Annotated in this window: 57 protein-coding genes (2 of these 57 running past the window's edge); 19 read left to right on the top strand and 38 right to left on the bottom strand. The window is 56.2% G+C overall.

Features of this window, described 5'->3' with window-relative positions; all coding sequences use genetic code 11:
* Positions 1–617 carry the 5' portion of a bifunctional diaminohydroxyphosphoribosylaminopyrimidine deaminase/5-amino-6-(5-phosphoribosylamino)uracil reductase RibD gene (ribD, locus tag PGR29_RS21590; protein ID WP_087860404.1) on the bottom strand. Its footprint begins 487 nt before the window's first position, so the window shows 617 of its 1,104 coding nt (coding positions 1–617); it begins with the start codon at positions 615–617; the stop codon falls past the left edge of the window.
* Positions 618–620: 3 nt separating this feature from the next.
* A complete protein-coding gene (nrdR, locus tag PGR29_RS21585) occupies positions 621–1,070 on the bottom strand; it encodes a transcriptional regulator NrdR (RefSeq protein ID WP_002890417.1) in 450 nt (149 codons plus the stop codon).
* A gap of 147 nt (positions 1,071–1,217) precedes the next feature.
* On the opposite strand from nrdR, the gene PGR29_RS21580 reads away from it, so the two are divergent.
* Both PGR29_RS21580 and PGR29_RS21575 read left to right on the top strand, forming a co-directional pair.
* Entirely contained in the window at positions 1,218–1,757 is a 540-nt protein-coding gene (locus PGR29_RS21580; RefSeq protein ID WP_316425285.1) for a DUF3251 domain-containing protein, read from the top strand.
* 301 nt (positions 1,758–2,058) lie between these two features.
* Complete coding sequence (locus PGR29_RS21575) at positions 2,059–2,943, top strand: nucleoside-specific channel-forming protein Tsx (protein ID WP_015367996.1); 885 nt, start codon at positions 2,059–2,061, stop codon at positions 2,941–2,943.
* A gap of 56 nt (positions 2,944–2,999) precedes the next feature.
* Here the strand turns inward: PGR29_RS21575 and PGR29_RS21570 are convergent, their stop codons facing one another.
* From PGR29_RS21570 to queA, 7 genes are all read right to left on the bottom strand, one after another.
* A complete protein-coding gene (locus PGR29_RS21570; RefSeq protein WP_316425284.1) occupies positions 3,000–3,689 on the bottom strand; it encodes a helix-turn-helix transcriptional regulator in 690 nt (229 codons plus the stop codon).
* A gap of 24 nt (positions 3,690–3,713) precedes the next feature.
* Positions 3,714–4,079: a VOC family protein gene (locus PGR29_RS21565; protein ID WP_213794266.1), complete on the bottom strand. Its 366-nt coding sequence runs from the start codon at positions 4,077–4,079 to the stop codon at positions 3,714–3,716.
* Positions 4,080–4,651: 572 nt separating this feature from the next.
* On the bottom strand, positions 4,652–5,623 hold the full coding sequence (secF, locus tag PGR29_RS21560) for a protein translocase subunit SecF (RefSeq protein ID WP_015367999.1): 972 nt from the start codon (positions 5,621–5,623) through the stop codon (positions 4,652–4,654).
* A 10-nt stretch (positions 5,624–5,633) separates the two neighbouring features.
* Complete coding sequence (secD, locus tag PGR29_RS21555; protein WP_015704558.1) at positions 5,634–7,481, bottom strand: protein translocase subunit SecD; 1,848 nt, start codon at positions 7,479–7,481, stop codon at positions 5,634–5,636.
* A 26-nt stretch (positions 7,482–7,507) separates the two neighbouring features.
* Complete coding sequence (yajC, locus tag PGR29_RS21550; RefSeq protein ID WP_087860408.1) at positions 7,508–7,840, bottom strand: preprotein translocase subunit YajC; 333 nt, start codon at positions 7,838–7,840, stop codon at positions 7,508–7,510.
* Positions 7,841–7,862: 22 nt separating this feature from the next.
* The gene (gene tgt / locus PGR29_RS21545; protein WP_015368001.1) at positions 7,863–8,990 is read right to left on the bottom strand and encodes a tRNA guanosine(34) transglycosylase Tgt; all 1,128 of its coding nucleotides are present in this window, start codon (positions 8,988–8,990) and stop codon (positions 7,863–7,865) included.
* 108 nt (positions 8,991–9,098) lie between these two features.
* Positions 9,099–10,163 carry a tRNA preQ1(34) S-adenosylmethionine ribosyltransferase-isomerase QueA gene (gene queA, locus PGR29_RS21540; RefSeq protein WP_015368002.1) on the bottom strand — a complete coding sequence of 355 codons (1,065 nt, stop codon included), beginning with the start codon at positions 10,161–10,163 and terminating at the stop codon, positions 9,099–9,101.
* A gap of 150 nt (positions 10,164–10,313) precedes the next feature.
* Between queA and acpH the strand changes: the two genes are divergently transcribed.
* Together acpH and PGR29_RS21530 are read left to right on the top strand one after the other, a co-directional pair.
* A complete protein-coding gene (acpH, locus tag PGR29_RS21535) occupies positions 10,314–10,895 on the top strand; it encodes an ACP phosphodiesterase (RefSeq protein ID WP_213317092.1) in 582 nt (193 codons plus the stop codon).
* Positions 10,896–11,064: 169 nt separating this feature from the next.
* Entirely contained in the window at positions 11,065–11,667 is a 603-nt protein-coding gene (locus PGR29_RS21530; RefSeq protein WP_015368004.1) for a peroxiredoxin, read from the top strand.
* 102 nt (positions 11,668–11,769) lie between these two features.
* Here PGR29_RS21530 and PGR29_RS21525 read toward each other — a convergent pair whose 3' ends face one another.
* The 3 genes from PGR29_RS21525 to PGR29_RS21515 all read right to left on the bottom strand — a co-directional run bounded on the left by PGR29_RS21525 (position 11,770) and on the right by PGR29_RS21515 (position 15,035).
* Positions 11,770–13,638 carry an amidohydrolase gene (locus PGR29_RS21525; RefSeq protein WP_047063942.1) on the bottom strand — a complete coding sequence of 623 codons (1,869 nt, stop codon included), beginning with the start codon at positions 13,636–13,638 and terminating at the stop codon, positions 11,770–11,772.
* Between the two features lie 25 nt (positions 13,639–13,663).
* Complete coding sequence (locus PGR29_RS21520) at positions 13,664–14,209, bottom strand: antibiotic biosynthesis monooxygenase (protein WP_087860410.1); 546 nt, start codon at positions 14,207–14,209, stop codon at positions 13,664–13,666.
* Positions 14,210–14,393: 184 nt separating this feature from the next.
* Complete coding sequence (locus tag PGR29_RS21515; protein ID WP_020079504.1) at positions 14,394–15,035, bottom strand: hydrolase; 642 nt, start codon at positions 15,033–15,035, stop codon at positions 14,394–14,396.
* Between the two features lie 263 nt (positions 15,036–15,298).
* Between PGR29_RS21515 and PGR29_RS21510 the strand changes: the two genes are divergently transcribed.
* Entirely contained in the window at positions 15,299–16,201 is a 903-nt protein-coding gene (locus tag PGR29_RS21510; protein ID WP_316425283.1) for a LysR family transcriptional regulator, read from the top strand.
* On the opposite strand, the gene malZ is transcribed toward PGR29_RS21510, so the two are convergent.
* The 5 genes from malZ to phoB all read right to left on the bottom strand — a co-directional run bounded on the left by malZ (position 16,198) and on the right by phoB (position 23,399).
* Positions 16,198–18,015 carry a maltodextrin glucosidase gene (malZ, locus tag PGR29_RS21505; protein ID WP_316425281.1) on the bottom strand — a complete coding sequence of 606 codons (1,818 nt, stop codon included), beginning with the start codon at positions 18,013–18,015 and terminating at the stop codon, positions 16,198–16,200. The two genes, PGR29_RS21510 and malZ, sit on opposite strands and share 4 nt — an antisense overlap.
* Before the next feature lie 147 nt (positions 18,016–18,162).
* Positions 18,163–19,536, bottom strand: a complete 1,374-nt coding sequence (gene proY, locus PGR29_RS21500) for a proline-specific permease ProY (RefSeq protein ID WP_047044535.1) — start codon at positions 19,534–19,536, stop codon at positions 18,163–18,165.
* A 123-nt stretch (positions 19,537–19,659) separates the two neighbouring features.
* A complete protein-coding gene (gene brnQ / locus PGR29_RS21495) occupies positions 19,660–20,979 on the bottom strand; it encodes a branched-chain amino acid transporter carrier protein BrnQ (RefSeq protein ID WP_316425280.1) in 1,320 nt (439 codons plus the stop codon).
* A 413-nt stretch (positions 20,980–21,392) separates the two neighbouring features.
* Entirely contained in the window at positions 21,393–22,688 is a 1,296-nt protein-coding gene (phoR, locus tag PGR29_RS21490) for a phosphate regulon sensor histidine kinase PhoR (protein ID WP_047076830.1), read from the bottom strand.
* 21 nt (positions 22,689–22,709) lie between these two features.
* Entirely contained in the window at positions 22,710–23,399 is a 690-nt protein-coding gene (phoB, locus tag PGR29_RS21485; RefSeq protein WP_004099401.1) for a phosphate response regulator transcription factor PhoB, read from the bottom strand.
* Between the two features lie 219 nt (positions 23,400–23,618).
* Here phoB and sbcD point away from each other — a divergent pair, with 219 nt between their 5' ends.
* On the top strand, positions 23,619–24,821 hold the full coding sequence (gene sbcD / locus PGR29_RS21480; protein ID WP_316425278.1) for an exonuclease subunit SbcD: 1,203 nt from the start codon (positions 23,619–23,621) through the stop codon (positions 24,819–24,821).
* On the top strand, positions 24,818–27,952 hold the full coding sequence (gene sbcC, locus PGR29_RS21475; RefSeq protein ID WP_316425277.1) for an exonuclease subunit SbcC: 3,135 nt from the start codon (positions 24,818–24,820) through the stop codon (positions 27,950–27,952). Before sbcD ends, sbcC begins: the two co-directional genes overlap by 4 nt.
* 36 nt (positions 27,953–27,988) lie before the next feature.
* Here the strand turns inward: sbcC and mak are convergent, their stop codons facing one another.
* Positions 27,989–28,894, bottom strand: coding sequence for a fructokinase (gene mak / locus PGR29_RS21470; protein ID WP_087860416.1), 906 nt, complete (start codon positions 28,892–28,894; stop codon positions 27,989–27,991).
* Positions 28,895–28,985: 91 nt separating this feature from the next.
* Between mak and rdgC the strand changes: the two genes are divergently transcribed.
* Complete coding sequence (rdgC, locus tag PGR29_RS21465) at positions 28,986–29,897, top strand: recombination-associated protein RdgC (RefSeq protein ID WP_316425276.1); 912 nt, start codon at positions 28,986–28,988, stop codon at positions 29,895–29,897.
* Positions 29,898–29,951: 54 nt separating this feature from the next.
* On the opposite strand, the gene ppnP is transcribed toward rdgC, so the two are convergent.
* The 4 genes from ppnP to aroL all read right to left on the bottom strand — a co-directional run bounded on the left by ppnP (position 29,952) and on the right by aroL (position 32,040).
* Positions 29,952–30,236: a pyrimidine/purine nucleoside phosphorylase gene (gene ppnP, locus PGR29_RS21460; RefSeq protein ID WP_047044546.1), complete on the bottom strand. Its 285-nt coding sequence runs from the start codon at positions 30,234–30,236 to the stop codon at positions 29,952–29,954.
* Between the two features lie 87 nt (positions 30,237–30,323).
* Positions 30,324–31,001, bottom strand: coding sequence for an AroM family protein (locus PGR29_RS21455; RefSeq protein ID WP_015704547.1), 678 nt, complete (start codon positions 30,999–31,001; stop codon positions 30,324–30,326).
* Positions 31,002–31,252: 251 nt separating this feature from the next.
* Entirely contained in the window at positions 31,253–31,444 is a 192-nt protein-coding gene (locus tag PGR29_RS21450) for a YaiA family protein (RefSeq protein ID WP_015368019.1), read from the bottom strand.
* A 71-nt stretch (positions 31,445–31,515) separates the two neighbouring features.
* A complete protein-coding gene (gene aroL / locus PGR29_RS21445) occupies positions 31,516–32,040 on the bottom strand; it encodes a shikimate kinase AroL (protein ID WP_316425275.1) in 525 nt (174 codons plus the stop codon).
* 334 nt (positions 32,041–32,374) lie between these two features.
* Here aroL and PGR29_RS21440 point away from each other — a divergent pair, with 334 nt between their 5' ends.
* Positions 32,375–33,082: a DUF2076 domain-containing protein gene (locus PGR29_RS21440; protein WP_047078667.1), complete on the top strand. Its 708-nt coding sequence runs from the start codon at positions 32,375–32,377 to the stop codon at positions 33,080–33,082.
* Here the strand turns inward: PGR29_RS21440 and PGR29_RS21435 are convergent.
* On the bottom strand, positions 33,079–33,537 hold the full coding sequence (locus tag PGR29_RS21435) for a YaiI/YqxD family protein (RefSeq protein WP_015368022.1): 459 nt from the start codon (positions 33,535–33,537) through the stop codon (positions 33,079–33,081). The genes PGR29_RS21440 and PGR29_RS21435 overlap by 4 nt on opposite strands.
* Positions 33,538–33,652: 115 nt before the next feature.
* On the opposite strand from PGR29_RS21435, the gene proC reads away from it, so the two are divergent.
* Positions 33,653–34,462: a pyrroline-5-carboxylate reductase gene (gene proC / locus PGR29_RS21430; protein ID WP_015368023.1), complete on the top strand. Its 810-nt coding sequence runs from the start codon at positions 33,653–33,655 to the stop codon at positions 34,460–34,462.
* Positions 34,463–34,508: 46 nt separating this feature from the next.
* Here the strand turns inward: proC and PGR29_RS21425 are convergent, their stop codons facing one another.
* The 4 genes from PGR29_RS21425 to PGR29_RS21410 all read right to left on the bottom strand — a co-directional run bounded on the left by PGR29_RS21425 (position 34,509) and on the right by PGR29_RS21410 (position 38,198).
* A complete protein-coding gene (locus PGR29_RS21425) occupies positions 34,509–34,820 on the bottom strand; it encodes a PsiF family protein (protein WP_047078668.1) in 312 nt (103 codons plus the stop codon).
* 91 nt (positions 34,821–34,911) lie between these two features.
* Positions 34,912–36,327 (bottom strand): alkaline phosphatase, encoded by a 1,416-nt coding sequence (phoA, locus tag PGR29_RS21420; RefSeq protein WP_213794274.1) that lies wholly within the window; start codon positions 36,325–36,327, stop codon positions 34,912–34,914.
* Between the two features lie 100 nt (positions 36,328–36,427).
* Positions 36,428–36,688 (bottom strand): anti-adapter protein IraP, encoded by a 261-nt coding sequence (iraP, locus tag PGR29_RS21415; protein ID WP_015368026.1) that lies wholly within the window; start codon positions 36,686–36,688, stop codon positions 36,428–36,430.
* Between the two features lie 310 nt (positions 36,689–36,998).
* Positions 36,999–38,198, bottom strand: a complete 1,200-nt coding sequence (locus PGR29_RS21410; protein ID WP_087860419.1) for a multidrug efflux MFS transporter — start codon at positions 38,196–38,198, stop codon at positions 36,999–37,001.
* Between the two features lie 302 nt (positions 38,199–38,500).
* Here PGR29_RS21410 and ddlA point away from each other — a divergent pair, with 302 nt between their 5' ends.
* Positions 38,501–39,598: a D-alanine--D-alanine ligase gene (gene ddlA / locus PGR29_RS21405; protein ID WP_308958594.1), complete on the top strand. Its 1,098-nt coding sequence runs from the start codon at positions 38,501–38,503 to the stop codon at positions 39,596–39,598.
* A gap of 52 nt (positions 39,599–39,650) precedes the next feature.
* Here ddlA and PGR29_RS21400 read toward each other — a convergent pair whose 3' ends face one another.
* Positions 39,651–39,854, bottom strand: a complete 204-nt coding sequence (locus PGR29_RS21400; RefSeq protein WP_015368030.1) for a DUF2754 family protein — start codon at positions 39,852–39,854, stop codon at positions 39,651–39,653.
* A gap of 244 nt (positions 39,855–40,098) precedes the next feature.
* On the opposite strand from PGR29_RS21400, the gene PGR29_RS21395 reads away from it, so the two are divergent.
* The gene (locus PGR29_RS21395) at positions 40,099–40,404 is read left to right on the top strand and encodes a DUF2755 family protein (RefSeq protein WP_015704540.1); all 306 of its coding nucleotides are present in this window, start codon (positions 40,099–40,101) and stop codon (positions 40,402–40,404) included.
* Here the strand turns inward: PGR29_RS21395 and PGR29_RS21390 are convergent.
* From PGR29_RS21390 to PGR29_RS21380, 3 genes are all read right to left on the bottom strand, one after another.
* A complete protein-coding gene (locus PGR29_RS21390; protein ID WP_308958593.1) occupies positions 40,401–41,504 on the bottom strand; it encodes a DUF1615 domain-containing protein in 1,104 nt (367 codons plus the stop codon). The two genes, PGR29_RS21395 and PGR29_RS21390, sit on opposite strands and share 4 nt — an antisense overlap.
* An 18-nt stretch (positions 41,505–41,522) precedes the next feature.
* The gene (gene sbmA / locus PGR29_RS21385) at positions 41,523–42,743 is read right to left on the bottom strand and encodes a peptide antibiotic transporter SbmA (protein ID WP_046884025.1); all 1,221 of its coding nucleotides are present in this window, start codon (positions 42,741–42,743) and stop codon (positions 41,523–41,525) included.
* Positions 42,744–42,859: 116 nt separating this feature from the next.
* Positions 42,860–43,372 (bottom strand): isochorismatase family protein, encoded by a 513-nt coding sequence (locus tag PGR29_RS21380; protein ID WP_183269041.1) that lies wholly within the window; start codon positions 43,370–43,372, stop codon positions 42,860–42,862.
* A gap of 221 nt (positions 43,373–43,593) precedes the next feature.
* On the opposite strand from PGR29_RS21380, the gene ampH reads away from it, so the two are divergent.
* From ampH to PGR29_RS21360, 4 genes are all read left to right on the top strand, one after another.
* Entirely contained in the window at positions 43,594–44,754 is a 1,161-nt protein-coding gene (ampH, locus tag PGR29_RS21375; RefSeq protein ID WP_316425274.1) for a D-alanyl-D-alanine-carboxypeptidase/endopeptidase AmpH, read from the top strand.
* A 107-nt stretch (positions 44,755–44,861) separates the two neighbouring features.
* Complete coding sequence (hemB, locus tag PGR29_RS21370; protein ID WP_015704537.1) at positions 44,862–45,836, top strand: porphobilinogen synthase; 975 nt, start codon at positions 44,862–44,864, stop codon at positions 45,834–45,836.
* A 290-nt stretch (positions 45,837–46,126) separates the two neighbouring features.
* Positions 46,127–46,618 (top strand): REP-associated tyrosine transposase, encoded by a 492-nt coding sequence (locus PGR29_RS21365; RefSeq protein WP_316425273.1) that lies wholly within the window; start codon positions 46,127–46,129, stop codon positions 46,616–46,618.
* A 162-nt stretch (positions 46,619–46,780) separates the two neighbouring features.
* Complete coding sequence (locus PGR29_RS21360) at positions 46,781–48,481, top strand: lysophospholipid acyltransferase family protein (protein ID WP_316425272.1); 1,701 nt, start codon at positions 46,781–46,783, stop codon at positions 48,479–48,481.
* Positions 48,482–48,485: 4 nt separating this feature from the next.
* Here the strand turns inward: PGR29_RS21360 and tauD are convergent, their stop codons facing one another.
* The 7 genes from tauD to PGR29_RS21325 form a co-directional block, all read right to left on the bottom strand.
* The gene (gene tauD / locus PGR29_RS21355; protein ID WP_015368108.1) at positions 48,486–49,337 is read right to left on the bottom strand and encodes a taurine dioxygenase; all 852 of its coding nucleotides are present in this window, start codon (positions 49,335–49,337) and stop codon (positions 48,486–48,488) included.
* Positions 49,334–50,161, bottom strand: a complete 828-nt coding sequence (gene tauC, locus PGR29_RS21350) for a taurine ABC transporter permease TauC (RefSeq protein WP_020079520.1) — start codon at positions 50,159–50,161, stop codon at positions 49,334–49,336. Before tauC ends, tauD begins: the two co-directional genes overlap by 4 nt.
* Entirely contained in the window at positions 50,158–50,925 is a 768-nt protein-coding gene (tauB, locus tag PGR29_RS21345) for a taurine ABC transporter ATP-binding subunit (RefSeq protein WP_045380937.1), read from the bottom strand. The genes tauC and tauB overlap by 4 nt, the downstream gene beginning before the upstream one ends.
* A 12-nt stretch (positions 50,926–50,937) precedes the next feature.
* Entirely contained in the window at positions 50,938–51,900 is a 963-nt protein-coding gene (gene tauA / locus PGR29_RS21340) for a taurine ABC transporter substrate-binding protein (RefSeq protein ID WP_047042419.1), read from the bottom strand.
* A gap of 221 nt (positions 51,901–52,121) precedes the next feature.
* Entirely contained in the window at positions 52,122–53,054 is a 933-nt protein-coding gene (gene mmuM / locus PGR29_RS21335; RefSeq protein ID WP_087859200.1) for a homocysteine S-methyltransferase, read from the bottom strand.
* Positions 53,041–54,450 carry an S-methylmethionine permease gene (gene mmuP / locus PGR29_RS21330; RefSeq protein WP_113373717.1) on the bottom strand — a complete coding sequence of 470 codons (1,410 nt, stop codon included), beginning with the start codon at positions 54,448–54,450 and terminating at the stop codon, positions 53,041–53,043. The genes mmuM and mmuP overlap by 14 nt, the downstream gene beginning before the upstream one ends.
* Before the next feature lie 229 nt (positions 54,451–54,679).
* Positions 54,680–54,856, bottom strand: coding sequence for a hypothetical protein (locus tag PGR29_RS21325; protein WP_015368101.1), 177 nt, complete (start codon positions 54,854–54,856; stop codon positions 54,680–54,682).
* A 280-nt stretch (positions 54,857–55,136) separates the two neighbouring features.
* Here PGR29_RS21325 and PGR29_RS21320 point away from each other — a divergent pair, with 280 nt between their 5' ends.
* The 3 genes in view from PGR29_RS21320 to PGR29_RS21310 are tightly spaced (at most 5 nt apart) and all read left to right on the top strand, a layout consistent with a single transcriptional unit that may run on beyond the window.
* On the top strand, positions 55,137–55,946 hold the full coding sequence (locus tag PGR29_RS21320) for an ABC transporter substrate-binding protein (RefSeq protein WP_410477041.1): 810 nt from the start codon (positions 55,137–55,139) through the stop codon (positions 55,944–55,946).
* Between the two features lie 5 nt (positions 55,947–55,951).
* Positions 55,952–56,770, top strand: coding sequence for an amino acid ABC transporter ATP-binding protein (locus tag PGR29_RS21315; protein WP_015368099.1), 819 nt, complete (start codon positions 55,952–55,954; stop codon positions 56,768–56,770).
* Positions 56,767–56,896: the 5' portion of an amino acid ABC transporter permease gene (locus tag PGR29_RS21310; protein WP_316425269.1), read on the top strand. The gene runs 623 nt beyond the window's last position; only the first 130 of its 753 coding nucleotides appear in the window; it begins with the start codon at positions 56,767–56,769; its stop codon lies beyond the right edge, outside the window. Before PGR29_RS21315 ends, PGR29_RS21310 begins: the two co-directional genes overlap by 4 nt.

Below are 56,896 nucleotides of genomic sequence, written 5' to 3'. Positions count from 1 at the left end.
ACGGTCAACGCCGGATCGTCCGCCAGCACGGTCGCGCTGCTGGTCAGAATAGCGTGGCTCTGCGCGCGCAGGCGCTGCACGTCGCGTCGCGCCTGTGGCGAGGTGATCCACTGGCTTTCGCCGCTGGCCATCGCCGTACGGCCATCAAGCGAAGCGCCCATCTTCAGTTGGATCCACGGAAAACCGGTGCGCATCCGCTTCAGAAAACCTTTATTCAGCGCTTCCGCTTCATTCATCATCAGCCCATGGCTGACGTCAATACCTGCCTGCTGCAGGCGATACAGGCCGCGACCGGCCACCTGCGGATTCGGGTCCTGCATTGCCGCTACCACGCGAGCAACGCCCGCGGCGATCAGCGCATCGCAGCACGGCGGCGTGCGGCCATGGTGGCTGCAGGGCTCGAGGGTGACGTAGGCGGTCGCGCCTTTGGCTTTCTCGCCGGCCATACGCAGCGCGTGCACTTCGGCGTGCGGCTCGCCGGCCCGATAGTGGAAGCCCTCGCCGACGATCTCGCCGTCTTTTACAATCACGCAGCCGACGTTGGGATTAGGATGGGTAGTAAAGCGTCCGCGCGCGGCAAGCTTCAGCGCTCGCGCCATGTACATTTCGTCCTGCATGGCTTAGTCCTGTAAACGGGCGATTTCTTCGCCGAACTCTTTAATATCTTCGAAACTGCGATAGACGGAAGCGAAGCGAATATAGGCGACCTTGTCGAGCTTCTTCAGCTGTTCCATCACCAGATTACCGATCATTTTACTCGCGACTTCACGTTCACCGGTGCCGCGCAGATGGGTTTTGATGTGATTTACCGCCATTTCGACGTCATCGGCGCTGACCGGCCGCTTTTCCAGCGCTTTCAACATCCCGCTACGCAGCTTGTCTTCGTTGAAAGGTTCACGCACGTCGTTGCTTTTTACCACCCGCGGCATTACCAGTTCCGCCACTTCAAAAGTGGTAAAGCGTTCATTGCAGACCAGACACTGCCGACGACGACGCACGGAGGAGCCTTCGCCGACCAGGCGAGAATCGATGACTTTGGTATCCACGGCGAAACAGAAAGGGCAATGCATGGCGCGTCCTGACAGGTAGTTAATCTGAAGGGTAGTTTACCCTGAAGTCAGCGGACTACAAAGAAAGAGCTTTTGAGACAAAGGATCTATGGTAGGCCAATTCAGTTTAGCTACCATTAATCATCCTCTGTAAACGGAATCCTGACCATGACAAGACGTTACCTACAACTGGCTATCATCGGCAGCCTGTTCACCCTTACCGCCTGCGCCCAGCAAAGCGAAGTTCGTCAGATGAACGAGAGCGTCAGTACGCTGAGCAAAGAGATGACCCAGCTGAATCAGCAAACGATAAAAATCACTCAGCAAAACGCACTGAATGCTAAATCCACCAGCGGCGTCTACCTGCTACCGGATGCTAAAACGCCGGCGCGACTGGAGAGCCAGATCGGCACCCTGCGCATGTCAGTGGGCAGTATTACGGCCGATGGCGACGGTTCGCGCCTGACCTTACGTATCCAGGGCGAGTCTAACGATCCGCTCCCGGCCTTCACCGCGACCGTCGCTTCCGGGCAGATCACCGGTACCACCCACAGCTATCAGGAAGTCAACGTCCAGGATCAGCTGATTAGCGCCCCGGCCAGCATCCTGGCGCCCAGCGATGTCGATATCCCGCTGCGCCTGAATGTGACGCCTGATAAAGTCGGCTTTATTCGTATCCACGATATCCAACCTGTCAGCGCGCAGTAAGCGCTCACGCCGGGCAAAACGGCCCGGCGCCCCAGTTTTCATCTATCGAAGTTATCCATTTACAACTTTTCATAAGAGTTCATTAGAAATCGCTCCTGAAGGCGATTTTCAGTAGCATTTTGTCAAGAAATGCATAGAATCGTGAACGCAATCGATTACGCATGTTCTGGTTATGTGAAACAACACGTATTTTTGTGAGCAATGATTTCTATAATAGACCCCCACAGAAAGACGAAATATTTAGCAACGCTTCGGCAATTTTCTTAACGCCTTTTGGCTTAATTTAAACAGTGGCATCAACATGAAAAAAACATTACTGGCAGCGAGCGCTGTTGTGGCGCTTTCCGCTTCTTTCACCGCTGGCGCGGCAGAAACTGAAAAACCGCAGTACCTGTCTGATTGGTGGCACCAGAGTGTGAACGTGGTCGGTAGCTACCACACTCGTTTTGGACCGCAGATCCGTAACGATACCTATCTGGAATACGAAGCGTTTGCTAAAAAAGATTGGTTTGATTTCTACGGCTATATCGATGCGCCGGTCTTCTTCGGCGGCAACAGCACGGCGAAAGGTATCTGGAACAAAGGCTCCCCGCTGTTTATGGAGATCGAGCCGCGTTTCTCTATCGACAAGCTGACCAACACCGATCTGAGCTTCGGGCCGTTCAAAGAGTGGTACTTCGCAAACAACTATATCTACGATATGGGCCGCAACGACTCTCAGGAGCAAAGCACCTGGTATATGGGTCTGGGTACCGACATCGATACCGGTCTGCCGATGAGCCTGTCGCTGAATATCTATGCTAAATACCAGTGGCAGAACTACGGCGCCTCCAACGAAAACGAGTGGGACGGCTACCGCTTCAAGGTGAAATACTTCGTTCCGCTGACCGACCTGTGGGGCGGTTCGCTGAGCTATATCGGCTTCACCAACTTCGACTGGGGTTCTGACCTTGGCGACGACAACTTCTACGATATGAACGGTAAGCACGCGCGTACCAGCAACTCTATCGCGTCCAGCCACATCCTGGCGCTGAACTATGCGCACTGGCACTACTCTATCGTCGCGCGTTACTTCCATAACGGCGGCCAGTGGGCTGATGATGCTAAGCTGAACTTCGGCGACGGCGACTTCAGCGTTCGCTCTACCGGCTGGGGTGGCTACTTCGTTGTCGGTTACAACTTCTAATTGCTGATACAGCAAGACAGCGCCCGGGACGCGTTTTACGCTTACCGGGCGTTTTTTTATCGCTCCTCACATCTCACCTTACGTAAGAAATCGCTCAGCGAACGGTCGGCGCACTCGCTGAAACGACGTTCGATCACCTTCACCTCCAGACAACGATCGAGACGAAAGTTACGATAATCACTGCGCAGTTCGCACCAGGCCACCAGCAGCCAACGCTCCCCCCAGAAAAATAGCCCCAGCGGCAGCACTTCACGCCGCGTTACCTGACCGGATTCATCCTGATAGTGAAGCTGCAACACCTGCTGATTGGATACGGCCTGATGGATAACGTCAAAATGGGTTTTAGCATAACGTTGCGCGCCAAGGTCGGGGGCAAACAGCCGGGTCTGCTCCGCTTTGCGCCGCCTCTCTTCCGGCAAAATCGCCAGCATTTTTTCCTGGGCTGACTCCAGCGACTGCGAAAGCGCATCGCCGCCCCAGGTTTTTAACAGTCGAATCGCCGCAATGAGCGCTTCGGATTCTTTGCTGGTCAACATGAGTGGCGGCAGGTCGTAACCCGCCAGCAGACGATAACCGCTCCCGGCCTCGCCCTCAACCGGGACGCCTGAGAGCGAGAGGTCGCGGATATCGCGATAGACGGTACGCTCCGACACGCCCAACCGTTCCGCCAGCAGCGCGGCGGTAGTTAGCCGCCTGCCGCGCAGGATCTGCACTATCTGAAATAAACGGTCGGCGCGTCGGGTCATTTCTCGTTTCGCTAAATAGTCAGGTTAAGCTGGTTGATGCAAACCTACACGGTTGCCTTCGCTGTCGGTAAACAGGGCGATGGTGCCAATATCATTCGGCAGCGCCAGCGGGCCAAATACGCACGCTCCTCCCGCCGAGGCGATACGATCCAGCGTCGCGGCAAGGTTGTCGGTATGCAGATAAATAATAGCGCCCTGCGGCGATGGCGCGATACCGTCAAATTTAGCCAACGCGCCGCCGGGGGCCGGGTCCTGATGTGGGAAGACGGCCAGGTCCGCGCAATCCATGGTTTCACGACGTAACGTCACCTGCATTACCGACTCATAAAACGCGACGGCGCGATCCATATCTGCGACCGGAATTTCAAACCAGTTAATCACGTTGTTCATACTTCCTCCTGCTCGTTAGTGAGTTCACAAGCAGTGTACGAGAGGGCTCCTGACAGCATACTGTCAGCAGTGTGCTAAACGGTTTTCAGAATTTGGCATATCAGGTTGTGGGTATACTCAACCTGCGCAGATATCCCTGTTTGAAGGGTTATTGCAAGCGCAGCGCCGCCGGGCAATATCCGCGGATAAGGAGCCGCTTTTGCGCCGGATGGCGGCTGCGCCTTATCCGGCCTACGGTCCGTGCGGCCTGCCGTTAATTTACTCACCATGCTGGCTGAAACTGCCGGTGTTGGTGGCCTCAAAATCGCTGAGACGTTCCCGGAAGGTCGGAGCAGCCCGCATAGATGCGGGCTGAGGGCCGTGATTTGCAGGGATAAATGTTGCAGGTAGCGAGCTGCCTGGCGAAGGTTTACTAAGTTTGTTTTATGCTGAAGATGAAGGTAGAAGCGAGGTTTTCTGGAGAAATCAGGGCTAAAGAGGCGATTTTTCCGCACTTGTAGCCGAGGCCGGATAATTTTGGCAAAAAAAATCCCGGCCACAAGGCCGGGATTGCTTTATCTCAACTGAACCGATTACGGCAGAATAGACGGCTGATCCGCCCCTTCTTTTTCGACCTTCTGCTGGATCAGATGCTCGCGCTTCATGCCCAGTTTCAACGCCAGCGCGGACGCGACGTAGATAGAAGAAGCCGTACCGATGGATACACCGATCAGCATGGTCAGCGAGAAGCCTTCCAGAATCGGGCCGCCGAAGAGGAACAGCATCAGGATCACCATCAGGGTGGTACCGGAGGTGATCAAGGTACGGTGCAGCGTCTGGGTCAACGACACGTTAAAGATTTCGTACGGCGTACCGCGACGGATCTTACGGAAGTTTTCACGGATACGGTCCGATACCACGATACTATCGTTCAACGAGTAACCGATGACCGACATCAGTGATGCGACGATGGTCAGGTCAATCTCGATGTGGAACAACGACAGTACGCCCATGGTAATCACCACGTCGTGCGCCAGTGCAATAACGACCCCTGCCGCCAGTCGCCATTCAAAGCGGAAGCCGACATAGATAAGGATACACACCAGCGCCGCAATCAGCGCCAGAGCGCCGGTTTGCGCAAGGTCCGCGCCCACGCTCGGGCCAACGAACTCAATACGTTTCACCGTCGCGCTTTGGCTGGTCGATTCGTTAATCACGTTAACGACTTTGCTGCCCAGCTCCTGGCTGCCGTTGGCATCGTGTACCGGCGGCATACGCACCATGATGTCGCGGCTGCTGCCGAAGTTCTGCAGCTGCGGCTCCTCAAAGCCCGCTTTCTGCAGCGAATCGCGCAGCTGGTCCATATCAACCGGTTTTTCGAGGGTAATTTCAATCACCGTACCGCCGGTGAAATCGAGACCCCAGTTAAACCCGCGGACGCCGATGATGGCGATCGACACAATCAGCAGAAAACCTGAAATGCCGAAGGCCCAGTAGTCCCAGCGCATAAAGTCCCAGACTTTACGGCCGTGGTTCAATTGTTCAACAGTATATTCCTGTGCCACAACGCACTCCTCAGATAGACAGCTTTTTCACGCGCTTGCCGCCGTACAGCAGGTTCACGATGGCACGGGTGCCGACGATAGCGGTAAACATTGAGGTCGCGATACCGATACCGGTAGTAATCGCAAACCCTTTAATGGCACCGGTACCGACCGCGTACAGGATGATAACCTTAATTAGCGTCGTCACGTTGGCGTCGAAGATAGAGCTAAATGCGCCCTTATAACCTTCGTCAATCGCCTGCTGAACGGTACGTCCGTTGCTCAGCTCTTCTTTGATACGCTCGTTAATCAGTACGTTAGCATCGACCGCCACCGCAAGGGTTAAGACGATACCCGCGATCCCCGGCATGGTCAGCGTTGCCCCAGGAATCAGGGACATAATGCCGACAATCAGCACCAGGTTAGCAATCAGCGCAGAGGTCGCAATCAGGCCGAACTTCTTATAGAAGAAGATCATAAACAGGATAGAGACCACCAGACCGGCCAGACACGCTTCCAGGCCCTGCTTGATGTTCTGCATACCCAGAGTCGGGCCGATAGTACGCTCTTCAACAATCTGAATCGGCGCAATCAGGGCGCCCGCACGCAGCAGCAGAGAAAGCTGACGCGCTTCGGTCGGGTTGCTGATACCGGTGATACGGAAGCTATTGCCAAGGCGAGACTGGATATTGGCGATGTTAATCACCTCTTCCTCTTTCGCAAGGATAGCGCGACCGTTGGCATCTTTCTTACCGCTGTCTTTGTACTCCACGAACAGGGTCGCCATCGGTTTACCGATATTGTCCTTGGTGAAGTTAGACATGATGTTGCCACCTGCGCTATCGAGCGAGATGTTAACCTGCGGCTGGTTGTACTCGTCCATGCTGGAAGTGGAGTCGGTGATATGGTCGCCGGTCAGGATCACGCGCTTATACAGCACCACCGGACGGCCTTCACGGGTGTCTTTCACTTCCGAATCGCCCGGTACGCGGCCAGAAGCGGCTGCGGACTGATCGACGTTGGTGTTCACCAGACGGAATTCCAGCGTCGCGGTCGCGCCAAGGATTTCCTTCGCACGCGCGGTATCCTGGATACCCGGCAGTTCAACCACGATACGGTCGGAACCCTGACGCTGAACCAGCGGTTCGGCCACGCCGAGCTGGTTTACACGGTTACGCAGAATGTTGATGTTCTGCTGAACGGCGTATTCACGGGCTTCTTTCAGACGTTCGTCGGTCATCACCGCTTTCAGCGCATTGTTACCCTGGCTTGAAATAACCAGATCGCGATGGCGCGGGCTGAGATAAGAGATAGCCTGGTCGCGCGCCGCGCTGTCGCGGAAGACGATGCTCAGACCGTAGTTGTCTTCCTTACGCACGGTGGAGTATGGAATGCCTTTGTCACGCAGCTCGCTGCGCAGGCTATCGATGTTTTGTTCCTGCAGTTTGCCTAATGCGGTGTCCATGTCCACTTCCATCAGGAAGTGCACGCCGCCGCGCAGGTCAAGACCCAGCTTCATCGGCTCGGCATACATCGCCGCCAGCCAGCGCGGGGTAGCAGGAGCAAGGTTTAGCGCCACGACGTATTTGTCACCCAGCAGGTTAACCAGCGCTTCGCGCGCTCGCAGCTGAGTGTCGGTGGTGTCGAAGCGCGCAAGAATTGCGCCCTCTTCCAGTGCCACAGACTTCGCGGTGATTTTTTCTTCTTGTAAAGTTTTCTGGACCTGGATCAGCGTTTGCTCACTGGCGGCGACGCCGCGCGCGCCAGTGATTTGAACAGCCGGATCCTCACCATACAGGTTGGGAAGCGCGTAAATCAGGCCGACGATAATCACGACGACCAGCATAACGTACTTCCACAAAGGATAACGGTTTAACACGGCAGTTCCCTTAGGGAAAATGGTAATTACAGCGCCTTCATGGTGCCTTTCGGCAGAACGGCAGCTACGAAGTCACGTTTGATAACCACTTCGGTGGTATCGTTCAGCGCGATAGCGATGTAGCCGTTTTCCGCGACTTTAGTCACGCGACCAACCAGACCGCCGTTTGTCAGGACTTCATCACCTTTGGCGATAGAGCTCATCAGATTCTTGTGCTCTTTAGTACGTTTCTGCTGTGGGCGCAGGATCATGAAGTAAAAAATCAGACCGAACACCACCAGCATCAGAATCAGAGACATTGGGCTGCCCTGCGCCGGCGCGCCGGTTGCTGCTACCGCATCAGAAATAAAAAAGCTCATTGAAATTCCCTCATTATTAAAATTAATCAACGTTCAAAGGAGGAACGGAACGCCCCTGACGTTGGTAAAAATCGGTCACGAAGCTCTCTAATTTACCCTCTTCGATAGCCTTGCGTAAACCAGCCATTAAACGCTGATAGTAGCGCAGGTTATGAATGGTATTGAGGCGCGCGCCCAATATTTCGTTGCAACGATCAAGATGATGCAAGTAAGCACGTGAATAATTGCGACACGTATAGCAATCGCACTCGGCATCCAGCGGCGATGTATCGCTTTTATGCTTCGCGTTGCGGATTTTCACTACGCCATCGGTCACGAAGAGATGGCCGTTACGCGCGTTGCGCGTCGGCATAACGCAGTCAAACATATCGATGCCGCGACGTACCCCTTCCACCAGGTCTTCCGGTTTCCCGACGCCCATCAGGTATCGCGGTTTATCTGCCGGGATCTGCGGGCAAACGTGCTCCAGGATACGGTGCATGTCTTCCTTCGGCTCGCCGACAGCCAAACCGCCGACAGCGTAGCCATCAAAGCCAATCTCTACCAGACCTTTCACCGAGATATCTCGTAAATCTTCGTAAACGCTGCCCTGAATGATGCCAAAGAGCGCGTTTTTGTTGCCGAGGCCATCGAAACGGTCACGGCTGCGCTTGGCCCAGCGCAGAGACATTTCCATCGAACGCTTAGCGTAATCCCAGTCTGCCGGGTACGGCGTACATTCGTCGAAGATCATTACGATATCGGAACCGAGATCGTACTGAATCTCCATCGATTTTTCCGGATCGAGGAAAATCGGATCGCCGTTGATCGGATTGCGGAAGTGCACGCCCTGCTCGGTGATCTTACGGATATCGCCAAGACTGAAGACCTGGAAACCGCCGGAATCGGTGAGGATCGGCCCTTTCCACTGCATGAAATCATGCAGATCGCCGTGCAGCTTCATGATTTCCTGGCCCGGGCGCAGCCACAGGTGGAAGGTGTTGCCGAGGATGATTTGCGCGCCGGTGGCTTCAACTTCTTCCGGCGTCATCCCTTTGACGGTGCCGTAGGTACCCACGGGCATAAAGGCTGGCGTTTCAACTACGCCGCGATCAAACACCAAACGGCCGCGACGCGCGCGGCCATCGGTGGTATCAAGTTCAAATTTCATTATTGCTCCTGCGTCAGAAAAACAGTCCGACGTTTAAATACTCGCCACGGAATGATTCCGTGGCTAAAAAATGCGTCAAGGCGTCAGAAAGCCGGCGTGCCGGGCTTTTTAGGGACGCTCAGAAATAGCCTGCGGATTGTACGTGATAAACATCGCGTCCCCGTAGCTAAAAAAGCGATATTTTTGTTCTACCGCAGCCTTATAGGCGTTCATGGTGTGCTGATAGCCAGCGAAAGCGGAGACCAACATAATCAGTGTGGATTCAGGGAGATGGAAGTTAGTCACCAGCGCATCGATGACTTTGTACTGATATCCCGGATAGATAAAGATCTGCGTATCGGCAAAGAACGGCTCAATCAGGCCATTTTTAGCCGCCTGCGCCGCGCTTTCCAGCGAACGCACGGAAGTGGTGCCGACGGCGATGACGCGGTTACCGCGCGCTTTCGCCGCCAGAACCGCATCGACCACATCCTGCGGCACTTCCGCATATTCAGAGTGCATGATGTGCTCTTCGATGCTGTCAACGCGCACCGGCTGGAAGGTTCCTGCGCCAACGTGCAGCGTCACAAACGCCATCTCAATGCCTTTCGCGCGCAGCTTTTCCAGCAGCGGATCGTCAAAATGCAGGCCGGCGGTCGGCGCGGCGACCGCGCCCGGCTTGGTGCCGTAAACCGTCTGGTACAGCTCGCGATCCGCGTCTTCGTCCGGGCGGTCGATATACGGCGGCAGCGGCATATGACCGATGCTGTTCAGGATATCGAGCACCGGGCGCTCATCGTTGAATTCAACTTCAAACAGCGCGCCGTGGCGCGCCAGCATCGTGGCGTTAATGCTTTCGTCATCGCCTAACAGCAGCTCCGCCCCCGGCTTCGGCGCTTTAGAGGCGCGAATATGTGCCAGAATACGTTTATCATCCAGCATGCGCTCGACCAGCACTTCAATCTTGCCGCCGCTGGCTTTACGCCCAAACAGACGCGCCGGGATCACCCGGGTGTTGTTAAAGACCAGCAGATCGCCAGGGTTGAGCTTATCGAGCAGATCGGTGAAAGTACCGTGCGTCAGCGCGCCCGTCGGCCCGTCCAGCGACAGCAAGCGGCAGCTACTGCGCTCCGGCTGCGGATAGTGAGCAATCAGGGATTCAGGTAATTCAAAGGAAAAATCGGTAACGCGCATGACGATGACTCAGACTAAATAAAGAGGCGGGTAGTCTAGTGCCGGGCGGGTCTTCCTGCAACCGTTACCCTATTCAACGCTGGATATAATAGCGGAATACCATGATTAACCAGCAAGAACGGCATGACCGTGTGAAGGATTGAAGTCAATATGAATTTTCTCGCGCATTTACATCTCGCCCATCTTGCGGATAGCTCGCTGCCGGGCAACCTGCTGGCCGATTTTGTCCGCGGTAACCCGCAGGGCGAGTATCCTGCGGATGTGGTTGACGGCATTTATATGCATCGGCGTATAGATGTAATGACCGACAATCTGGCGGAAGTCAAAACGGCGCGCGAATGGTTTCGCCCCGAGACCCGCCGCGTCGCGCCAATTTCCCTCGACGTGATGTGGGACCATTTCCTGTCGCATCACTGGGCGCAGCTGTCGCCGGATCTGCCGCTAAACGAGTTCGTCCGCTACGCCCACGCGCAGGTGGCGCAAATTCTGCCGGATTCGCCGCCGCGCTTTGTTAATCTCAACGAATATATGTGGTCCGAACGCTGGCTGGAACGTTATCAGGATATGGAATTCATTCAGCGCGTCCTGAACGGTATGGCCAGCCGCCGCCCGCGCCTCGATGCGCTGCGTGATTCATGGTACGACCTTGATAACCACTATGGACAACTGGAACAGCAATTCTGGCGTTTTTATCCGCGAATGATGGACCAGGCGAAAAAGAGAACGCTGTAAAACCTTGCGCTTTCTCACAAAACGATTATTCTGAAAGCACTATTGAATAATTATCAATAGGCAAAACCTATCTCATCGATTGTCAGCGCCGCATTGAGTTCCTGCCCGCCTCTGCCTATACTGGCCCGCGTTGCGTTCCAATTAACCTTAGTAATAACAGGAGAATCATATGGTTCTGGTTACTCGTCAGGCTCCGGACTTTACCGCTGCAGCAGTATTAGGTAACGGCGAAATCGTTGAAAAATTCAACTTCAAACAGCACACCAACGGTAAAGCTACCGTCCTGTTCTTCTGGCCAATGGACTTCACTTTCGTTTGCCCGTCTGAACTGATCGCTTTCGACAAGCGCTACGAAGAATTCCAGAAACGCGGCGTAGAAGTGGTTGGCGTTTCCTTTGACTCCGAGTTCGTTCACAACGCATGGCGTAACACCCCGGTAGACCAGGGCGGTATTGGCCCGGTTAAATACGCGATGGTTGCCGACATCAAACGTGAAATTCAGAAAGCTTACGGCATCGAGCATCCGGACGAAGGCGTTGCGCTGCGCGGTTCCTTCCTGATCGACGCTAACGGCATCGTTCGCCACCAGGTTGTTAACGACCTGCCGCTGGGCCGTAACATCGACGAAATGCTGCGTATGGTTGACGCGCTGCAGTTCCACGAAGAGCACGGTGAAGTTTGCCCGGCTCAGTGGGAAAAAGGAAAAGAAGGTATGGCCGCATCTCCGGAAGGCGTAGCTAAATACCTGACCGAAAACGTATCCAGCCTGTAATCAGCTAGACGTTTCCATAAAAAGGCTCGCCAATGCGAGCCTTTTTTGTACCTGTTATATTCGCTGTGAGCCCGGTAAGCGCGGCGCCACCGGGCAAAAGTATCAGAACGCGAAGCAAGAACAGCCTAATACGCCCCAGAAAGCCTGCTCATCCGCCACCGGAATCGACGACTTGCGCGCAATATCATGCTGATGTCCGTGCACGCCGCAGCTGCCGCAGCACTGGTGCATCTGCACCACCGCGCCAATCTTCGCGGCCGCAGGCGGCGCCGAGCGATAATGCCCTGGCACTTTTACCACCGGCGACCACTCCGGCAATACCGGAATTGGCGGCGGCGCCAGCGGCGAGAAATGGCCGGCCGCGTACACCACCTTGCCATCAACGATGGTCAATACCGACTCAATACCTTTAATTTCCTCTTCCGCAACGCTGAAGTAGTCTTTTGACAGCACCACCAGGTCAGCCAGTTGCCCTTTCTCAATGCGTCCTTTTTTACCCTGCTCGCTGGAGAACCATGCGCTACCGGCGGTCCATAGCTCAAGGGCGACGTCGCGCGGCAAACGGTTGTTATCGTCGTACATCGCCATGCCGCCGACGGTACGTCCGGAAACCAGCCAGTACAGCGCGGTCCATGGGTTATAACTGGCGACGCGGGTCGCATCGGTCCCCAACCCTACCGGCACGTCCAGTTCCAGCATTTTCGCCACCGGCGGCGTATGTTTCACCGCCTCTTTGCCGTAACGATCGACGAAATATTCCCCCTGGAAGGCCATCCGGTGCTGTACCGCGATGCCGCCGCCTAACGCCTTCACACGTTCAATATTACGTTCGGTGATGGTTTCGGCGTGGTCGAAGAACCAGTGCAGGCCGTTAAATGGAATATCGCGGTTCACCTTCTCGAACACATCCAGCATTCGGCTAATCGACTCATCGTAGGTGGCATGCAGACGGAACGGCCAGCGGTGTTCTACCAGATGACGAACCACCCGCTCCAGCTCATCCTCCATGCCTTGCGGCAGATCCGGCCGCGGCTGCAGGAAGTCTTCAAAATCCGCCGCCGAGAAGACCAGCATTTCACCAGCGCCGTTGGCACGGTAGAAATCGGTGCCCTGCCCCGGCTTCAGCATGTCGGTCCAGCGCTCGAAATCTTCCAGCTCCTGCTTCGGCCTCTGGGTAAAGAGGTTGTAGGCGATACGCACGGTCATCTGCTCTTTGGCGTGCAGTTGCTCGATAATTTCGTAATCTTCCGGGTAGTTCTGGAAACCACCGCCGGCATCGATAGCGCTGGTTAATCCTAAACGGTTCAGTTCGCGCATAAACTGGCGCGTGGAGTTAACCTGTAGATCGAGCGGCAGCTTCGGTCCTTTGGCCAGCGTGGCATACAGGATCATGGCATTCGGTTTGGCGATCAGCATCCCGGTCGGGTTGCCGTTGTTATCGCGAACGATCTCGCCGCCCGCCGGGTCCGGCGTCTCTTTGGTATAGCCAACGGCTTTCAGCGCCGCGCGGTTAAGCAGCGCGCGATCGTACAGATGCAGCACGAATACCGGCGTGTCAGGCGCCGCTTCATTCAGCTCTTCCAGCGTCGGCATGCGGCGTTCGGCAAACTGGAATTCGCTCCAGCCGCCGACCACCCTCACCCACTGCGGCGACGGCGTACGATCGGCCTGATCTTTTAGCATACGCAGCGCATCCGCCAGCGAGGGCACGCCTTCCCAGCGCAGCTCGAGGTTATAGTTCAGGCCGCCGCGAATCAGGTGCAGGTGGGAGTCGTTAAGACCCGGGATCACCGTATGGCCTTTAAGATCGACAATTTGCGTCCCCTCGGCGGCGAACGTCATGATTCGATCGTGGCTTCCGGTCGCGAGAATTTTTCCATCGGCGATGGCCACGGCTTCCGCCAGTGGGTTCGCGCGATCGAGCGTATGAATCTGACCGTGGGTCAGAATCAGTGTGGCAGTTTGCGACATAACGCACTCCTTTAAGCTGGTTGAGCTAGTTTTTTTTCAACCAGCCGGCAAACAGACGGGTCACGATAGGCATCCACAACCAGACCACCAACGCAACCACCAGGGCATCGTTTATCAGATGCAGTAACAAGCTTCCCCGTAACTCCGGCAGCGCCATGCCGGTCAGCCACGGCACCAGGTTGGTACTTGGGAAGATGACCAGCAGGGTTATCAGAAACTGTTTCCAGCGCAGCGGCTGGCGAACATTAGCCGCAGGTGGGGTAAACCAGAACGCCGGTTCGGTGCGGATTTCGGTACGATCGCCATCATTGAGAAACGGCGCGATTTCCGCGACTAACTCGCGACGGGTTTCCGACTGCGTCCAGGCATAGAGATGTTCTATGGTGTCGAAGCGAATAATCACGCTCCAGAGATTTTGCCCGGCCGCCGGACGGATCACGTTGGCGCCAAGATGGCCGGGAAACTCCGCCGCAACCGGCATGATTTTGCCCAACCATGCTTCATAGCGCTGGCCGTTTTGTGGATCGAGATGATGACTGATGACCAGCGTCACTGATTTCTGTTGCGCCATTAAGAGTTCCTTGCTTCAGGGGAATGACGGGATTTCTCCCGCCATCAGCCATAAATGACAATACACAAAATCATTCATGCCGCATTGAGGCGGCAAGATTGCCCGCCCTCGAGCACTGACATCAGCCAGTGACCGGGGCGGGCAAGCGAAGCCAACAAAGAGGCAGCTTGCAGGATGAAGTGTTTTAGGCTTTACGTTCCGGCGCGCCGTGCACCATGGTATAAGCATAATCCACGCCCATACCGTAAGCGCCGCTATGTTCGCGAACCAGATCCATCACCGCATCGTAAGTCTCTTTACGTGACCAGTCGCGCTGGTACTCCAACAGAACCTGCTGCCAGGTCACCGGTACCGCGCCGGCCTGCACCATACGGTCGATGGCGCGCTCGTGAGCGTCAACGGAGGTACCGCCGGAGGTATCGGTGACCACGTACACTTCATAACCTTCTTCCAGCGCCATCAGCGCCGGGAAGGTCAGGCACACTTCGGTCCACAGCGCGGAAATAATCAGTTTTTTACGTCCAGTGGCTTTCACCGCATTAACAAAACCGGCGTCTTCCCATGAGTTCATAGAAGTACGTTCAATCGGTTTCACTTCCGGATGAACCGCCAGCAGTTCTGGCCAGATATAGCCGCTGAAGCTTTTGGTTTCGACAGAGGTATAAATAACAGGAACGTTAAAAATCTTGCCCGCTTTGGCCAACGCGACGGTGTTATTTTTCAGCGTCTGGCGATCGATATTGGCCACGCCAAAAGCCATTTGCGGCTGGTGGTCAATAAAAATAAGGGTGGAATTAGACGGATCAATCAGTTCACGAATAGACATAACACATCCTATTAATCAATTAGTTAGGAAGATAATACACTGCCGTTGTGCTGTGCTGATTGTGGCCAATAACGCATGATGAGTATAGTCAGTAATTTCTAACGAGTTATTAAAGAAATCTTTTCGTTTTAATTCACTTGAGTAAAAATAGTGACCGTTTGAATAATCAAAAAATTACGGGGAACTGTTCTAATTTATTCACTGGAATTGAACATCGGCCTTCGGTAAAACAACATTATTATTAGACTGGCGGATCGAGACTAATGCGTTTAAACCTTGATGTACTTTTGATTCTTGATGCTCTGGATAGACATGGCTCTTTCGCGCTGGCGGCCGAGTCGCTATTTAAAACCCCCGCCGCGCTGAGCTATATGATCCAAAAACTGGAAAACGATCTGAACATCAGTCTGCTGGATCGTTCCGGGCACCGGGCGAAATTTACCGATACCGGTAAAATGATGCTGGAAAAGGGGCGCCTGCTGCTCAATGCCGCCAACGATCTGGAAAAACAGGCACAGCTACTGAGTTCCGGCTGGGAGCGGGATCTGGCGATTGCGCTAGACGACTCTTTTCCTTTCCAGGCCCTATTGCCGCTGATTGAAAAGTTTTACGCGCAATATCCGCAAACCCGGCTCAACTTTACCCACCATACTCTGGCGGGCTCGTGGGAAGAGCTGACTCACAACGGCGCGGATATTATTCTTGGGGCGATTAACGAACCGCCGACCTCCGCGGAATGGTCATGGAAAATGCTCGGCGCGATGGACAACGTGTTCGTTGTCGCGCCCGGCCACCCGCTGGCGGCAACGACCCAGCCGCTGACCAACAAACAGCTCAGCCTGCATCGCGCGGTGGTTATTAGCGATAGCGCCCGCTACTGTCATCCACTGAACAGCAACCTGCTCGATGAGCAGGAGCAAATCCGGGTCGATGATTTCGCCACCAAAGTCGCGCTCCTGCGCGCCGGTTTGGGATGCGGGTTCCTGCCCCGCCACATCGCCCGCCCGTGGCTGGAGAGCGGTGAGTTGCTGGAGAAACCGGTGATTTCGAGCCGTGAGAAAGATATTACCTATATGGCCTGGCGTAGCGGCAATAACGGTCTGGCTCAGCGCTGGTGGCGAGAGACTATTCTCGAAGACAGCTGTCTGAGCCAGCTCTACCGTTAACGGCTACACCAGACGCTTGCGGAAATCGCGGGCAAACTCAGCACATCATCGTGCATGTCGCCCGCGCCTTCTTTACGCTGCCACGTTTTCCCCTCCAGCAATGGCGATATGTCGATTACCACCTCGCAGGCGTGACCGCGGTTTATCGCCACCAGTACCCGCTGCTGTTTGTAAACGCGAACAAAGACCACCACGTTATCTTCCGCATAGATGACCTGGCAGCCGCCGTAGCGCAGCGCCTGATACCCCTTACGCAATGTGGTCATACGCTTATATAACGCCAGCAGGGTTTCATCCTGCAGTGCCGGATCCCATGGGAAGGGTTTACGGCAGAAGGGATCGTTGTTGCCATCGACGCCGACTTCATCACCATAGTAAATACACGGAACGCCCGGCCAGCAGAACAGCCAGACCACCGCCAGCGGTAGTCGCGCCACATCTTTACCCAGCAAGGATTTGAAACGCGCGGTATCGTGGCTATCCAGTTGGTTAAACATCCGCAATTGCTGCTGATGCGACAGCCCGGCGCGATAGTTGTCCATCCACGCCATACAGGTTTGCGCATCGATGTGCTGCGGATCGTAGGAAATATCGGTATTAGCGAGGAACCCCCACAGCGGGAAGGTAAAACCGCGATAGTTCATCGCCGCATCTTCGGCATCAGCCTGCAGCCACTGACGCGCATCGCCAAAATGCTCGCCGAATACAAAAGCCTCCGGCTGCTCCCGCTTCGCCGCCTGGGTGATACCGGCAATATGGCGCAGGTTATTACGCGCGCCGCCATCTTCGCCCAGCATATGCACCACGTCCAGCCGCCAGCCGTCCATACTCCACGGCGCTTTTAACCAGTGGCGCACCACGCTGTCTTCGCCCGCATAGATTTCGTTAACCAGGCTCGATGAACGGTAGTCAAGTTTTGGCAGACTGGCGTAACCCAGCCAGTTATGCGCCACCCCTTCCTGCGAAAAATTAAACCACTCACGCCAGGGTGAATCCGGCTGGTGGCAGGCGCCATTGCTCGCCTGCTGGTGGCGATCGAACCACGGGTGCGAATCACCGGTATGGTTAAACACGCCGTCGAGGATCAGCCGCATCCCTTCACGCTGCGTATTGTGGCGCAGACGCAACAGCGCGGCATCGCCGCCGAACTGCGGATCGACACGGCGGTAATCAGCGGTATCGTATTTATGTACGCTGGGCGCGACGAATACCGGGTTAAGATACAGCGCGGTCACGCCAAGCTGCTTCAGATAGGGAAGTTTCTCGCTAATACCTTCGAGGTCGCCGCCATAAAAGGTCGAACCGCCCGCTTCGCCGGTCAACGGCTCGTCCCACGCTTTTAGCACAATATTCTGGCCTGCGGCATGATGGTAATAAACCTGGTCCTGCCCGGCTTCTCGCGCCTCGCTACGGGCAAAACGGTCGGGAAAGATTTGATAAAAGACCTGATCGGCGACCCACTGCGGGCCGCTATCCGGCACATCAACCGCAAACTGTTCCAGCCGCGCGGGCGGAAAACGCTGGAAACCCTGCGGCGTAAACCACAGCTGGCGGTCAGCCCACAGCAGCTTAAAGCTATAGCGGCGGCGCGGCTGGCCGTTCGCCAGTTTAATCTCCCCACGCCAGGCGACGACATCAGTATGTGGGGATTGGCGCAGGCGCTGCATGGGCAACGACAGCTCTTCATTGTCTTCTTCCGCGCGCAGCGTGATCCGCTGCGGCATTGTTTCGCCGCTTAGCCACAATGTGATAACGAGTCGTTCCTGCTGCTCTTTAATAAAAGGAGCAACCGGCAGGTGCCAGGCCTTCAACATCATCATTCCTCTTTTTGCGTAATGGCCACACCTTGCCACAGTGAACAGGCGTATAACTCATCATCAATAGAATAATTGGGGGAGGAGAAAGGAGGAGGATGTGATTTTTCCGGGCCGCGGCAAAGCCGGACCCGGAAGAGTGGAGAATTACTGCGCCTGCGCTAACTGGCGATCGCGGCGGGTCTTAATTTTCCAGCCAACCAGCAGCAGCGCGATCCACGCAAAGCCGACGTACAGCGAAATGCGGGTATCCGGATGGTAGCCGATAAGCGCGATGATAAAGACCAGGAACAGCAGGCCGACCACGGTAGTTGCTACGCCGCCCGGCACCTTAAACTTCAGCGCTTTCACCTCTTCCGGCGACAGGCGACGACGGAAAGCGATTTGCGACAGCAGGATCATAATCCACACCCACACCGTGGCGAAGGTCGCCAGCGAGGCAATCACCAGGAAGACGTTTTCCGGCATGATGTAGTTGAGATAGACCGCAAACAGCAGCGCCACGGTCATCACCAGTACCGTCACCCAGGGCGTACCGCGACGCGACGTTTTGGCGAACACCTTCGGCGCGCTCCCCTGTTCGGCCATTCCGTGCAGCATACGGCCAACGCCGAATACGTCGCTGTTAATCGCCGATAGCGACGCGGTTAACACCACGAAGTTCAGGATGCCGGCGGCAAAGGTAATTCCCATATGCTGGAAGGTCAACACGAACGGGCTGCCGTTTGTGCCCACCAGGTTCCAGGGATAGATAGACATAATGACGAACAGCGTCCCCACGTAGAACACCAGGATACGCATCGGCACCGAATTAATCGCCCGCGGAATGGATTTTTCCGGATCCTTCGCTTCACCGGCGGTGATACCGATAATCTCAATCCCGCCGTAAGCGAACATCACCATCTGCAGCGACATCACCATTCCCAGCCAGCCGTTACTGAAGAAGCCGCCGTTACTCCATAAGTTATGAATACCGGTTGGCTGACCGCCGTTGCCAATACCCCAGATGATGATGCCGAAACCGGCAAGGATCATGATGATAATCGTGGCGACTTTAAAGAATGAGAACCAGAACTCCAGTTCGCCGAACACCTTCACGCTCATCAGATTGACGGCGCAGATAATCAGCACCACGCTCAGTACCCATATCCAGTGCGGCACCGCCGGGAACCAGACGCCCATATAGATACCGAAGGCGGTCACGTCGGCAATCGCGACGATCAGGATTTCAAAACAATAGGTCCAGCCGGTGATATAGCCGGCCAGCCCGCCGAGGTTCTCCTGCGCATAACGCGAGAAAGAGCTGGCGGAAGGGTTATGCACCGACATTTCGCCCAGCGCGCGCATGATGATATACGCCGCCACGCCGCCGATAATGTATGCCAACAATACGCTCGGACCCGCCATTTTAATGGCGTCTGCCGAACCATAGAACAGGCCGGTACCAATAGCGGAACCAAGGGCCATAAAGCGAATGTGCCGGGTACTTAGCCCGCGCTTAAGCTTGTTACTACTTTCCATCGTGTTCCATGCCGTTTTTCTCATTTGTGCTTTGCGGGGGCAAAACGCAAAAGGGAATGACCAAAAAAACAAAAAACCACGGGACCTTAAGTCCCGTGGTTAAACACCTGCGTAAAGCGTCGGTTAGTGGGCTTTAGAGACCACCGGGCTACCCGCTGCGCGATCGATGATCGCGGCCAGCACGGCCATCACCGCGGTCGGCAGCAACCATGCCAGACCTTGCGCTGCCAGCGGCAGGCTTGCGGTCCATTGCGGCAGGATATCTGCGAACGCCGATGCTTTAACACCGTCAATGATACCAAACATCAGGCTGATAAACATTGCCGGCGCGATAACGCGGGAGGAATTATGCCACCAACCGCGGGTAAAGCTTAATACCACCAGTGCGATACACGGCGGATAAATAGCGGTTAACACCGGAATCGAAATCTGAATCAGATGGCTGAGCCCCAGGTTAGAAACCGCCATGGAGAACAGACCGAGAATAAACACCAGCGAGCGGTAGGACAGCGGCAGATACTGCGCGAAGAACTCAGCGCAGGCGCAGGTCAGGCCAACCGCGGTGACCAGACAGGCGATGAATATCAGTGCCGCCAGCAGGAAGCTGCCCGCGCCGCCGAAGGTATGCTGCACGTAGGAGTGCAAAATAGCCGCGCCGTTTGCCGACTGATCGACCAGCGTCGCGCTATCGGAACCCAGGCGGAACAGCGCCAGGTACAGCAGCGTCAGGCCCACGCCGGCCATCAGACCAGCCCAGACGGTGTATCGGGTCAGCAATCGGGCTTCGCTAACGCCACGGGAACGCGCGGCATTAACGATAACGATACCGAAGACCATCGCTCCCAGCGTGTCCATGGTCAGATAGCCATTAACGAAACCATTAGAGAACGGCGCGGTACGATAGGCTTCCATCGCGTCGCTAATCGGGCCAGCCGGCCAGATTACCGCGGCCACCGCAAGCACGACCAGGGCGATAATTTTCAGCGGCGCCAGGAAGTTGCCGACGGTATCCAGCAGTTTGCCCGGATAGAGGGAAACCAGAATCACCAGCGCGAAATAGATAACGCTATAGATAAGCAGCGGCAGCCTGCCGTCGCCGGTGAGCGGAGCAATCCCCACTTCAAATGAAACGGTGGCGGTACGCGGGGTCGCGAACAGCGGCCCAACCGCCAGATAGCACACCACGGCCAGCAGAATGCCCGCAACTTTGCCGATTGGCGAGCTCAGACGCTCAACGCCGCCGCCGACTTTCGCCAGCGCGACTACCGTTAGCACCGGCAAACCCACGGCGGTAATCAGGAAGCCAATGGCTGCGGTCCAGACGTGTTCGCCGGCCTGTAAGCCAACCATCGGAGGGAAGATAATGTTGCCTGCGCCAACGAACAGCGCGAAGGTCATAAAGCCCAGCGCGATGATGTCGCGAGATTTTAACTGATGGGTCATAAATTCATTACTGCCTGTGGATGTGGTGTTGTAAAAAACGGAAAAATACCGTGCCTTCCTTTCGGGATGATACAGCGGCCATTGCCTGTAAACTCAGCGAGATATGCTCTCGAAGCGGCGTGGAAAAGAATTGTTTTTTGAATTACCACGCAAAAGCAGTCTTACCGGGACTGCATAGGGGGCAATTTAAACGCTTATAACGTTTTAAAGCAAGGTGGGATCGTAAAACCAGATGATTATGCTAACTATGATTTTGAACCTGGATTAATTGACCATAACGACGCAAAACGCGTGGCTAATCATGCGAACAATAAATAACCAGGCGTTCGTTTAATACGCAACGAAAAGTTGACTGCAAATGAAAATGACCAGCCGAAGCTGGTCATTGGCAAGGAAAGCTGACAGACGCCGCCTCAGGCGCCATTTTTGGCAATTAAACGTTCCGGCAACAGGAAGCTAAAGCGCGTTCCCTTCCCGACCGTACTTTCGATTTCCAGCCGGCTTTCATGATGGCTAACCGCATGTTTCACAATAGCCAACCCTAAACCGCTGCCGCCGGTTTGCCGGGAACGCGCCTTGTCGACGCGGTAGAACCGCTCGGTCAGCCGGGGTAAATGTTCAGGCGCGATACCAGGGCCGTTGTCCTCAACGCTAAACAGCGCGCCGTGTGGCGCCCGCTGCCAGCTGACGTGAATCTCAGTTCCCGCTGGCGTATGGTTAACGGCGTTGTACACCAGATTAGAAATCGCGCTGCGCAACTGCTCTTCGTTGCCCATCACCTGGAGCGTTTCGTCGACGCTAAAGTGCAGCTGATGCTTACCCTGGCTAAGGGTTTGCGCCTCGCGCTCAACCACCCGCAGCATCATCGGGACGTCGATTTTATCATTCATCGCCAGCACCGGCGCGGCTTCAATACGCGAGAGCGTCAGCAACTGCTTCACCAACCCTTCCATCCGCTGCGTTTGCTCACGCATGGTATGCAGCGCTTTTTCTCGCGTCGGCCCTTCCAGCACCTGCTCCTGCATCATCTCGAGATAACCCTGCAGTACGGTGAGCGGCGTGCGCAGCTCGTGGCTGACGTTGGCGAAAAAGTTGCGCCGCGCGCCTTCCAGCTGGTGCATTTGCGTGACATCGCGCGCCACCATCAACCACTGTTTATCGCTATAAGGCATCACGCGAATTTCCAGATGGCGGGCGTTATTGAGCACCAGATTAAGGGGCTTAGTGAAATCACGGTTTTTCAGATAGTTAGCAAACTCAGGGTAGCGCAGCAGGTTGAGGATATTCTGCCCGCTATCGTCCGGCCAGCGTAGATTAAGGATTTGTTGCGCCAGGCCATTACACCAAAAGATGGCGCCCTCTTCGGTGGTCAGCACCACCGCATCGGGTAAGGATTCCGCCCCGCTGCGAAAGCGCTTGATAAGGCTTCCCAGCTCGCGGCGACGTTTTTTATTACGCATCTGCATTTGATGCAGACCATACAGCAGCGGTTCCCAACTGCCGCTTCCCGGCGGCGGCGTCATACTGCGATCGACCCACAGCCACCACGACAGACGTAACAAATTCCAGAAATGCCAAATAAGCAACCCGGTCACCGCCGCCAGTAAAAACCACGGCAGATGACCGAAAAATGCCCCGAGGATCAGGGCCGGGATACAACATAAGAAAAGCTCAAGCGCCAGCCTTTTCCATGACAGCCGTTCCAGCACGGGTCACACTCCTGTCAAAATTCAGAAACGGGCGGAGAAACGATATCCCGTGCCGCGAACCGTCTGTACCATCCGGTCATGGCCGCTATGTTCCAGCGCTTTGCGCAGGCGGCGAATATGCACATCCACCGTCCGGTCTTCAACGTAAACGTTGGTTCCCCAAACGTGATTCAGCAGCTGCTCACGGCTGTATACGCGTTCCGGGTGGGTCATAAAGAAGTGTAATAATTTAAACTCGGTCGGCCCCATATCCAGCGGGTTTTCACCGGTCATGACGCGATGCGAGGAGGGATCCAGGCTCAGCCCCTGCATCTCAATCACCTCTTCGACCGCCATTGGCGAAATACGCCGCATCACCGCCTTAATTCGCGCTACCAGCTCCTTCGGCGAAAACGGTTTGGTAATGTAATCATCCGCGCCGGTTTCCAGACCGCGAACGCGATCTTCCTCTTCGCCGCGCGCCGTCAGCATCACCACCGGAATATCGCGGGTCATCGCTTCGCGCTTAAGCTGTTTAATAAACTGTAGCCCCGATCCGCCCGGCAACATCCAGTCGAGGAGAATCAAATCAGGCCAGGGTTCATTGAGTTGATTCACCGCACTGTCAAAATCTTCCGCCTCGACGGGCTGAAAGCCGTTTTGCTCCAGAACAAAGCAGACCATTTCGCGGATTGGAGCTTCATCTTCAACGACCAGAATTCTTCTCGCCATTATTTACCCTGTGTTTTTTAGCCATCAGTATAGAAGTGCGCGGCCATTATGCGTCAGATTTGTGACAGATTTATGAAAAAATGACCGTCTGATGAATGCGGATTTTGAATGATGACACGCACTTAACGCATCCTGTCTCGCCGTAATAGGGCAAAAGGAATACGGGCGGCAGGATCAACGTTATAATGGCCGCCTGGCTTTTATCGCAACGGAATTATTATGCGCATCCTTCATACCTCCGACTGGCATCTCGGCCAGAACTTCTACAGCAAAAGCCGCGCGGACGAACACGCCGCCTTTCTCGACTGGCTGCTGGAACGCGCGCAGGAACACGAGGTGGATGCCATTATCGTCGCCGGCGATATTTTTGATACCGGCTCTCCGCCGAGCTACGCCCGCGAACTGTATAACCGTTTTGTCGTTCAGCTGCAGCAAACCGGCTGCCAGTTGGTGGTGCTGGCGGGCAATCACGATTCGGTGGCGACGTTAAACGAGTCGCGCGAAATTCTCGCCTTTCTGAAAACCACCGTGGTCGCTAACGCCGGCCACGCGCCCTTTATCTTACCGCGGCGCGACGGCACGCCCGGCGCGGTCTTCTGCCCGGTGCCGTTTTTGCGCCCGCGCGAACTGGTGGTCAGCCAGGCTGGCCACTCCAGCGGTGAAAAACAGCAGCAGTTACTGACCGCCATCAGCGACTATTATCAGCAGCAATATCAGCAGGCCTGCGATCTGCGCGGCGAACGCGTATTACCGATCATTGCCAGCGGCCACCTGACCACCGTCGGCGCCAGCAAAAGCGAAGCGGTCCGTGAAATCTATATCGGCACCCTCGACGCCTTCCCGGCCAACCGCTTCCCGCCCGCCGATTACATCGCGCTCGGCCATATTCATCGCGCCCAGGTGGTTGGCGGCTGCGAGCATATTCGCTACAGCGGTTCGCCGCTGCCGCTGAGCTTTGATGAAACCGGAAAAAGCAAAAGCGTTAATCTGGTCTCGTTCAGCGAAGGCAAGCTCAGCGAGGTGACGCCGCTGCCGGTGCCGATCACCCAGCCGCTGGCGGTATTGAAAGGTGATTTCGCCAGCATCAGCGAACAGCTTCAGCAGTGGCAGGATAGCGCGCAGCAGCCGCCGGTCTGGCTGGATATCGAAATCACCAGCGATGAATACCTGCACGATATCCAAAGAAAAATTCAGCAGCAGACCGAATCGCTGCCGGTGGAAGTGCTGCTGGTGCGCCGCAGTCGCGCCCAGCGTGAACGCATTCTGGCCGGCGTTCAGCGAGAAACGCTGAGCGAACTGCAGGTGGAAGAGGTGTTTGCCCGCCGCCTGGCGCTGGAAACCCTTGATGCTCCGCAGCAACAGCGGCTGGAGCAACTGTTTACGGAAACGCTGCATAGCCTGAACGGTGAGGAACACCTGTGAAAATCCTGAGCCTACGCCTGAAAAACCTCAACTCGCTGAAGGGCGAATGGAAAATCGACTTTACCGCAGAACCATTCGCCAGCAATGGGTTATTCGCGATTACCGGGCCGACCGGCGCCGGGAAAACCACCCTGTTAGATGCCATCTGCCTCGCGCTGTACCACGAAACGCCGCGCCTGAGCAGCGTATCGCAATCGCAAAACGATCTGATGACCCGCGACACCGCCGAGTGCCTGGCGGAGGTTGAATTTGAGGTACGGGGCACCGCCTATCGCGCCTTCTGGAGTCAGAACCGCGCCCGCAACCAGCCGGATGGCAATCTGCAGGCGCCGCGCGTTGAGCTGGCGCGCTGCGACGACGGTAAAATTCTTGCCGACAAGGTCAAAGACAAACTGGAGCTGACGGCATCGATCACCGGCCTCGACTATGGGCGCTTTACCCGTTCAATGCTGCTTTCGCAGGGGCAATTCGCCGCTTTCCTCAATGCCAAACCGAAAGAGCGCGCCGAGCTGCTGGAAGAGCTCACCGGAACGGAAATTTACGGGCAAATTTCCGCGCAGGTCTTTGAAAAACATAAACTAGCCCGCATTGAGCTGGAAAAGCTGCAGGCGCAGGCTTCCGGCGTCGTACTGTTAAATGATGAGCAAGAGCAGGCACTACAACAAAGTTTGCAAGTACTTACTGCTGAAGAACAACAGCAGCTTGCCGAACAAACCCGTCAGCAAAATGGCCTACAGTGGCTGCGCCGCCGTCAGGAGCTAAACGCGGAAGCCACCCAGGCGCAGGCCGCTTTACAGCAGGCGTTACTGGCGCAGGAAGCCGCCGCGCCGCAGCTGGCTGCGCTCCAAGCCGCGCAGCCGGCAGAGCAACTGCGCCCAATATGGTCGCGGCTCCAGGAACACAGTACCGCGCTGGCGCAAACCCGCCGTCAGGTTGAGGAAGTAAATACTCGCTTACAGGACAGCCTGCGCCGTCGCGCCGGGATCCGCCAGGCTGCCCAACAACGGCTGGCTCAACTTGAAACCAGCCAGCAATCGTTGAATGAGTGGCTTAAAGCGCACGAGCGATTCCAGCAGTGGAGCACGGCGCTGGCGGGCTGGAAAGCCACCTTCCAGCAGCTTAACCGCGACGCTCAGCAACAGTTGACGCTACAACAGCGCCTGCAGGATGCCAGCCGCAAGCTCGGCGAATTGCCGGCCACCGCGCTAACCCTCGATGCGCAGCAGGTCAGCCGCGAGCTGGCACAGCATGCCGCCGCCCGCCCGCTGCGCCAACGGCTCTCAACCCTCCATCGCCAGCTGCAACCGCTGTACCTGCGTTTGCAGCAGCTGCAGAGCGCGGAAAACGCATCGCAGCAGGAAAAAGAGAAGCTTGAAGCCGCGCTACAACAGCGGCGTCAGGCTTGGAAGGAAAAAAACCAACAATTCAGCGATGTAAAAGCCATCTGCGAACTGGAAGCGCGTATCGCCGGGCTGGAAGCCGAGCGCGCCCGCCTGCAGCCAGGCGCGCCTTGTCCACTGTGCGGTTCCGAGCATCATCCGGCGGTCGCGGAATACCAGGCGCTGGTGCCCGGCATCAACCAAACTCGCCGCGACGCGCTGGAGCGTGAAGTGCGACAGCTGGCGGAAGAAGGCGCGCAGCTGCGCGGCCAGCTTGAAGCGCAGCTTAAACAACAGCAAAAAGACGCTGACGAGAAAACATCGCTTCTGCAGCAGGAGCAAGCGCTCACCTCTCAATGGCAAGACACCCTCGCGGAATTGGCGATTGCGCTGACGCCGCAGGATGATATTGCCGGTTGGCTTGATAGCCAACAGCAGCATGAACAGCAGCTGTATCAGCATCAACAACGTCTGGCCTGGCAGGCGCAACAGCAGGAGAGCCAGCAGCAGCTGCAGCAGTTACAGCAGGATCTCGAACAACGCCGTAGCGCGCTGCATGCAGAGCTTGCTGTGTATTCGCTGGAACTGCCGCCTGCCGCGGAGGCTGACGGCTGGCTGGCCCAGCGTGAAGCCGAAACCCGCGGCTGGCAGGCGAAACAAAATGAAGCCGCCGCCCTGCAGGAACAGCGCCAGCAATTAACGCCGCTGCTGGAAACCCTGCCTGAGTCAACGGAAACCGCGGATCCCGCGCCGCTGGAGGGCTGGCGGCAGGTGCACGATGATTGCCTGGCGCTACAGAGTCAGTGGCAAACGCTGAGCCAGCAGGAAAGCCAGCAGCAGGCGCTGGTGAAGGAAAGCGAAAAGCAGTTTACCGCCGCGCTGGCCGCCAGCCCGTTTGTCGATCGGGCTGCATTTCTTGCCGCTCTGCTTGACGAGGCAACCCGCCAGCGGCTGGAACAACTCAAGCAGACGCTGGAAAAAGACGTTCAGCACAATCAAACGCTGGCCCTGCGGGCGCAGACGTCGCTTGAACGCCATCAGCAACAGCCGCCCGGCGATATTGATATTAACCAGCCGCTGGAGCAGCTAGAGAATAGGCTGGAGCAACTGGCACGCCAGTTGCGGGAAAACAGCGCCCGTCAGGGGGAGATCCGCCAGCAGTTGAAGCAAAACAGCGATAACCAACAGCGCCAGCAATCATTACGTCAGCAGATGGAACAAGCCGCGCAGCAGGTCGAAGACTGGGCCTGGCTGAATGCGCTCATCGGTTCAAAAGAAGGCGATAAGTTCCGTAAATTCGCCCAGGGGCTGACGCTGGATAATCTGGTGTGGCTGGCTAACCAGCAGCTCAACCGCCTGCATGGCCGCTATTTGTTGCAACGTAAAGCCAGCGAGGCGTTAGAGCTGGAAGTGGTGGACACCTGGCAGGCCGACGCGGTGCGCGATACCCGCACGCTTTCCGGCGGCGAAAGCTTCCTTGTGAGCCTCGCGCTGGCGCTGGCGCTATCTGACCTGGTGAGCCATAAGACGCGGATTGATTCGCTATTCCTTGATGAAGGATTCGGCACCCTGGATAGCGAAACGCTGGATACCGCGCTGGATGCGCTCGACGCGCTTAACGCCAGCGGCAAAGTTATCGGCGTGATTAGCCACGTCGAGGCGATGAAAGAGCGTATCCCGGTGCAGATTAAAGTGAAAAAAATAAACGGTCTGGGATACAGTCGGTTGGAGAAAGCGTTTGCGGTAGAGTGAAGTCTTCCCCTCTCCCACTGGGGAGAGGGAATGAGATCATAGCGGCCACAGCCATGCCGCGCCGCGTACGCCGCTGGAATCGCCGTGCATCGCCTGGCGAATCGGCGTCTCGCATTCTCCGCCGAATACCCACTGCTTCACCAGCCCCGGTACCGTTTGATACAGGCGTTCGACATTGCTCATCCCGCCGCCTAACACAATGACATCCGGGTCGAGGATATTCACCACATGCGCCAGCGATTTCGCCAGCCGCTGCTCGTAGCGGCTAAGCGCCAGTTCGGCCTTTTCGTCACCGTCACCCACCAGGCGCATAATCTCGCTGCCGGTTAACGGTTTTCCGCTCAGCCGCTGATAGTCGGTAGCGAAGCCGGTGCCGGAAATAAAGGTTTCAATACACCCCTGCTTGCCGCAGTAACAAGGGACCTGTTGGCGGTAGATCAGCTCATCTTCATCCATCCACGGCAGCGGGTTGTGTCCCCATTCGCCGGCAGTGCCATTGCCGCCGATATGCGCGCGCCCGTTCAACGCCACCCCCGCGCCGCAGCCGGTACCGATAATGACCGCAAACACGGTTTGCGCCCCCGCGGCCGCGCCATCAACTGCTTCCGAAACCGCCAGGCAGTTAGCATCGTTGGCAAGCCGGACCTCACGATTGAGGCGCTGGCTGAGGTCTTTATCGAAGGGTTGTCCGTTCAGCCAGGTCGAGTTGGCGTTTTTCACCACCCCGCTATACGGCGAAATCGAGCCGGGGATGCCCATACCGACAGTGCCGCGCTGCCCGGTCGCCTGCTCGGCCATCTCCACCAGCGAGGCAATGGTCTCGATGGTCTGGCGATAATCCTCCCGCGGGGTTGGCAAGCGGTGGCGAAATAACTGCTGGCCCTGCTCACTCAGGGCGATGACTTCTGTTTTTGTTCCACCTAAATCAATACCAATACGCACAGTCTGCTCCTCACCCCGATTAACAATGCAAGCATAGCGACAATTCGCTATCATGCCCGCCTGATTTAACGACAAAGCCGTGGAAATTATCATGCTGTGGTTCAAAAATTTAATGGTTTACCGTCTGAGCCGCGATATCGAATTGCGTGCCGAAGAGATGGAAAAACAGCTGGCCGAGCTGACATTTACCCCTTGTGGCAGCCAGGATATGGCGAAAACCGGTTGGGTATCGCCGATGGGATCGCAAAGCGACGCGCTGACGCATACGGCAAACGGCCAGATCGTTATCTGCGCCCGTAAAGAAGAAAAGATCCTGCCGTCGCCGGTGATCAAACAGGCGCTGGAAGCGAAGATCCTCAAGCTCGAAGCCGATCAGGGCCGCAAGCTGAAGAAAACGGAAAAAGATTCGCTGAAAGATGAAGTTCTGCACTCGCTGCTGCCGCGCGCCTTTAGCCGCTTCAGCCAAACGATGATGTGGATCGATACCGTCAACGGCCTGATCATGGTGGACTGCGCCAGCGCGAAGAAAGCGGAAGATACGCTGGCGCTGCTGCGTAAAACGCTGGGCTCGCTGCCGGTGGTGCCGCTGACGCTGGAAAACCCGATCGAGCTGACGCTGACCGAATGGGTGCGCTCCGGTAGCGTGGCTCAGGGCTTCCAGCTGCTTGACGAAGCCGAATTGAAAGCGATGCTGGAAGATGGTGGCGTGATCCGCGCGAAGAAACAGGATCTGGTGAGTGATGAGATCGCCGTACATATCGAAGCGGGTAAAGTGGTCACCAAACTGGCGCTCGACTGGCAGCAGCGTATCCAGTTTGTGATCTGCGACGACGCATCGATTAAACGTCTGAAGTTCTGCGACGAATTACGTGACCAGAATGAAGATATTGACCGCGAAGATTTTGCGCAGCGTTTTGACGCCGACTTTATTTTAATGACCGGCGAGCTGGCGGCATTGATTCAAAATCTGGTGGAAGGCCTGGGCGGCGAAGCCCAACGCTAATGCGTCACCTTCCTGCCGGGCCCGGAAAGTGGACGCGGCAGGAAGGCGCTTAAATTACAGATAACGGCACAGGTAGGAAGTTGGTTCAGCCACCTGCAGGTGGAATTCGCTATTACCCGGCACGTTAAACACTTCGCCTGCCGCATAAACTTTCCATTCCGTTTCCCCAGGCAACAGTACGTTCAGTGCGCCGCTGACCACGGTCATCTCTTCCGGCTGGGCGGTGCCAAAGGCGTATTCACCCTCTTCCATCACCCCAACGCTGGCGCGGCCGGTACTGCTGCTGGTGAAGCCGATAGATTTCACTTTCCCTGAAAAATACTCATTGCTTTGAAGCATAAACAAGACCTTATCATCGTTGGTTGAAGCTTCAATATAGGGGGCGCTCCTTGCCCCTGTCACGTAAAATTAATCGATAACGTCGGGTTAAACTAATAGTTCTGCCGCCAGTCGCGAAACCAGCACATTTGACAATAATACCGGGACATCCAGCGCCTTTTGTAATACGTCGCGGTGATGCTGATGATAGCCAAGACAGTCGAGCACCAGTACATCCGCCCCCTGTTCGACTAAACCTCTTCCTGCATCCAGCAAATCGCTATCGCTGCCGCCCATCGGATTCGCCAGCGCATAGTAAGGCGTATTTTCTAAAGTGAGCCACTTTTGTCGCTGCAGGGGCAGGACTTCTTCAACGGGTACAATCACGCCCACCTGATGGCCATCGACAATCGATGCCACCAGCGGCGGAATAATCCGTTCAGGCTCAAGAAGGATAGCGTTGTGCGTCGCCAGGCCGCTCAACTGCTCGGAACTGAGAAGAAGAATGACATCATATTCCTGCCGATCCAGCATCTCGATAACGCAGCGCAGATCGCGCTCCACCTTTTGGCGGGAGACTTCCACCAGTTGGTTGTCATTGAGTAAGGTCAGCAGCCCCTGGTCGCCGGATTCCACGGCATAATCTTCCATAACGTCTTCACGCGTCATTTTACCTAACAGGCTAATATGGGTGATCTGCTCTTCCCTGATATGTTCGGTTAACAGCGGCAAAACTTCCGCCACCGGCGCTACGCCAATGGTCAAAATTGCCATCGTTGCACTCATATCATGTACCTTTTCACTACCACTGCTTCAACACAGGCTTTTCACACACGACATCCGCCCCCCTGGTGAGTAAAAATCAACCGTCGAGAAGCGTAGCAGCTCAGCGGCGCTGCGGAATGTAAAGATTCCAGAAGCTTCAGAGTCGCTCCTGAAAAATCCGTGTGTTAGGTATTCATTAGTACCATTGATGAATTAAAAATGTGAGCTGAGCCCGGTATTGCCATCTTCATGGCACAAACCGGGCCGGGGGATTAGGTTTTTTCGGGATCTTCGTAGCGCCGTTTAGCGTCTAACGCTTCCTGCTCGGAGGGATGTTCGCTGATCAGCGAATCGGGTGTCGGGTAATCAGCACGCAGCTGATACCAGGTGACCGTCTGACCCGCGGCGCCTTTTTCGACGGCGACAACGCGTGCTTGTCTCGGATAAGGGGGTCTGTTTGGCATTGTTCTTCCTTTTTCGGCTGTCAGAACAATTAAGTATAGGCTCCGCTTTCCCCCCTGACCCAGGTAAAATCCTAACTTACCGTCACATCGCACAGCATGGTCATAATCTGTTCAACCACCGCATCCGGCGTCGCGGTGGCGTCTACGGTATGATGGGCGGTTTCGCGGTACAGGGCTTCCCGCTGCGCCAACACTTCGCCGACTTCCTCGCGGACGGGCTTACCGGTCAGCGTTGGACGCTGTTCCGACTGTGGGTATGCTTCCAGACGCTCAATCAAGGCGTTAACAGAAGCCTGCAGATAAATCACAATGCCTTTTTCACGCATAAACAGACGATTGCGTTCAGCAAGAATAATCCCTCCGCCGGTCGCAATCACCGTATCCGGCAGCGTAACGGCCTTCAGCGACAGCGTCTCCAGTTCACGAAAGCGCTCCCAGCCCTCTTTCTGCACGATTTCCGCTACCGTGCGTTTCTCATGAGCCTGTAAACGATGATCGGTATCGGAAAACTGGAAATGCAGCGCGCGCGCCAGGGCATGGCCGATCGTCGTTTTACCGCAGCCTCGCGGCCCGATGAGAAAAATTGGTTGTGTCATTACCGAAGACCCCCTGGTTCCGCGTGTCGCGGAGAAATAAAGGCGAAAAGTACGCCATGATACCTGCAAATGCCTGCCACGATAACCGTAAAATAATCGTTACATTTTTTAGGGAACCCTATTTACCATAGAGTTTGAATGGATTCCGCATGTAAACTTATCATTGCATTTAGTGTTATGCCAGCTTTACTTAAAGTCGAAGGATTATTTTTTATCCATCGTTTGCCGTAAACGGTAACACATTTCTGCACAGCTTTACGCTGCAACATATTTACAACACCGGCCGACCGTCGCACTCTGACGGTAAATGACCCGTGTGACAGAGGAATGTATCATGCAATCTGAAGAACAACGCCTTATTGATGGCCTGTTTTCCCGTTTAAAAGAGGCCGAGACGCACAGCGCATCGCGCGACGCCAGCGCCGAGGAGCGGATTGCCCAGCACGTAACCCAGCAGCCGGCGGCCCCGTACTATATGGCGCAAACTATCCTGATTCAGGAAGCGGCTATCAAACAGCTTAACGACCGCATTCAGGCGCTGGAGGCGCAGGTTAGCCAGCTGCAGGCGGCAAAACCGAGCAGCGGCGGCTTCCTGTCGGGCCTGTTCGGCGGCGGCCAGTCCCGCGGCTCCGATCCGATTCCCGGGGCCGAGCAATATGGCCGCCCGCAGGCCAATAACGCGCAACCGCAGTATGCGCCGCAGCAAAACTATGCCCCGCAGGCGGCCGGGCGCAGCGGCGGCGGCTTTATGGCGGGCGCGCTACAAACCGCGGCCGGGGTGGCAGGCGGCGTGGTGCTGGGCAATATGCTGACCAATATGTTCAGTGGTTCACACCCGCAGGAGATCGTGAACATCATCGATGAACAGCAGCCGCAGCAGCAACAAGACGTCAGCCCGGCGCTGGATAATAACGCCGCCGAGGATCCGTTCCGCCAGCAGGACGATCCTTTCCTGGCGGATAACAACACCCTTGACTCCGATTTCGACGCCGGCTTCGGCAATGACGATGATTTCGGTAGCGATGACGACAGCTGGGTTTAATCCTGCTGACGTTTAACCGCAAGCAGCCACTTTTCCAGCTCGGCGGCAAATAACTGCCGATCGCGCTGCGATAAACTATCCGGGCCGCCGGTCTGTACGCCGCTGGCCCGCATCGTCTCCATAAAATCACGCATCGTCAGGCGCTCGCGAATGGTCGCTTCACTGTAGCGCTCGCCCCGCGGATTCAGCGCCGCTCCCCCTTTCGCCAGCACTTCCGCCGCCAGCGGGATGTCGGCGGTGATCACCAAATCGCCCGGTTCACAGAGACGGACAATCTCGTTATCGGCAACATCAAAACCCTGTGCCACCCGCAGCGCGCGGACGTAGCGCGACGGCGGAACCCGCAGCGACTGGTTGGCGACCAGCGTCAACGGCGTCTGCGTGCGTTCGGCGGCGCGGAACAAAATTTCTTTAATGACATTCGGACACGCGTCCGCATCTACCCAAATCGCCATTTCGGCTCCTGTCGTTGGCAAAGGTTGCGACATTGTCGCCTGCTTTTCTCCCCCAGAAAAGCGCCAGGATGATAAGCTAGTGGGATCGTAACGAAAAATGCAGAGGGGAAAGGTAATGGATAAGAAAATTGGCTTTATCGGCTGCGGCAACATGGGTAAAGCCATTCTCGGCGGCCTGATCGCCAGCGGACAAGTGCAACCGGCGCAAATCTGGGTCTATACCCCATCGCCGGACAAAGTTGCCGCCCTGCATGACCAATACGGTATTAATGCGGCGGAAAGCGCACAGGAAGTCGCTCAGGTCGCCGATATCGTCTTCGGCGCGGTGAAGCCGGGGATCATGACCAAGGTATTAAGCGATATCGCATCCAGTCTGAACAAAGATTCGCTGGTGGTTTCGATAGCCGCAGGCGTCACGCTGGATCAGCTGGCTCGGGCGCTGGGCCACGATCGCAAAATTATTCGCGCCATGCCGAACACGCCGTCGCTGGTGAACGCCGGGATGACCTCCGTAACGCCAAACGCGCTGGTCAGCGCGGAAGAGATCGCCGAGGTGTTAACCATTTTCCGCTGCTTCGGCCAGGCGGAAACCATCGCCGAACCGATGATTCACCCGGTGGTTGGCGTCAGCGGTTCCGCGCCGGCTTACGTCTTTATGTTTATCGAAGCCATGGCCGATGCCGCCGTTCTCGGCGGTATGCCGCGCGCGCAGGCCTACAAATTCGCCGCGCAGGCGGTGATGGGGTCAGCGAAGATGGTACTGGAAAGCGGCGAACATCCGGGTGCGCTGAAAGATATGGTCTGCTCGCCGGGTGGCACCACCATTGAAGCGGTTCGCGTACTGGAAGAGAAAGGTTTCCGTTCAGCCGTTATCGAAGCAATGGCAAAATGTATGGAAAAATCAGAGCAACTGAGCCGTTCCTGATAAGCCTTAAAGAGACTACGGGTGAGGCGCCGCCCCACCCGTCATCTTATTTCTTCAGGCAGGTACTCATAAACTTATTACGATCGTCACCCTTCAGCGATTTCGACGACGCTTCTTTGCTACAAGCGCTCATCTTCTGCTGTTGAGGCGTCAGCGTCTTGCCGGCCGCTGGCGCATCTTTCTTCAGGCAATTGCTCATAAAAGCTTTACGTTCATCACCCTTCAGCGACTTTGACGCCGCTTCGGTATTACATACGCTCATTTTCTGCTGCTGAGGCGTTAACGTTTTATCTGCGGCACTTACCGCGGCAACAAAGACCAAACCAAAAAGTAGGGTTACCAGAAATGTTATTTTCATCACACCATCCCTCTGTTAGTGGATCTCTGTAAGTCTGGTCGCTATCAGCAAAAAAACCAGCCGGTAACGTAAATTCGTTACCGGCCGCGGGTTATTTCAGACCCAGCGCGTCTTTCATGGTGTAAAACAGATCGGTCTGGTCGGTGAGCCCCACCACGTTGCCCGCATGCGGTCCGTATGCGGCAATGCGCAGTTGGGTACCGGTGTGCTCCATTGACTCTTCTTCAGAGTTGCCATAGCTCATCACCATTACCGCGCCATCTTTAGTAGTCAGCGCCTGGGTCAGGCCCGGCGCTTTCGTGTCTGCCGGGATAATCTGGCTGGAGTGGGCGTGATCGGCGGTGACGATAACCAGGGTATTGCCCTCTTTTTTGGCAAATTCCAGCGCTTTCTGTACCGCTTCATCGAGGTCAACGGTTTCGCCAATCTGGCCGCAAGGGTTTGCGGCATGGTCCTGTTTATCGATAGACGCCCCTTCAACCTGCAGGAAGAATCCCTTTTCATTGTGGCTCAGGAGGTCAATCGCTTTTTCAGTCATCTGCGCCAGCGTCGGTACGGAAGCATCGCGTTTCGGGTTTGGCGTACAGGTTACCGGCGGCTTGTCGATATTGCCGTGATAAGAGGCTTTCGGGCCTTCCCACCGCACCGGCATATTGCCGTCGGAGAACAGACCGAGCAGCGGTTTACCCTGATTAGCTTCGCTGATAGCGGCGAGAGAGGCGGCGTCGGTCACAATCTGATAGCCGCGAGCGACCGCCTGCTCATGCAGGGTTTTCCCCTGCCACTCCCCCGCGGTCGCCGTTTCAGCAAAGGTCTTCGCCCCGCCGCCTAAAGAGACATCCGGACGGGCATTCAGCAGTTGTTCGGTGATAGAGCCCTTACCGCCTTTTTCCAGCGCGTTGCTGGCGCATTTTTCGCTGGTCACGCTGGGACCATAGCATTTACGCGAGGTCACATGGGCAACCTGCGCCGCCGGCGTCGCATCCTGCAGTTCAGCCGTCGAGACATTGCCGGTGGCAAAACCCGCGGCTTTCGCCAGCTCAAGGATGGTCTGATGATCTTTTTCGTGGATATCAACGCCCAGCGCGCCGTTATAGCTTTTCACGCCGGTGGTCCACGCGGTTGCCGAAGCGGCGGAATCCGTCACGTAATCCGGTTTGCCGGTTTTTTTATCCAGAGAATAATGGGTATATTGGCCCGTCAGCGGCAGGGCATCAATACCTTTAAAGAAACCGCCGGCGCCTTCGGCATAATTTCGTGCGGCGGTAATTTCTGAATCGCCCATACCATCGCCAATGAGCAAAATAATATTTTTCGCCGGTTTATTGATTAACGAAGCGCGCAGCGCTTCGGTCTGATCGCCCGTTAAACGGCGCGCGCCGCCTGGGGTCGTGATATCGCCCTGCGCCGCGCGATTTTCCAACACCGGCGAAGAAGTGGTTTGCGCATGAATAACCGGGGGAGCCAGCAGCGGTAACAGGGCAATAAAGAGGGCAGATAATTTCACTTTGTCGTCTCCATGTAAAAAATACTTAAAAAACAAAACGAGGGAGACTTTATAAAAGTGGTGTGACAGAAAAATGACAGCATCCTTACTGGTCACATGATTAGTTACGAGGATGCCGGAGCAGCTTTTTTATATATTGCTGCAGAAGCTGGGTGTCACGGTCGTCCACCAGCGGCCCGGGCTTTACCTGCTCCATTGCGGTTTCGATATCCTGAATCAAACGTTGCTGCGCATCCTCAGCCATATGGCGCAGCAGCGCGGTGACGACAATTTCCAGCGCCTCAACCTGTACCGTCAGTTCTTTTGCCTCTTCTTCTTTTTGCGCCAGATTGACCAACAGCTCGGCAATGAGATTTTTCATTACGCATTATCCTTAAGCAACATCCATAATGGCCTAGTTATGTCATACATCGGCATATCGATACCAGAATTATTTTCAAATAATAGGGTTATTCCTGCAATAATATTCAGCGAAACGTTTTTATTACCGCCAGGCAACAAAGGCAAAGCCCCTATTATTAATAGCCAAAAGATAATTCTATAACCAAATTTAATAGTAAATAATAAAATGGAATATGCGTCGCACTATTTAAGGATAACTAAAGGTAATGGTTAATAGCTATATCAGCTGATTAATATAAGGCGCCCTTATGAGCGCCCAATATTTTTATTTAAACGGCCGCGCGGCGGCTACGGCGTAACATAATCGCCAGTTGCCAGATATTAATCAGGACAATCAACGCAGTGGCAATAAACACCCAGCGGAAACCTGCCATTGCCGAGACCGAAGCGCCAATGAGCGGCCCGGCGACATTACCCAGATACATAAATGACTGGTTATAACCGAAAATACGCCCGGTGACGTTATCGCTGCAGTATTTCAAGAGCAGCGTCTGGACCGCCGGTAGCATCGCTCCGTCGGCAAAGCCCAGCAGGAAGCGCAATACTCCGAGCTGCAGCGGCGAGGTCACGAACGACATTGCGAAGAACATCACCACCGCGCAGCATAACGTCGCCAGCAGAATACGCGACGTCCCGATGCGATCGCCGAGTTTTCCCAGCCGAGGTGCGGAAATCAACGCCGAAATGCCCGGTACGGCGGCAATCATCCCCGCCAGAAACGCGATATTGTTGCTGTCTGGCGCCATCGACTTGATAAATAACGCCAGAATCGGCCCGATAGAGCCGTTACACAACTGGATAACCAAGGTTGTGAAAAACAGGCTAATTACCAACCCCGGATGCGTTAGCGTAGCAAAGACCGCTTTGCCGCTCAGACGCTCGGCTTTGCTTATTTGCGGCCGGGCGCCTTCTTTAATCAGAAATAACGTCACAAGGAAGCTGACCGTCAGTAAAATCGCGGTAATGAAAAACACCGCCCGCAGGCCGACGTGGTCGGCAAGAAAACCGCCGAGCAGCGGGCCGCCGATCACGCCACTTATCTGCGCTGTCGAGAGGGTACTCAGCGCCCAACCGCTGCGTTCACGCGGCACCTGCGAGGCCACCAGCGCCATGGCGTTGGGTATATAGCCTGAGGTCAGCCCCATTACCGCCCGCAAAATAAATAGCTGCCAAACGTTGGTCGCAAAAGCCTGCAGTAAAATGGCTATCGCCATGCCAAGGGAGGCGCGCAGCAGCATGAGTTTGCGCCCTTTGCGGTCTGCCAGGCTCCCCCACATCGGCGAGACAATCGCCGACACCAGGAACGTGACGCTAAAGGTCAAGCCCGACCACATCGACAGCGCTTCGTGTGAGGTAACGCCCAACTGAGAGACATACAGCGGTAAGAAGGGCAGAATTTGACTGATGGCGAGTCCGGTGAAAAAGCAGCCGAACCAGACAGAAATGAGATTAACCTTCCAGGATTCCATAACTACGCGTATTCATTAGTGTTTCGTTAATTATTATCTAGCTTAGCAATTTCCGTCTTCGCACGTAGTACCAGAGATGCGCATGCCGCGAGTTTGGTGTTTTATCGCCCTGACCGCGGAGTAGACAAACATAATCGAAGATAACCGCATTTTCGTCAGTGCGATGTGCTGACGCACACCGGCGCATAGCGGCGAATGCGCAGCATTTAACCCTCTGCGGCAAAGGGTAAAGATTCAGGCAGCCATCTCGCTAAAACACATGCTATGTTATGTGTTTTGATGTAATCAGGATGGAAGTTGAAATGGCTAAAATGAGGGTTGGGATCGTTTTTGGCGGTAAGTCGGCAGAACATGAAGTGTCGCTGCAGTCAGCCAAAAATATCGTCGAAGCAATTGATAAAACGCGCTTTGATGTTGTGCTGCTGGGAATCGATAAACAGGGGCTTTGGCATATCAACGATGCCAGCAACTATCTGCTGAACCCGCAGGATCCCGCCCATATCGCGCTGCGCCCATCGGACGTGACGCTGGCGCAAATTCCCGGTCGCGATGCCCATCAGTTGATCAACGCCGATAGCGGCCAGCCGCTGGCGGCCATCGACGTCATCTTCCCGATTGTTCACGGCACCCTTGGCGAAGATGGCTCGCTGCAGGGGATGCTGCGGATGGCGAATTTGCCGTTCGTCGGATCCGATGTGCTGGGCTCCGCCGCCTGCATGGATAAAGACGTCACTAAACGCCTGCTACGCGATGCCGGTCTGTCGATTGCGCCGTTCATCACCCTGACTCGCGCCAACCGCCAGCAGTTCAGCTTTGCCGATATCAAAGCGAAGCTGGGGCTACCGCTGTTTGTGAAGCCCGCGAACCAGGGTTCTTCCGTCGGCGTCAGCAAAGTGAAGAGCGAAGAAGAGTATCTGCAGGCCATCGCGTTAGCCTTTGAATTCGACCATAAAGTGGTGGTTGAACAAGGGATTAAGGGCCGTGAAATCGAATGTGCCGTGCTGGGCAATGATTATCCCGAGGCCAGCACCTGCGGGGAGATCGTACTCAATAGCGAATTCTATGCCTACGATACCAAGTATATTGATGATAAAGGCGCGCAGGTGGTGGTTCCGGCAGCCATCGCCCCGGAGATCAACGACAAAATCCGCGATATCGCCGTCCGCGCTTACCAAACGCTCGGCTGCAGCGGAATGGCCCGCGTGGACGTCTTCCTGACGGAAGATGACGAGGTGGTGATCAACGAAATCAACACGCTACCGGGCTTTACCAACATCAGTATGTATCCGAAGCTGTGGCAGGCCAGCGGTCTGGATTACACCAGCCTGATAAGCCGCCTGATCGAGCTGGCGCTGGAGCGCCACGCTGCCGACCGCGCGCTGAAAACCTCAATGAACTAAGCCTCTTTCCCGGGTAGCGGCGTACCGCCTTACCCGGGCTACCACGTCGTTATTACGCCTCTTCTGCCGGACGGCGGCGAATAACAAATCCCGCCAGCCAAAAGCTCACGACCCACGTCGCCAGACCAACGGCATAAGATTGCCAGCCCTGCGCGTCAAACCCCAACAGCCCTACCACGCCATTGAGAATAAAAATTAACCCCAGCGCAAACGCGTAGTAGTGCCAGTCACGGCGGATTTTGTCGGTCAGCTTCATAACGACTCCTGCAGAAAAAAAACATCATCGCATAGCCGCCCGCCGCGCCAACAAGATTGTTCGCACAATGCGAAGCCGCTCTCCCTTTTGGGGCAATGCGGGCCCGCCGACAGTTTTGTCAAAACAGGATTATTCCTGGCAGAAATTACCAGCAATCTGATACAGGGAAACGACCGGCGCTGCCAGAATTCCTGTCTATAGAGCTGGAGGAAAAACCAGCGGAACAGGTGTTGCGGAGGTTTATATGGCTGAATTTACGTTTTCAAAGACGCTGATGGGGAGCAACAAAAAGAAGGTATCGATCACCAGCGGTAACATTGCCTACGCGCTTTTTGTTCTGCTGTGCATCTGGGCCGGCGCGCAAATGTTGAGCATGCTGGTACACGCGCCAGGCGTATTCGAACATCTCATTCAGATTCAGGATACCAACCGCCCGCGTATTGAGATTGGGCTCGGCGTCGGTACCCTGTTCGGTTTAATTCCATTCCTGTTTGGTAGCCTGCTGGTCGGCGCGCTGGGGCTTATCCTGCGCTGGTACCATAACCGTTAACGACGCGCCATACAGCTGGCGCGGCGATCGTCGACCCGCTTAGCAAACCACGCGGTAGTAAGATTGCGGGTGATTTTCGGGCTCTCAAGCTGGATCCCTGGCAACATCTCGCGCGGAAGCGTTTTCCCGGCCTTTTTCTCGGCGATTTTGAATATTTTCTTATACAAATCGCTCTCTTCAAACGCCAGGCTGTCACCCTTCTTCAGTTGACGATGGATATCGCTATCGCTCATCCCCAACTGCCCGGCTAAACGGCGCACCGCCAGCTCAGTCGTTCCGGGTTCATCGCTGTCATAACGAATAAGATCGCCATCCAGCGCCAGCTTAACGCCGGTGGCTTTAACCACCGCATTCTGGAAGGCGGCATTACGGCTGGCATACCAACCGGCATTGAAATCAGCAAAGCGGTACAGCGGCACACTGTAGTTAGCCGGGTAGTTCAGCAGATGATAGGTGCCGAACCACAACCCGCCACGTAGACTGAAAACCTCCTGGCGCACGGTGCCGTCCATTTTCCACGGATAACCATCGGTGTGCTGCTGGGCAAAGGCGATGCTTACCTGCATCGGCCCGCCGGTATGCACCGGATTGAGGGAGCCGAACAGCTTCTGGCCCATCGGCACCATGCCAATGAAGTCATCAAAAATCGCGCTCAGCTGTTTTTCCGTTTTGACGTTATCGAGGCGCTCGCTGTAACTTTTACCGTTCGGCGAGGTGATTTTCAGCGCGGTATGCACCAGAAATACCGGGATATGCATTTTCTCCGCCCGGCGGTCAATTTCCTGCCAGGCTATTTTGCTTAGCCCCGGCACCGCCGGATCGGCCTGATAATTTGATTCCTGCTGGGCGACCGCCAGCACCGAACAGACATTTTCTTCCGTCGGCGCCAGCTTCTGGCTGTCAAAGGTTTTGGCAATCGCCTGCGCCCAGGCCTCGCGGTCTTTGACGCTAGCGGGCATTTTTTGCCGCACCACGGCGGCGACATCCACCGGCTTCTCGCCTTCTTTCAACTTAGGCGCCTGCTGGCTGGTACAGGCGCTCAGCACCAACCCGGCCAGCAGCGTTAAAGAGAGTGAAACACTGCGAGAAACCTGCGCCATAAACCTTCCTTGCATTCATTAATTAACGGTTGAAGAGACTTCCTGCAGCCCTTTGTTATCCAGTTCGCGCTCAAAGCTGCGCAGACGTTTATAGATGGACATCAGTTCCACCAGCGTGGTCCACGAACTAATCAGATACTGGAACGAGCCGCGTACCTGGCCGAACACGTTGGTGATCTGGGTCATCAGGCCGAGCGTAATCGTACCGGCGACAATCGACGGAAACAGCAGGAACAAGCCGAAAACGTTATCCACCTGCAGGTAAAGAATACGGGCGATATTGAAATACATATAGTGGAAATAGAGACGGAAGTAGTTGTGGCGCACCGCGCTGAACAGCTCGCGCACGGTCGGCGGCGTGGCGCGGTTGGCGTCGTCCTCGCCATACACCAGCTCTTTACGATAGGCGGCTTCTACGCGCTGGTTTTTAAATTGCAGGCCCGGCAGCTTGATCCCGACCACCGCCAGCAGCCCGGTTCCCATTAGCGACCACACGATAGCGGCGATCACAAGTCCATACGGTAAATGACCAACGATCGGCAGGTCCGGCACATGCGCCGACAGCGAAACTAGCACCGGCAGGAAGGCGATCAGGGTCATTACCGCATTAATAAAGCTTACGCCCATATCTTCAAGCGTCGCGGCGAAGCGCATGGTGTCTTCCTGCACACGCTGAGCGGCACCTTCGATATGGCGCAGATGCTGCCAGTGCTCCATATAGTGTTCGTTCATCGCGGTACGCCAGCGGAACACATAGTGGCTGACGAAGAAGTTATTCAGCACGCCAATCACCACCGCAATCAGCGCGATACCGAGAAAAATACCAATCTCGTGGTAGAACTGATTGATGCTGACCTTATGGGGCGTGGCCAGCGCGCTCTGAATCAAATCATAGAACGGCGCATACCAGGCGTTGATCGCCACCCCAACTTCCACCAAAAACCAGGTGACAAAAATAATCAACGAGGTGCCGAGAATCGACCAGTATTGCCAGCGATGCGGGCTATAGATAAACCAGAACAGCGCGAAGGCGCCGACGCAGAACAGGTAATACGCGTAAAACACCAGATAGTTGAGCGACCAGAACCGCGCCGCGCTGATGGCGACATCCTGCGATGCGCCGGTTATCCGCAGCAGCCAGTCGCCGCCGCCCGCCTGCCAAAAGATCACCGCCAGCAGCGACCAGATAAAGGCAGAAATAAAAAACGGCCCCGGTTTGGGGAAAAAAGCTTTAAACATCGTACTCTCCTGCTAACTTCTTATCGTTCTGTTTTTGCTGTGTACCACACGTACGCCCGCCGCAACGCGCGGCGGCGAAGTAAAGCGGACCCATGATGAGACCGGATATCAGCGACTTAGTTCGTCTGCCATTCGGCAAGAATTGTTTCTACGGGTTTCACGCGTAAAGGATTACCAGGGAGGATGAAGGTCCGCCACACCTCGTTATAGTGAGCGATCAGCGTTTTGGCTTCAGCGGCGGCGCGGTTAGCGGTGGTATGGGCATCTTCGGCGATGGTGATGGCATAGCCGCGGCTGGCGCCGTTTTTGATGGTGGTATCGACGCAATAATCGGTCGCGCAGCCGCAAATAACAAAATCGTGAGTTCCGCTCTCGCGCAGCACCTGTTCAAGATCGGTTTTATAAAATGCATCACAGGCCGTTTTGGTGACGTAGCGCGCCCCGGCGGGTTGCGCCAGTTCAGGCAGCAGCGCAAACCCCTCGCTTCCCTCTTCCAGGCCGCCCGCTTCAGCGTGCTGAATGAAAATAACGCTATCGGCGGCGTGAATCAGGCGATTGATTTGCGCCACGCAGCGTTCGCGATCGATACGCGGCGTCTCGAATACGCCGTTTTGCATATCCACTACCATCAGAACCCGTTGAGATGCCATCACCACTCTCTTTTATAAGATGAATAAGAGCTTAATCATACGCGTCAGGCGGAAAAGCAGATATCTGAAAGCGGAAAAAAGTCATTTTTACGCACCGTTACGCTTTTCTGTGAAATATTGTCGTTATTCCCACTTTGCTCGCCGCGACTTCGTAGTATAAATACGGTGTATATTCCCCTAATAAACGATGGATGCCTCCGTTGAAACGTAGTTTGCTCATTTTTGCTGCGCTGTGCGCGGCGTCGTGGACCTCAGCCCAGGCGGTTCAGCCGAGCGTTGATCCGGTATTTACTTCTGATGTGGTCGACCGCTTCGCCGAACATATTTATTACGGCAGCGGCGCCACCGGCATGGCGATGGTGGTTATTGACGGCAACCAGCGCGTATTCCGCAGCTTCGGCGAAACCCGTCCGGGTAATAATCAGCATCCACAATTGGATTCCGTTATCCGTATCGCCTCTCTGAGTAAGCTGATGACCAGTGAAATGTTGGTGAAACTGCTCGATCAGGGAGTGGTTAAGCTTGACGATCCGCTGAGTAAATACGCCCCGCCTGGCGCGCGCGTGCCAACCTACCAGGGTGTACCGATTACGCTGGTCAATCTCGCGACCCACACCAGCGCCCTGCCGCGCGAGCAGCCGGGCGGCGCGGCGCATCGCCCGGTTTTCGTCTGGCCGACCCGCCAGCAGCGCTGGAACTGGCTGTCGACGGCAACGCTTAAAACCACGCCGGGTTCGCAGGCGGCCTATTCCAACCTGGCCTTCGACCTGCTAGCCGATGCGCTATCGACCGCCGCCGGTAAGCCTTACCCGCAGCTGTTTGAAGAACAAATCACCCGCCCGCTCGGCATGAAGGACACCACCTTTACGCCATCGCCGGACCAGTGTCAGCGCCTGATGGTGGCGGAGAAAGGCGCCAGCCCGTGTAATAACACCCTCGCGGCCATCGGCAGCGGCGGTGTGTATTCGACGCCGGGCGATATGATGCGCTGGATGCAGCAGTTCCTCTCTTCAGATTTCTATACCCGCGGCCAGCAGGCCGATCGCATGCAGACGCTGATTTATCAACGTCCCCAGCTCACCAGAGTGATTGGCATGGATGTCCCGGGTAAAGCCGATGCGCTGGGACTGGGCTGGGTTTACATGAAGCCGAAAAACGGCCATCCGGGCATTATTCAGAAAACCGGCGGCGGCGGCGGATTTATTACCTATATGGCGATGAACCCGCAGGCTAACGTCGGGGTCTTCGTGGTTGTGACCCGTTCCGCGTTGACCCGCTTCAGCGCCATGAGCGACGGCGTCAACGACCTCGTCAGCGCCTTAAGCGGCGTGCAGCCGAATATGGAAACCGCCAGCCAGTAATCGTTGCGGGATGTTTTGCCACTGATTGTTAAGGATCGTTTTGGCGAAACATCCCGCTGTCGTTTGCGGTACACTACCTTCTTTCATTTCACAAAATCAGGCAAACCATGACAGATTTAATCACTCGCCCACGCCGCCTGCGTCAATCCGCCTCGCTGCGCGCCATGTTTGAAGAGACAACACTGAGTTTGAACGACCTGGTGTTGCCGATCTTTGTTGAAGAAGAAATTGACGATTACAAAGCCATCGAAGCGATGCCTGGCGTCATGCGTATTCCGGAAAAACATCTGGCGCGCGAAATTGAGCGCATCGCCAACGCCGGTATTCGTTCAGTGATGACCTTTGGTATTTCCCACCATACCGACGCGACCGGTAGCGATACCTGGAATGAAAACGGTCTGGTGGCGCGCATGACCCGTATCGCCAAACAGGCGGTGCCGGAAATGATCGTCATGTCCGATACCTGCTTCTGCGAATATACCTCGCACGGCCACTGCGGCGTGCTGTGCGAGCACGGCGTCGATAACGATGCGACTCTGGAAAACCTCGGTAAGCAAGCGGTTGTCGCCGCGGCCGCCGGCGCTGATTTCATCGCGCCTTCCGCCGCGATGGACGGCCAGGTACAGGCGATCCGCCGTTCGCTGGATGCCGCAGGCTTTACCAATACCGCAATTATGTCCTACTCGACCAAATTCGCCTCATCGTTCTACGGCCCGTTCCGTGAAGCCGCCGGTACCGCGCTGAAAGGCGATCGTAAAACCTACCAGATGAGCCCGATGAACCGTCGCGAGGCAATCCGCGAGTCGCTGCTCGATGAAGCGCAGGGCGCGGACTGCCTGATGGTGAAACCGGCTGGCGCCTATCTGGATATCCTGCGTGATATCCGCGAGCGCACCGACCTGCCGCTCGGCGCTTATCAGGTCAGCGGCGAGTACGCGATGATCAAATTTGCCGCGCAGGCTGGCGCTATCGACGAAGAGAAAGTGGTGCTGGAAAGCCTTGGCGCAATTAAACGCGCAGGCGCGGACCTGATCTTCAGCTATTTCGCCCTCGATCTGGCCGAGAAAAAAATTCTGCGTTAAACCTTCCCTCCCCCTGGTAGCGCTTGCGCTTACCGGGGCTACCAACCAAATGCCAAATCGTAGCCCGGATAAGGCGTTAGCCGCTATCCGGGAATCCTCCCCGGTGGCGCTGACGCTTACCGGGGCTACCAACCGAATGCCAAATCGTAGCCCGGATAAGGCGTTAGCCGCTATCCGGGAATCAGATTTTGCGTTCCGTTTTCCATCTTCCGTGACGGCTCCTTGGCGAACCTTCTCTTCTCCTTTAACGTCTTAAATCACATTATAAACGTTAGCTACCAGGAGAAGCTGTGGTTGCTTATCGACGCTATTACATCAAAGGGGGAACCTGGTTCTTTACCGTTAATTTGAAAGACCGTAGAAGCAGGCTTCTGACTGAAAGAATTGAATTATTTCGCTACTCCGTTTCCGTTGTAAAACAGCGTCGCCCTTTTATCATTAATGCCTGGGTGGTATTGCCTGAACATCTCCACTGTATCTGGACACTGCCCAACAATGATGACGATTTTTCTTCCCGCTGGCGCGATATCAAAGGCTGTTTTAGCAGAACATTAAAACGACAACATATCTGGCAACCTCGCTTCTGGGAGCATGCCATACATGATGAAGAAGATTATCGCCGCCATGTTGATTACATACATATCAATCCATTAAAACATGGTTGGGTTACGCAGGTTATAGATTGGCCATTTTCAACCTTTCATCGAGATGTCCAACGCGGGCTATATCCTGCAAACTGGGCTGGCGAAAGCTTTGAGCTTAGCTGCGGCGAACGCCGATAGCCCCTCCCCGGTGGCGCTGACGCTTACCGGGGCTACAAATCGGCGCCAAACCGTAGCCGCTATCCGGGAAACCTCACCTGCTGAGACCGAATCTTCACCGAATTGTAATCTGAACGACATCTGCGCCTTCTACTGTCTGGGCAGGACAGAGGAGGAGTCACTATGTTTAGTCTCGACAACGTTCTCGATGACCTGTGGCCACAGGCAAGGCCCGCCCCCTGGCAGAAAAAGGTGTTGAAAAAACTTCTACATGAAGAAGAGTTCCAGCAATTTGCCGCCCGCCATCGTCACCTGAAAGGACTGGATACGGTCGAACAGGTCCTCGAACATCTCAACATCCGTTGCGCTATTCCGGCGCATGACCTTGAACAAATCCCCGAACATGGCCCGTTGGTGATTATCGCCAACCATCCGACCGGAACGCTTGATGGACTCGCTCTGCTCTATGCGGTCTCCCGCGTACGGCGCGATGTCAAAGTCGTCACTAACCGCATGCTGACCCATCTTGAACCGCTGAGCTCGCTGTTTATTCCGGTGGATAATATCAACGGCCGTACCGCCAAAGCGGCGCTGCAGCAGATGGATCAACAGCTTCAGCAGGGCGGCGTGCTGATCTTCTTCCCGGCGGGGGAAGTCTCGCGTCTGACCCGCCGCGGCATCCGTGATAAAAAATGGCATCCCGGCTTCATCAAGCTGGCGGCGAAATACCGCGCGCCGCTGCTGCCGGCCTGGATCCGCGCCCACAACAGCCCGCTGTTCTACGCCAGCGCCCTGCTCTCCGATAATCTGCCGCTGCTGCTATTAATGCAGCAGATGTTTCGCCGCCGCGATAGCAGCTTGCCGTTACGCATTGGCCAGCAAATCGCGTGGTCATCGTGGCATCAGCCGCCGCTTTCCGCCCGCGAACTGGCGGACCGCTGCTACCGCCACGTCGAGCGCCTCGGTAAAGGACAACCCGGCCTGTTTAAAAGCGAAAGCGCGATCGCCCGCCCGGAAGACCGCGCGCTGCTCAAACGCGAGCTGGCAAAAACCGAATGTCTGGGCAAAACAGCCGACGGTAAGCTGATTTATCTATGGCAGCGCAACGGTCAGGAAGAGGCGCCGCTGCTACGCGAACTGGGCCGTCTGCGGGAGATCGCCTTCCGGGCGGTCGGCGAAGGCAGCGGTAAACGCCGCGATATCGATAGCTACGATGATGACTATCTGCACCTGATTTTATGGGATGAAGAGGATCTGGAGATCGTCGGCGCCTACCGTTTTATGCCTACCGCCATGCAACTGGAGAAACGGGGACTGGAGGGCATCTACAGCTACAGCCTGTTCCACTACGACGCGCGGATGGACGATATTCTGCAGCACGGGATTGAACTGGGGCGCAGCTTCATTCAGCCGCGCTACTGGGGGCGCCGCGGACTGGATTATCTCTGGTCAGGCATCGGCGCCTGGCTGGCGCGTAATCCGCACTATCGCTATCTTTTTGGACCGGTCTCGATTTCCGGCGGCTTGCCGCCCGATGCCCGCGATTTGCTGGTCGCCTTCTACCGCTTATGGTTTCCGGCCACGCATCCGCTGGCCAAATCCCGCCGCCCCTACCCAGCTTCGCTACCCGACGTGCTGGCGCAGTTTGGCGGCAAGGATTACACCGAAGACCTGACGCGGCTGAAGTCGCTGCTCGGTAACCTCGGCTGCGGCATCCCGCCGCTGTATAAACAGTACTCGGAAGTGTGCGAGCCGGGCGGCGTGCAGTTTATCGATTTCGGCAGCGACCCGGACTTTAATCACTGCGTCGATGGGCTGGTGCTGGTGGATTTAACCTACCTGAAAGCCAACCGCTACCAGCGCTACATCGGCGCGCATCTCTAGCCGTTTATCCCGCCCGGTAGAACGGCTTATCGCCAAGAATTGTCGCGCGGTGCATGATGCGCCGCTGCGGCAGATAGTCGGCGTTAGCGTAATGCTGCGTCACCCGGTTATCCCAAATCGCCACGTCGTTCGGCTGCCAGCGCCAGCGCACCTGGAATTCCGGTTTTGTGACGTGAGCAAACAGGAAATTCAGCAGCGCCTCGCTCTCTTTCTCGCTGACATCCACAATACGGGTGGTAAACCCTTCATTGACGAACAGCGCCTGCTTACCGGTTACCGGATGGGTACGTACCACCGGGTGCAACAGCGGCGGGTTCTTCGCCACCGCCTCGCGCCAGCGCTGATGCTCCGCTTGCGTCTTGTTGTACTTGTACTCCTGGAACGATTTGCGGAAATCGTGCTCCGCGCGTAACCCGCTCAACAGTTGGCGAAACGGTTCAGAGAGCGCCTCCCAGGCGGCAATACCGCTGGTCCACAGGGTATCGCCGCCGGTAGAAGGTAACTCCTTCGCCGCCAGAATCGCCCCTGCCGGCGGCGTGTCGATAAAGGTCACGTCGGTATGCCAGTTATCGTTGTCCGGCGGATTATCGTTATGGGTATCCAGCACGATAATTTCGTCAACGCCCGGCGCATGCGGATAGACCGGATGAATATGCAAATCGCCAAAACGTAACGCCAGATCGCGCTGCTGTTGCGGGGTGATATTTTGCTCGCGCAGGAACACCACCTGATGGCGCAGCACCGCGTGGTATAGCTGCTCAAACTGATTGTCGCTTAACGGACGGGTCAAATCGGCTCCGGCCACCTGCGCGCCAATATACGGCCCCAACGGGGTAATGCTCAGACGTTCACTCATTGTACTTCTCCATGCCAGGGCGTCAGGCGACGCTGCAACGCGCGCAGTCCCAGTTCCAGAACAAATGCGATTATCGCAATCACCGCGATCCCGGCTAACACCACATCGGTCGCCAGGAATTCACCGGCGGATTGCACCATAAAACCTAAGCCGCGAGTGGCGGCAATCAGCTCCGCCGCCACCAGCGTCGACCAACCGACGCCAAGGCCAATGCGCAGGCCGGTGAGAATTTCCGGCAGCGCGCCCGGTAGGATCACCAGCCACAGCACCTGAGCGCGACTGGCCCCTAAAGACTGCGCGGCGCGAACGCGGACCTGCTGCGCGCTTTTTACCCCCGCCAGCGTCGACATCACTACCGGAGCGAAAATCGCCAGATAGATCAGTAAGATTTTCGGTGTTTCGCCAATGCCGAACCAGATGATCACCAGCGGCAGCCATGCCAGCGGCGGTACCGGACGATACAGTTCGATCAGCGGGTCGAGGATCCCGCGTACCGTTGGGCTCAATCCCATGGCGATCCCCACCGGTACGCCGACGATCGCCGCCAGTACCAGCGCGATGGCGATACGCGTCAGGCTCGCCGCCAAATGCTGCCACAGGGTCGCGTCCATAAAGCCTTGCGGCCCGGCAATGGTGAGTAGCTTCTGCAATACCTGCCACGGCGAGGGTAAAAACAGCGGGCTAATCAGCTGCAACGCGGTCACCGCCCACCAGATAGCCAGCAACACCGCCAGCGTCGCTACGCTAAGGGTCAACTGCCGTGATAGCGGCCAGCGCCACTTCAGCGCGCGCTGGCGCGGTTTATCATTGAGGACCACGCTCATGAGAAAGCCTCCCGTTGTTCGAACACCCGGCTAAGCACATATTCGCGCTGGGCGATAAATTGCGGATCCGATTTAATGCTGCGGCAGGATTCACCGGCGACAAAACGGCGGCCAAACTCCAGCGGCAGGCGTTCCTGCACCCGCCCTGGCCCCGGCGACAGCAGCACCAGCTCGCTGGCCATAAATACCGCCTCTTCGATATCGTGGGTAATCAACAGCACCTGCTTGCCGGTTTCATGCCACAGGCGCAGCAGCAGGGTTTGCATCTGCTCGCGAGTAAAGGCATCCAGCGCGCCGAAGGGCTCATCCAGCAGCAAAAGCTGCGGATCCGCCGCCAGCGCGCGCGCAATACCGACGCGCTGACGCTGGCCGCCGGAAAGCTGCCAGATAAAGCGTTTTTCCGCCCCCTGCAGGCCGACTTTTTTTAACATCTGCGCGGCGATTTCCCGGCGTTGGGTCTTTTCAACCCCCGCCAGCTGTAATCCCAGCGCGACGTTATCCAGCACGTTGCGCCACGGCAGCAGACCTTCATTTTGAAACACCACGCCGCGATCGGCGCCCGGCCCGTCGATGCGACGGCCTTCGAGAGTGATGCTGCCGTGCTGGTAAGGCACGAATCCGGCAATCAGGTTCAGCAGCGTGGTTTTGCCGCAGCCGGAGGGGCCCAGCACCACCAGCAGTTCGCCGCTGTCCAGCGTCAGGTTGATATCCGCCAGCGCTGGTTTACCGCCATAATCAGCGGAGAGATGCGAGATTTGCAGCATCGGAGCCTCCTTTTATTTCACGAAACGGTCGGTAACGAACTGGCTATAGTCGGTTCCTGCGGCCGGCACTTTCCCCTGCTCTTTGAGGAATTTCGCGGTATCGATAATCGCCTGGTTCACCGGGCCGTTAAGCTCCTGCGCCTGCTGGGCGGCGGTAAGATAGGTATTGCCTTTGACTAACACCGGTACATCCGCCTCCGGCACGCCGCTCAGTCGCGACAGCTTGCTGAGATTTTCCGGCTGCTTCAGCCACGCATCCGGGTTGGCGATATAGGGCTGCTGCGCGTCGATGGCGCTTTTAGCGAAAGCTTTCACGATTTCCGGATGCTGCTCGGCAAAGTCTTTACGTACGACCCAGACATCCAGCGTCGGCGCGCCCCATTGCCCCACCTGCGCGGAGTCGGTCAGCACCTTGCCCTCTTTTTCCAGTTCGTTAACGGCTGGCGCCCACACGTAAGCGCCATCGATATCGCCGCGCTGCCAGGCGGCAATAATCGCCGGCGGCTGCAGGTTGATAATCTGCACCTGACCCGGTTTGATTCCCCAATGTTTCAGCGCGGAAAGCAGGCTGTAGTGGGTGGTCGAAATAAACGGTACCGCAATGCGTTTGCCAATCAGATCTTCCGGCTTAGTGATATCTTTTTTCACCACCAGCGCTTCGGAATTCCCAAGCTTTGAGGCCAGCAGGAACACTTCAATCGGTACTTGCTGAGTGGCGGCCACCGCCAGCGGGCTGGAACCGAGGTTGCCGATTTGCACATCGCCTGAGGCCAGCGCGCGTACGATGCTGGAGCCGCTGTCGAATTTACGCCAGTCAACGGTGGCGCCGCTGGCTTTGGCGAAGGTGTTATCCGCCTGGGCGACTTTCGCCGGTTCAGCGGAGGTTTGATAGGCGACGGTGACGTTAACCGCCTGAGCCTGGAAGGCAGCGAAAGCCAGCGCCGCCAGAAGAGTAATTCGCGATGTGAATGCCATAGTGTCTGCTTCCCCTTAGTTGTTATGGGTGCAGTATTTCCGGCATCAGCGTGGAGATGAAGTAATTAAAAATTCTGCCTAATAGCGAATCGTTTTTAGAAGAAAATCGGGATTAGATAGTTAAAAACAGGGATTAAAGAAATGGGTTCCCCCGGCTCGCGGTACTGGTAGCCCGGATCAGGCGCGGAGCGCCGCCATCCGGGGGGAAAGAAATACAGGTGTTAGCGGCCCGCCGCCAGCGCGGCGATATCCTGCGGCGTGGTGCGACAGCAGCCGCCAATCAGCCTGGCGCCAGCCGCCAGCCACTGCGGCAGATAGGCCGCAAGCGTCGCGCAGGCTTCGCCGTGATGATGCCAGGTCTTGGTCAGCGCATCATAGTGCTCGCCGGAGTTAGGATAGACCACCAGCGGCAGCGACGTCAGACTGTGCAGGTGCTGCAGCGCGGCGGTGGTATTTTCCAGCGCGATACAGTTAATCCCCAGCGCCAGCACCTGAGGATTATCGGCCAATACCGCAACAACCTCGCGCAGCGGCGTGCCGTCGCTGAGATGTTCGGCATCGCGCAGGGTCAACGAGAACCAGGCGCGGGCGCGCGGGTAGTCACGCAGCAGCGCCGCCAGCGCCGTGATTTCGGCAAACGACGGCAACGTTTCACAGGCCAGTAGATCCGCCCCGGCATCCAGCAGCGCTTCGACGCGCGGACGGTGGAACGTCTGAAACGCCTCCGCGCTGCGCTGATAATCGCCGCGATACTCAGAGCCATCCGCCAGATACGCGCCATATGGCCCGACCGACCCGGCCACCAGCAGCGTTCCCGCCTGCGGGTTTTCCGCCAGATACGCCTCGCGGGCTTTACGCGCCAGCTCGACGCTTTTACCTATCAGCGCCTTCGACTGCGCCTCATCCAGTCCGCGGGCGGCAAAGCCTGCCGGTGTTGCCTGATAGCTGGCGGTGATCGCCACCTGTGCGCCAGCGCGGAAATAGTCGAGATGCACATCGCGGATCAGCTGCGGGTTTTCCAGCAGTACCTTCGCCGACCATAAACTATCGGCCAGATTGCAGCCGCGCGCTTCCAGCTCCGTCGCCATCGCGCCATCCAGCAGCACGAACGGTTGCGTTTCAAGGATAGCGGTTAGCGGATTATTCTGCGGCATGTTGCGGCTCCTGAGTTAATTTCCGTGTACGAGTCAGATAGTAAGCACCATAACACAGCGCGACGAACGGGATCCCGCACCACAGCGCAATACGCTGGCTTGGGTCAAAGGCCAGCCCCACGCAGGCCACCAGGCAGAGGACAAACCCCAGCGCCGGCACCAGCGGATACCACGGCGCGCGATAGTGCAGCTCGCTTAACGCTTTGCCCTGCTGCAGATGGCGGCGGCGGAAGACAAAATGCGACGCGCAGATGCTCAGCCATACCGCGACCACCGCAAAACCGGAAATCGCCGACAGCGCAACAAACACCGTATCCGGCGCGACTACGCTGGAAAATAGCGCCAGCACGCCGCCCAGCATGCTCACCGACAGCGCGGTTAGCGGCACGCCGCGTTTATTCACTTTGGCAAAGCAGGCTGGCAACGTCTTCTCATTTGATAGCGACCACAGCATCCGTCCGGAGGCATACAGGCCGGAGTTGGCCGCCGACAAAATCGCGGTCAGGATCACGAAGTTAAAAATATCCGCCGCATAAGGAATACCGACCTTTTCAAACACCAGTACGAACGGGCTTTTTTCCACCCCCGCCTGCTGCATCGGGATCAGCGCCGCGAGCACGAAAACGGTGCCGATAAAGAAAATAATCAGCCGGGCAATAGTGGTGCGGATCGCGACCGGTATCACCTGATGCGGATTTTGCGTCTCGCCGGCGGCGATGCCGATAAGTTCGGTGCCCGAGAAAGCGAAGTTCACCGCCACCATAGTCATCAGGATCGGCAGGCCGCCATGAGGGAACCAGCCTTCGGCGGTGATGTTATGCAGCCCCGGCGCCGGTGAACCGTCAGTCAGCGGAATAAAGCCGAAGATGGCCGCGCCGCCGAGAATAATAAAAGCAATGATGGTGATCACTTTGACCAGCGAGAACCAGAATTCGCCTTCGGCAAAGAAGCGGGTAGAGATAACATTCAGGGCGAAAATCACCGCGCAGAAAATCACGCACCAGACCCACACCGGCACCTGCGGGAACCAGTACTGCATACAGAATCCGGCGGCGGTAAAGCTCGAGCCGAGCGCCACGGTCCAGGTCAGCCAGTAGAGCCACGCCACGGTATAGCCGGTCGCCGGGCCAAGATAACGCGCGGCATACACGTGAAAGGCGCCGGTTTCCGGCATCGCCACCGACAGTTCGCCAAGACACTGCATCACCAGCCAGACCACCAGCGCGCCGATCAGATACGCCAGCAGCGTGCCCGCCGCGCCGGTGGTCGAGATAATATAGCCGGTATTGAAGAATAACCCTGTGCCAATGACGCCGCCCAGCGAGAGCATAATCAGGTGGCGCGTTTTCATGGTGCGCTTAAGTTGCCCACCTTGTTGTTGTGATGTTGTTTGCATATTGCCTTCTTTATGCATGGACGTCTAAACATCCAAATGAAGGTCATTTATACCGTGACGGCGGGGAAATTGCAAAACGGGGATAGGAAAAAACAGGGCGAACAGGCGTAGGAGCCTGGGTTTAAAGCTGCTTGGGCTGCGGAGCCTCTCCTTTTTACCGCAACCGCAAGCAGCCTTCGGCTACACAGAGCACACCTCGTTCCAGTAGGCTTCGCGCGTCCAGCGCCGCTCAGTATGTTTTGTCATGGCGAAACCACCGGGTTTCCACGTTGCCGAGATCCACGCCATACAGGCTGGCGACCGGCAAGATCGCCTCCATCATCCGTTGGCCATCTTGCTGCCCGGCTTCTCCGTTAGATAAAAAAGCCAGCCAGCCGGTAATCCGTTGCCACAGCGCTACTTTCATTTCTCCTCCATCGGTCGGGTTTGCGTTGTTGTTATTTCAACCACAATCGCCGACGGGCGGGAAATATCAATTCCGAATTTGTAATCCTGGAAGATGCATATTCGCCGCTGCGCTTCGGTGACTAACCCCTTCCTGTAAAAGCGATTTGGTTAACAGCAATACCCCCATTTTTATTAAGAGATTTTGGTTATAGATAAGAATTTTTTCTTCTTTGCCGGACGAGGCGCTTTTGTGGGAGCGTGATAAACACAAAACAAAACAGGGATTCAGGGGAATGATGATGCATAAAACTTATACCAAAATCGCTTTTTCGCTGGGCGCGCTGCTGCTGGCCGCCCAGGCGCAGGCCGACCAGTTAGCCGATATCAAAGCCGCCGGAGTGGTGAAAGTCGCCACCTTCGACGCCAACCCGCCGTTTGGTTCCGTGGATGCTAAAACCCATCAGCTGGTGGGTTACGACGTCGATTTCGCGCAGGCGCTGGCAAAATCTCTTGGCGTCAAACTTGAGCTGGTGGCCACTAACCCGGCTAACCGTATTCCGCTGTTGCAGTCCGGTAAGGCCGACCTGATCGTCGCCGATATCACCATTACCCCGGAGCGCGCGCAGGTAATTGATTTCTCAACGCCCTACTTTGTGACCGGCCAGCAGTTCCTGGTTCCGGCTAAGTCGCCGGATAAACTGGATGACTACAGCAAAGCGCGCATCGGCGCGGTAAAAGGTACCACCGGCGAACAGGCGCTGCACCAGCGCTTCCCGCAGTCGCGGGTACTCTCCTATGACGATATTCCATTGGCGCTGACCGCCCTGCGAAACGGCAACGTGCAGGCGATTACCCAGGACAGCACCATTCTCGCCGGGCTGCTGGCGGGCGCGCCGGATAAAGCCAACTTTAAAATTCTGCCGGACCTGCTGAGCAAAGAAGAGATTGGCGTCGGCGTGAAAAAAGGCGAACCGGCGCTGCTGAAAGCGGTAAACGACGAGCTGGTTAAGCTGGAAAAATCCGGCCAGGCGGCGAAAATCTACGACACCTGGTTTGGCCCTGGCACCGCCTCTCCGCAGCCGCGCGCCTTTACCATAGAAGCGAAATAACCCTGATGTTTTCCGCCTTATTTTCACGCTCCGCGGCTTCAGCCGCGGATTTCTCGCATCTGCAGCAGGCCAGTATTACCTTTCGCGACGTGGTTAAACGCTACGGCGATCATCAGGTACTTAACGGCGTTAATTTAACGGTCAATCCCGGCGAAGTGGTGGCGATCCTCGGGCCATCAGGATCGGGTAAATCAACGCTGATCCGCCTGATCAACCAGCTTGAATCGTTAAGCGGCGGCGAGATCCTCATCGATGGCAAACCGACCCGCCGCCTGACCGGCAGCGCGCTGCGCCAATTGCGCAGCCGGGTCGGCTTCGTTTTTCAGCAGTTCAATCTCTACGCTCACCTGACGGCGCAGGAGAATATTACCCTCGCGCTGGAGCGCGTGCACGGCTGGCAACACGATGCCGCCCAAAAGCGGGCGCTGGAATTACTCACCCAGGTCGGTCTCACGGATAAAGCGCGGCAGATGCCCGCTCAGCTCTCCGGCGGCCAGCAGCAGCGCGTCGCCATCGCCCGCGCCCTTGCCTCCTCGCCGCAAATCATCCTGTTCGATGAACCGACCTCGGCGCTGGATCCGGAGATGATCGGCGAAGTGCTGCAGGTGATGAAAGCCCTGGCCCACAGCGGCATCACCATGGTGGTGGTCACTCACGAGATGCAGTTTGCCCGCGAAATCGCCGACCGGGTGGTGTTTATCGACGGTGGCGAAATCCTCGAAACCGCGCCGCCGGCGGAATTTTTCGCCCGCCCGCAGCATGCGCGTACCCGCCGTTTTCTGCAGAAGGTGCTCGACCCGCTGCATCAGGAGAGCATTGAGTGATGGCAACTCTCGACTGGCATGGCGTACTTAGCGGCCAGCCGCTACAGTGGATTATCTCCGGTTTTCTCACTACCGTCTGGGTCAGCGTGGCCGGGATACTGCTGGCCACCGCGCTGGCGGTGCTGC

It is taken from the genome of Klebsiella sp. 141203 (assembly GCF_032601985.1).
Classification (GTDB): domain Bacteria; phylum Pseudomonadota; class Gammaproteobacteria; order Enterobacterales; family Enterobacteriaceae; genus Klebsiella; species Klebsiella aerogenes.
The sequence above is the reverse complement of the archived record's forward strand: the minus strand, read 5'-3'. Positions and strand labels throughout refer to the sequence as shown.

Bases quoted from the DNA above. Each gene is read 5' to 3' on its own strand.
- malZ (WP_316425281.1), bottom strand. From the start codon at position 18,015: ATGTTGAAGGCCTGGCACCTGCCGGTTGCTCCTTTTATTAAAGAGCAG.
- yajC (WP_087860408.1), bottom strand. From the start codon at position 7,840: ATGAGCTTTTTTATTTCTGATGCGGTAGCAGCAACCGGCGCGCCGGCG.
- PGR29_RS21570 (WP_316425284.1), bottom strand. From the start codon at position 3,689: ATGACCCGACGCGCCGACCGTTTATTTCAGATAGTGCAGATCCTGCGC.
- aroL (WP_316425275.1), bottom strand. From the start codon at position 32,040: ATGACACAACCAATTTTTCTCATCGGGCCGCGAGGCTGCGGTAAAACG.
- PGR29_RS21400 (WP_015368030.1), bottom strand. From the start codon at position 39,854: ATGAAGCTGACCGACAAAATCCGCCGTGACTGGCACTACTACGCGTTT.
- tauD (WP_015368108.1), bottom strand. From the start codon at position 49,337: ATGAGTGAACGTCTGAGCATTACCCCGTTGGGGCCGTATATTGGCGCG.
- PGR29_RS21525 (WP_047063942.1), bottom strand. From the start codon at position 13,638: ATGTCGCAAACTGCCACACTGATTCTGACCCACGGTCAGATTCATACG.
- PGR29_RS21450 (WP_015368019.1), bottom strand. From the start codon at position 31,444: ATGCCAAACAGACCCCCTTATCCGAGACAAGCACGCGTTGTCGCCGTC.
- iraP (WP_015368026.1), bottom strand. From the start codon at position 36,688: ATGAAAAATCTCATTGCCGAGCTGTTGGTCAATCTGGCGCAAAAAGAA.
- PGR29_RS21435 (WP_015368022.1), bottom strand. From the start codon at position 33,537: ATGGCGATTTGGGTAGATGCGGACGCGTGTCCGAATGTCATTAAAGAA.
- PGR29_RS21520 (WP_087860410.1), bottom strand. From the start codon at position 14,209: ATGGCGCAACAGAAATCAGTGACGCTGGTCATCAGTCATCATCTCGAT.
- PGR29_RS21395 (WP_015704540.1), top strand. From the start codon at position 40,099: ATGGCTGAATTTACGTTTTCAAAGACGCTGATGGGGAGCAACAAAAAG.
- PGR29_RS21575 (WP_015367996.1), top strand. From the start codon at position 2,059: ATGAAAAAAACATTACTGGCAGCGAGCGCTGTTGTGGCGCTTTCCGCT.
- PGR29_RS21530 (WP_015368004.1), top strand. From the start codon at position 11,065: ATGGTTCTGGTTACTCGTCAGGCTCCGGACTTTACCGCTGCAGCAGTA.
- proC (WP_015368023.1), top strand. From the start codon at position 33,653: ATGGATAAGAAAATTGGCTTTATCGGCTGCGGCAACATGGGTAAAGCC.
- PGR29_RS21455 (WP_015704547.1), bottom strand. From the start codon at position 31,001: ATGAGTGCAACGATGGCAATTTTGACCATTGGCGTAGCGCCGGTGGCG.
- PGR29_RS21380 (WP_183269041.1), bottom strand. From the start codon at position 43,372: ATGGTAGTGGATATGCAAAACGGCGTATTCGAGACGCCGCGTATCGAT.
- PGR29_RS21510 (WP_316425283.1), top strand. From the start codon at position 15,299: ATGCGTTTAAACCTTGATGTACTTTTGATTCTTGATGCTCTGGATAGA.
- tauA (WP_047042419.1), bottom strand. From the start codon at position 51,900: ATGGCATTCACATCGCGAATTACTCTTCTGGCGGCGCTGGCTTTCGCT.
- rdgC (WP_316425276.1), top strand. From the start codon at position 28,986: ATGCTGTGGTTCAAAAATTTAATGGTTTACCGTCTGAGCCGCGATATC.
- nrdR (WP_002890417.1), bottom strand. From the start codon at position 1,070: ATGCATTGCCCTTTCTGTTTCGCCGTGGATACCAAAGTCATCGATTCT.
- tauC (WP_020079520.1), bottom strand. From the start codon at position 50,161: ATGAGCGTGGTCCTCAATGATAAACCGCGCCAGCGCGCGCTGAAGTGG.
- brnQ (WP_316425280.1), bottom strand. From the start codon at position 20,979: ATGACCCATCAGTTAAAATCTCGCGACATCATCGCGCTGGGCTTTATG.
- PGR29_RS21390 (WP_308958593.1), bottom strand. From the start codon at position 41,504: ATGGCGCAGGTTTCTCGCAGTGTTTCACTCTCTTTAACGCTGCTGGCC.
- PGR29_RS21565 (WP_213794266.1), bottom strand. From the start codon at position 4,079: ATGAACAACGTGATTAACTGGTTTGAAATTCCGGTCGCAGATATGGAT.
- sbmA (WP_046884025.1), bottom strand. From the start codon at position 42,743: ATGTTTAAAGCTTTTTTCCCCAAACCGGGGCCGTTTTTTATTTCTGCC.
- acpH (WP_213317092.1), top strand. From the start codon at position 10,314: ATGAATTTTCTCGCGCATTTACATCTCGCCCATCTTGCGGATAGCTCG.
- ddlA (WP_308958594.1), top strand. From the start codon at position 38,501: ATGGCTAAAATGAGGGTTGGGATCGTTTTTGGCGGTAAGTCGGCAGAA.
- mmuM (WP_087859200.1), bottom strand. From the start codon at position 53,054: ATGCCGCAGAATAATCCGCTAACCGCTATCCTTGAAACGCAACCGTTC.
- PGR29_RS21440 (WP_047078667.1), top strand. From the start codon at position 32,375: ATGCAATCTGAAGAACAACGCCTTATTGATGGCCTGTTTTCCCGTTTA.
- queA (WP_015368002.1), bottom strand. From the start codon at position 10,163: ATGCGCGTTACCGATTTTTCCTTTGAATTACCTGAATCCCTGATTGCT.
- tauB (WP_045380937.1), bottom strand. From the start codon at position 50,925: ATGCTGCAAATCTCGCATCTCTCCGCTGATTATGGCGGTAAACCAGCG.
- PGR29_RS21410 (WP_087860419.1), bottom strand. From the start codon at position 38,198: ATGGAATCCTGGAAGGTTAATCTCATTTCTGTCTGGTTCGGCTGCTTT.
- tgt (WP_015368001.1), bottom strand. From the start codon at position 8,990: ATGAAATTTGAACTTGATACCACCGATGGCCGCGCGCGTCGCGGCCGT.
- phoB (WP_004099401.1), bottom strand. From the start codon at position 23,399: ATGGCGAGAAGAATTCTGGTCGTTGAAGATGAAGCTCCAATCCGCGAA.
- sbcD (WP_316425278.1), top strand. From the start codon at position 23,619: ATGCGCATCCTTCATACCTCCGACTGGCATCTCGGCCAGAACTTCTAC.
- PGR29_RS21325 (WP_015368101.1), bottom strand. From the start codon at position 54,856: ATGAAAGTAGCGCTGTGGCAACGGATTACCGGCTGGCTGGCTTTTTTA.
- proY (WP_047044535.1), bottom strand. From the start codon at position 19,536: ATGGAAAGTAGTAACAAGCTTAAGCGCGGGCTAAGTACCCGGCACATT.
- hemB (WP_015704537.1), top strand. From the start codon at position 44,862: ATGACAGATTTAATCACTCGCCCACGCCGCCTGCGTCAATCCGCCTCG.
- PGR29_RS21315 (WP_015368099.1), top strand. From the start codon at position 55,952: ATGTTTTCCGCCTTATTTTCACGCTCCGCGGCTTCAGCCGCGGATTTC.
- PGR29_RS21580 (WP_316425285.1), top strand. From the start codon at position 1,218: ATGACAAGACGTTACCTACAACTGGCTATCATCGGCAGCCTGTTCACC.
- PGR29_RS21425 (WP_047078668.1), bottom strand. From the start codon at position 34,820: ATGAAAATAACATTTCTGGTAACCCTACTTTTTGGTTTGGTCTTTGTT.
- PGR29_RS21515 (WP_020079504.1), bottom strand. From the start codon at position 15,035: ATGTCTATTCGTGAACTGATTGATCCGTCTAATTCCACCCTTATTTTT.
- PGR29_RS21320 (WP_410477041.1), top strand. From the start codon at position 55,137: ATGCATAAAACTTATACCAAAATCGCTTTTTCGCTGGGCGCGCTGCTG.
- PGR29_RS21360 (WP_316425272.1), top strand. From the start codon at position 46,781: ATGTTTAGTCTCGACAACGTTCTCGATGACCTGTGGCCACAGGCAAGG.
- mmuP (WP_113373717.1), bottom strand. From the start codon at position 54,450: ATGCAAACAACATCACAACAACAAGGTGGGCAACTTAAGCGCACCATG.
- ppnP (WP_047044546.1), bottom strand. From the start codon at position 30,236: ATGCTTCAAAGCAATGAGTATTTTTCAGGGAAAGTGAAATCTATCGGC.